Source organism: Nonomuraea muscovyensis, from assembly GCF_014207745.1.
GTDB lineage: Bacteria > Actinomycetota > Actinomycetes > Streptosporangiales > Streptosporangiaceae > Nonomuraea > Nonomuraea muscovyensis.
Genome location: NZ_JACHJB010000003.1, coordinates 1 through 57,671, shown reverse-complemented (window position 1 = coordinate 57,671; position 57,671 = coordinate 1). Strand labels below are relative to the sequence as shown.

The window sequence follows — 57,671 nt, the reverse complement described above, 5'->3', positions numbered from 1 at the left end:
GCCGCAGCACGGCCCCGTCGAGCCTGCCGATCGTGGCGCCCACCTCACCGCTGCCCCAACGGTCGCCGAGGGCGGCGAGGTCCGCCTGGAGCCGTGCGGCCTCCCCCGTCACCGCGCGAGCCACCTCGGAGAGCTCGGTCCCCGAGAGCGCGAGACTCGAATGGGTCACCATGCTTCCAAGGTCGTCAAAGTCTTGTGGCCTCATGAGTGACATCATCACCCCCCTGACTGACGAAGTCGATCAGCCGGCTATCGCGCAGGTGGCCGGGGTACCTCCCACTCCCTCGGCGAGCGAGCCGCCGCCACGCTGAAGGCCGGCAGAAGTCCTGACCAAGCTGCGCTCGTCAGCCGGGCGGCCGGTGCGGGCCGGCAGCGCCGCCCCGTCTGCTGTGGGCAGGGCGCTCCCCGCGCACGCGGAGATGGGTTTTGTGCGGAGCTGGCCCCCGCGTGGCTGCGGCCCATGACCGGTCAGGAGGCGTTGCCGACAGGTCGGGATGACCGCGCCGGGGGCGTACCAGGAAGCCGGGGACGTCGAGCGTGAACAAGTGGCGGTTGCGGTGGTTCTGGTCGAAGACCAGCCATGCGGGGCCGGCGTCGCGCTCGTACATGATGCGAACGATGTCGCGGTCCGCCTCGGCACCCTCGCGTGGTCATCTCGATTCCGCGAGCATCTCCGGTTTCGCTAAGTAGCGCCAAGTAACGTTCCGTAACAGGCCTGTCCGGGGACGCTCGCAGGAGACCATTCGACCTCGACGAACGGGAGTCCTGTCATGCACCGTCCCCTGCTCGCCCTCCTGACGGCCACAGCCGCAGCCGGCACCCTGCTGCTCGGCACCGCCCCCGCCGCCAGCCCCGACCCAGGTGCGCCCGTCACCGCGAGCCAGTGCACACAGGGAGGAGGTCGAGTCTGGGGTCCCGGCATCTTCGGGGAGTACCTGTGCATCGGCGGCCGTTACCACTATCACCCGATCAACGACCGATAGGCCGACCCATCCGAAGGGCTTGCCCCTTTGGGCGGGGCAAGCTCTTCGTTGCGTTATTAGGGCAGATCTCTTCTCGCAAGCCGTTGGCCTCAGAGTGGCGGCCCGCCGTAGCTACAGCGGTCCCAGGCCTACGCGGCGGCAAGCTGTAGACCTCTCCCGCCGGAGGGCCGACGGGGCATGGTGCGCAGCCCACCACGCAACCGTCCAAGCCCGTGATCCGTGGGTTCGCGGCGCACCCCCCGGCGGTTCCCGTCAGATGGATAACTCTGGCGATCCACTGCTCACAACAGGCCCTAACGTTGGTCCATGTCCGAAATGCCATCACGGGTCGAACTGCGCCCGCTCACCCTCTCCGACCAGGACGAGTTCTGCTCGCTCGTGCAGGCCAGCGCCGAGCTGCACATGCCATGGATGCAGCTGCCCGCGACCGCGGAGGAGTTCCGGGTCTGGATGCGCCGCTTCGACGACGGCACCAACCTGGGCTTTCTGATCCGTGTCCGGGAGACCGGCGCAGCCGCCGGCACGGTCAACATCAACTCGATCATCCGGGGCCGCTACCAGGGCGCGTCCCTCGGCTATGCAGCCTTCGCCCCGTCCGCAGGGCAGGGTTACATGACCGACGGGCTCACCGTCACCCTGCAGCACGCCTTCACCGACCTGCGCCTCCACCGGCTGGAGGCCAACATCCAGCCGGCGAACAAAGCATCCCTGGCCCTGGCCCAGCGCCTGGGCTTCCGTTATGAAGGGCTGTCGCCCGCCTATCTCTACATCGACGGGGCCTGGCGCGACCATGAACGCTGGTCCATCACCGCACCAAACCCCTGGAAACCCGATCCCTCCCTTCCAGAGGCATGAGCCGCACGGCGCCGCTTGGGAAACACGTCCCAGAGACGAGTGGTTCCGACTTACCCATCTTGGGCACGGGCGGGATCAGCAATGAGCAGGGCTCATAAGATCGAGCACCAGCCGATTCCCCCAATCGTTGGTGAAGGCGGCACTCATGCCCTGGTAGTGCACTCCGACGAACGGGTTGGAGTGGAACATCACGGCGATCCACCGCAACGAGCGGTCGGCGTTCAGACGGGCGAGGTAGCCGATGTTCCCCATCCCGCCGCCCCCACCGGACATCCATCCTGATCCGTCCGGCAGCGGGCTCTCGAAATTTGTGTCCACCTCGTCGATGCCGTGCTCCTCAATGGCCCGGGCCACATCGAACGGTCCTCCGACGCGGAAGGGAATCGGCTGCCCGGCATCCGGGTGGTACGCCCCTGGACCGTCAACATGCAACTCCAAGCCAGTGTCGTCCGGCCGGTACAGCCCGTCACGGAGCGGCATCTCCCTGGCCTTCCAGAGCTCCTCCACCATTCCCACAGCCCACCCCACCGTCAACAACTACCAAGACCCGCCGCGCGCCCGCCGGCCGGTTTCCCCTTCGTATTCGTCGTACGGGCGCGCGGCAGCGAGCGGGCTCAGCCGGCGGGGCGGTAGACGAGGATCATGGTCCCGGTGGTGGTCTGGGCCGACTGCTCCAGTTCCAGGCGCTTGAGCGGGCTGTCGGTGCCGAACAGGCGCCTGCCCGCGCCGGCCACGACCGGCGAGACCATCAGTCTGAGCTGGTCGAGCAGGTCCTGCTCCAGGAGTGAGCGCACCAGGCCGGGGCTGCCTGCGACGCCGATGTTGCCGCCCGGCTCGCTCTTGAGTCGGGCGATCTCCTCGGTCAGGTCGCCTTTGAGGAGTGTGGTGTTCTGCCAGTCGGCCCGGTCGAGGGTCGTGGAGGCGACGTACTTGTGTGCGGCGTTGATGTAGCTCGCGAACGGCTCGTCGGTCGAGGTGGGCCAGTATCCCGCCCACTCCTCGTAGGTGACGCGGCCCATCAGGACGGCGTCCTGGGCGTCCATGACGGCGTTCATCTCGGCTGCCATCTCCTCGTCGAAGGCGGACTGCCACTTGTCCGGCGACTCGGTGACGCCGTCGAGGGAGATGAACAGGCTGGAGACGACTTTACGCATGATGCACTCCTTCTGAAGTGTCCAACGGATACCAGAGTATCCATTGGACACTCCGGTGTATAGCAGATATGGGGCGACATGGTTGGCCGTGATGCCGCCCATGGGGTTCTCCTCGGCAAGGGAGTGTCAGGACACCCCTCGCGAGGACGCCAGGCAGATCCGCACGGTGATGCGTGATGCCCGGCCGTGCCCGCAGCGTCAGCCGGCCAGCTCGCGGGCAGGTTCCCCAATCTGGCTCGGGGCCTCATTTCTCTGCCGGAGGGAGACCAGCGCGAGCGCGGCGAGTCCGACGAAGATCGGCGCACTGACCCAGGCCGCGGCGTTCAGCCCGGCGGCGAAGGCCTCTTGCGCTGCGCCGAGGAGGGCGGCGCCCCCCTCCCCGGCCTCGGCGGCGGCCACGGCGGCGCCAGCAACGCTCTCGCGCGCCACGCGCGCCGCCTCGGCGGACACCCCCGGGGGGAGCGTCGTTTCCAGCGTCCCCTGGTAGACGGCGGTGCTCAGCGTGCCGAGCGCCGCCACACCCATGGCCACACCGAACTCGCCTCCGGTCTCCGTCAGCGCGGCGGCCGACCCGGCCTTTTCCGGCGGGACCGAACTCATGATCAGCCCGTTGCCCAGCGCCATGGGCAGCGCGATGCCGGTGGAGGCCAGCACCAGCCCGACGATCAGCAGCCCGAGGCCGCCCTCCGCGGCGACCTGCGTGTGCAGGAAGAGACCGGCCGCGCCGACGAACAGGCCAGTCGCCATGAGGTGCCCCGTGGAGAAGCGCCTGGCCAGCACCGGCGCGAGCATCATGGCCGCGATCATCGTCAGGCTCTGCGGCACCAGCCACAGTCCCGCCCGCAGCGGGGACAGCCCTTCGACGGTCTGGAGGTAGACCGTGGAGAGCAGGGTGGTGCCGGCCATGACGATGCCGCCCAGCAGCATGACGGCCAGCGTGGTAGAGATCCCCCGGTTGGCGAACAACCGCAGGTCCAGCAGGGGATCTGCGAGCCTTAGCTGCCGGCGCGCGAACGCCAGGCCGAAGGCGGCGCCGGCCAGCACGGCCGCCAGGGCCATCGGCTGCCAGCCGTCCCTGGCGATGCTCTTCAGTCCGTAGACCGTCGGCAGGATCGCGGCCAGCGACAGCAGCACGCTCGCCGGGTCCAGTCGCCCCGCGCCCGCCGTCCGGTACTCGGGGAGCAGCACGGGTCCCAGGGCCAGCAGGACCACCATGAAGGGCACGCCGAGCAGGAACGCCGAGCCCCACCAGAAGTGCTCCAGCAGCACGCCTCCTACCAGCGGACCGATCACCACACCGACCATGAAGCAGCTGAACCACAGGCTCAGCGCGGTGGTCATCTGCCGCTGGTCGCGGAACATCGTGCGGATCAGGGCCATGGAGGACGGCATCAGAGTTGCCCCGGCCATCCCGAGCAGCGCCCTGGCCGCGATGAGCATCTCGGGACTGGTGGAGTAGGCGGCGACCACCGAGGCCACCCCGAAGGCGGCGGAGCCGATCAGCAGCAGCCGGCGCCGGCCGATCCGGTCGCCCAGCGTCCCCATGGTGACCAGGAACCCGGCGATCATGAATGAGTAGATGTCCATGATCCACAATTGCTGGGTGGCGTCGGCGCCGAGGTCGGCGCTGAGGTGAGGTAGGGCCAGATACAGGACGCTCACGTCCAGCGACATCAGCAGCGTGGTCAGGGCCAGCACGGCCAGCCCGATCCACTCCCGGCGTCCTGCCAGTGACGTTTCGGTCATGGGGAAGTCCTTTCCGTACGGCTCAGCCGTACCGATCAGGTGGTTGGGGAGGACGTCCCACAGGCGTCCGTCCAGGTCGCGGAAGCCGCGGGAGTGAATGACGCCCTCGCCCTGGGACTCGCCCGCCGCCCGCCCTCCGGCGGACACCGCGGCGTCGGTCAGCTCGTCGACGCGCTCGCGGCAGTCGATCTCGGGACCAGCGCCACTTTCTGCACGGCGGCGGTGTCGGCGGGCTCCCTGCCGGTGATGGTCCCGAAGGACGGCCCGGTCACGAGCAAGGCGTAGATGTGCTCGTCGACAACCATGCAGCCGGCCTCGTCGGTCGTGAGGTCGGCGTCGAAGGGGAAGCCGAGCTTGATGTAGAGGTCGATCAACGCCTTCAGGTCACTGACGTGCAGGCTTGGTGAAGATCTTGGTCGCCGTGTCGGTCTCCTGTTATCTCCGGGATACTTAGCGTCCGTCGGACACAAGATGTACGCTAGACACACAGTGGCCAGGTTGGCAACTCTCAATGTGAAGGAGGACGGATGGCGACCGACGAAGACGGCGCGCTCGGCTTGCTCTGGAATCAGGAGGAGCGGGTGGCCAGGAAAGCGCGGCCCGCGCTCAGCCTCGAGGCGATCGCCCGCTCGGCCATCGAGATCGCCGACCGCGACGGCATCGCCGCGGTGTCCATGCAGCGCGTCGCCGGCGACCTCGGCTTCACCAAGATGTCGCTCTACCGCTATGTGGCCAACAAGGCCGAACTCATGGCCGTGATGATCGACACGGCTGTCGGCGAGCCACCCAGGCTGGGCCGCGTGCCCGGTGGCTGGCGGCCCAAGATGGAGGAGTTCAGCAGATTGCTGGCCGAGACATGGGAACGCCATCCGTGGCTGCCGTCGGTGACGGTAGGCAACCGGGTGATGGGGCCCAACGAGATCGGCTGGATCGACTCCGCGGTCAGCGCGCTCTCCGAGACGTGCCTGACGGGGGGCGAGCGGATGGCCACGGTGTTCCTGCTGTTCGCGCATATCCGCAATATCCACTCCACCGCCTCGGCGGGCACCCAGCCCTGGACCACCGAAGGCAGCGTGGCCGTCACCATCGGCGAGCTCATGGCCAGACACGGCGCGCGCTTCCCCGACCTCACCCGGGCCATGGCCGAGACCGGCGACCTGCTCGACGACAACGGGCGCCGGTTCGGCCTTGACTGCATCTTCAACGGGATAGCCGGGCTGATCGCGCAACGGGAACGTCCGTAAGGCGTGATGGTCGCGACTCGTCACCGCCGGCGTCTCCTGGCACCGTCCCGGGGTCGCCGGGCGATCAGATGAGCCGGCACTTCAGGTGGAGAACCCCGTGGTCGAATGCGCGATGCGACTCCAGGCGCATTTTCAGGGGTCGGGCATCTGCCGGGAAGAGGCGTGGCCCCTGGCCGCCGGTAAGCGGATAGCGGAAGAGGTTGAGCTCGTCCACCAGACCGTCGGCGATCATGGCGCGTACCAGCGTGCCGCTGGCGCCGGCGAAGACGTCGCCGTCGACCCGATTCTTGAGCCGCCGGATCGCGTCGGGGTCATAAGGGCCGAGGATCGTCGAGTTTCGCCAGGAGGGTGCCGGTGACGATCGATGGTCCTGCACCGGTCGCCGTGAACGCGATGCCGGTGCCGGCTACGGAGGTGACACTGCTTGTCACTGTCTCGTTCCTTCCTCCAGAGGACCCACTGGAGAGGGGATACCATCACCGGCAGAGGTCTCTGCTGGAACAGCTGATGGGGGGGTCAAGAATCGCGGTTCGGGCCCGAGCCGATCTGCTGCTCAACCGCCCCCACCAAGACCACAGCCACCGACCACCTCATGGCACCGACGGCGCCGGTCGGATCCGATCCCCCGCGCTCTGTTGAGCCAGCGAGGCGGCAGGGTCCACGCCGTTGTTCCCGGCCATCGCCTTCTTCTCCTTCGATCTTGACTCGCTGTCACGGCCGTAGGCTCGAGGAGATGCGGTAGTACATCGCCGGTCGTACCGGAGCCGACGGCGTTACCGCGCCGGTTGCGCGGTCGGACGACGCGGTACCGCCCTGGGGCCGATGCGGGCGAGCGGTTCCGCGAACGACGCTGGGCGGCATGCGAACACGAGTGATCACCGCCTTGGCCCTCGCCCTGACGTTCACCGCCTCCGCCTCCGTGGCCCACGCCGACCCCGAGGCCGCCGCGAACATCGTTGACGTCGTCGTCGAGACCTCCGGTTTCACGGCGCCCGCGTCCATGCCCGCCGGAGCCACCACTTTCAGGATCCAGTCGCCCGACCCTGAAGGCGCCTACCTGGGAGTGCTGCGGGCCGGGCCGGGCGTGTCGTTGCAACAGGTCATTGCCGACCTGGAGCGCGCCTACGACCGCGCGAACCCGGAGGACGCGCTGGCCGCCGCCCGGAAGCTGGCCAGGGAGGTGGTCATGCACGGCGGCGCGGCCGTCCTGCCGAGCACGCCCGTCTCCTACACCACGGAGCTGACCGCGGGCACCTACCATCTGATCGACTTCAAGGAGGTCGGCAGGCCCGGCCTGGCCGAGAAGGTCCGGACGCTGCGCGTACGGCCCGCGCCATGGCGCCCGTCTCCGCCGGCCGCAGCGGCCCAGATCACGCAGTACCGGGCCCCCGACGGCACGAGCCGGTTCGAGGCGCCCGCCACGATCCGTTCAGGGCGGCCGGTGCGTGTGCTGAACAGGTCGCGCCAGTTCAACGAGGCCATCCTCATGCCGGTACGGCCCGGCACCACCCGCGAGCAGGTGGGCGCCTACTTCACGGCGATGGACGAGGGCGGCCAGGCGCCGTATCCGTTCACGGGCCGACCGGTCGGCCTGGTCCCCATGTCTCCAGGACAGTCGGCGGTAGTACGTGCGGACTTGTCTCCTGGCACGTACGCGCTGGTCACCTGGCTGCCCGACTACCGCACGGGCCGCGGGCACGCGGCTCAGGGCATGCACGAGATCCTCACCGTGGAGTGACCGGACTGGGGGCGCGGTCGAGGTGCCGCCGGCCTGGATGCCCTCGGTGTCGGCGATCTCTATGGCCGCCCTCGCGATGGCAAGGAGCGGTGAGCGCGGGTCTCTCGCGAGCGGGTCGCGGCCGTTCGTCCTGGAGCATGTCGACCGAATCCAAGTATCTGCTATACACCGGAGTGTCCAATGGATACTCTGGTATCCGTTGGACACTTCAGAAGGAGTGCATCATGCGTAAAGTCGTCTCCAGCCTGTTCATCTCCCTCGACGGCGTCACCGAGTCGCCGGACAAGTGGCAGTCCGCCTTCGACGAGGAGATGGCAGCCGAGATGAACGCCGTCATGGACGCCCAGGACGCCGTCCTGATGGGCCGCGTCACCTACGAGGAGTGGGCGGGATACTGGCCCACCTCGACCGACGAGCCGTTCGCGAGCTACATCAACGCCGCACACAAGTACGTCGCCTCCACGACCCTCGACCGGGCCGACTGGCAGAACACCACACTCCTCAAAGGCGACCTGACCGAGGAGATCGCCCGACTCAAGAGCGAGCCGGGCGGCAACATCGGCGTCGCAGGCAGCCCCGGCCTGGTGCGCTCACTCCTGGAGCAGGACCTGCTCGACGAGCTCAGACTGATGGTCTCGCCGGTCGTGGCCGGCGCGGGCAGGCGCCTGTTCGGCACCGACAGCCCGCTCAAGCGCCTGGAACTGGAGCAGTCGGCCCAGACCACCACCGGGACCATGATCCTCGTCTACCGCCCCGCCGGCTGAGCCCGCTCGCTGCCGCGCGCCCCGTACCGGACGAATACGAAGGGGAAACCGGCCGGCGGGCGCGCGGCGAGCAATCGCAGCGACGGGAGGTTCTTCTTCAGGGGATCGTGTGTCGGTCAAGCGCCGCACAAGGGGAGAGACGTCGAACGCGTCGCGGCCTTCCAGGGACATACGGAGCCGTCTTCACCAGCGGCAGAATCTCAACCCGGATCACCCGCGGAATGCATCACATCATCTCAGAAGAAGCCATGAAACTCGTCAGCGCCCGGTACGACACCGAGGCGCGGACGAGTTTCGCTTTTCCCTGGCGGAAGCTCCGACCTTCATCTACTTCGAAGAGGTGAGCGCATTATGGCACGAGTGCACTTCTCGGTTCTCGGACCTCTGACGATTAGGCGCGATGGCATAGCTGCGCCGCTTACGAGTAGCAGGCTACGTACGCTGCTGGCATCGCTCCTTCTCCACCCTAATCACGTTGTCACCGTCGAGCAGTTGATCGAACGACTATGGAGCGATTCCTCACCGCAAGACCCCCGTCGCGTCGTGCAGACCATTGTGGCGCGCCTCCGCCAGGTGCCCGGCCTGAGCGATGTGATCTGCACTCGGCCAGGCGGGTACACCGCTCGCGCAGCGGATCACCAGCTCGATCTGCTGGAGTTTCAGCAGCTCATGGAGGCTTCCGCTCATGCCGGCGATCCGGAGAGCGAGGCCGATCTTCTCCGCCGGGCACTCTCTCTGTGGCGTGGCTCAGTATGCGAAGACGTGGACTCTGAGACGCTACATCATCTTGAAGTTCCACCGCTGACCGAACAGCGCCTTCAGGCTGTCGAGCGGCGAATGGACCTCGACCTGCGATTGGGCCGGGACGGCGGACTGGTGGCCGAGCTCAGGGCGCTGACTGCTGAGCACCCGTTACGCGAACGGTTCTGGGTCCAGCTCATGACGGCGCTTTGTCGAGGCGGCCGACAAGCGGAGGCGCTCGACACTTACCGCACAGTTTTCCGGCTGTTCCAGGACGATCTGGGCATCGCTCCTGGCGATGAATTGAAGTTGCTCCATCAAGCGATTCTCACCGGTCACCATGAACGCTTCCCGCTGCTCGTCCGGCGGGCAGCCGAGCACCGCAGCATGTCGATATTCAAGGGTTCGATCGCTGCCGCCCACGCTGATAGCACGGACACGATCGGTGAGGCATCCGCGGAACCCTTCGCCAACGTATCCGTCGCCACTGCAGTTTTCCCGCCTCAGGAAATTCCTCCACACATATCACATTTTGTTGGTCGGGTCAGCGAAGTGGATCTGCTCAACAAGGTTCTGGACGAAAGAGGTACGAGCGCCGACTCGGCGCCCAAGGTGATCGTCATCGTGGGGAACGCCGGAATCGGCAAGACCGCCCTCGCCACGCATTGGTGTACGGCAGTTGCGCCCGACTTCCCCGACGGCCAGCTGCATGTCAATATGCGAGGATTCGAAACACTACCTCCGCTCGACCCGGCAAGCGCCTTGGCCATGCTTCTCCGCAGCTTGGGAGTGCCTCCGCAAGAGATTCCGCCTGATCTGGCCGCAGCCTCAGCACTCTTCAGAACACGCACGGCGGGACGACGCATGATCGTCTTCCTCGACAACGTGTCGGACACCGAACAAGTCCGGCCGCTCCTACCGGGACGCGGTTGTATCGCAGTGATCACCAGCCGGAACCAGCTGCGTGGGCTGGTGGCTCGAGAGGCGGCCGTGAGGATCAGCCTGCCCCCACTGGACATGCCCGACTCGCTCCGGCTGCTGGCCAGCGTGGCAGGCGAAAGCCGTATCAGCGCCGAGGACACTCAGGCTCGGCGCCTCGCAGACCTCTGTGACAAATCGCCGCTCGCTCTGCGCATCATCGGCGAGCGCATCGCCCGACAGCCGGACATGTCTCTGGCCGCGTTCGTCGACGAGCTCAGTAGAGGCCACAAGCGATTGGACGCCTTCGACTCCGGCGACGATGCAGGCACGGACCTGCGCACAGTGCTTTCATGGTCGTATGAGAGCCTCGACGCGCAGACGGCACGCGTGCTGCGATTGGTCGGCGGGCTGTATCCAGGGGCCGATATCGGCCTAGCCGCCGCAAGCGCCATCTCGGCCCTGCCGGCTCACCAGGCGCGGCGCCACCTGGATCGGCTGGTGGCCACCCATCTGGTGGAGCAGCGTGATCGTGACCGCTACCACTTGCATGATCTGGTGCGCGCGCACGCGGCTGAGCAGACACTGCATCACGATTCCTCCGCCGACCGCGTCGATGCGATCTCCCGTCTGCTCGTGTGGTTCATGCACGCCCTATGCGCCGTTGACGTCATTTTCGCGCCCGACCGTCACCGCGATCCCTTGCCGGAGCCGGCGGAAGCCGTCGCGATCGTCAGTTTTGCCGATCCTCGCGCCGCCCTGCAATGGTGCGAGCTGGAGTATCACACTCTCGCGGTCCTGCCCGCATGGGCGTACGCGAACGAGGCCTTCAGCGCCTCGTGCCAGATCGCCTACCTCCTGGAGAACTTCCTGGCCCATTACAAGGACCTGCATGTCCTCATCGACAGTCACCAGGCGGCGATAAAGGCGGCAAGGGAAAACGGTGACTCCCGGATGGAAGGTCACCTGCTGAACGCCATGGGAAACGCCAACGCCGAGCTCCACCGGCGCGACGAGGCAACTCGCTGTTACGACGACGCACTTTCCGCATTCCGCTCCTGTGACGACCTCGACGGCAAGACCAAAACTCTCGGGAACATGGCCATGCTTGCGATCGACGCAGGCGATTACAAGACTGCCTGGCCTCAGTGCATCGAAGCCCTGGACCTGGCGACGCGACTCGGCAATGCGCGTGGCCGGGCGCACAATCTCGATAATCTCGGGGAAATCCACTTTGGCTTGGGGGATTTTCTCGAGGCAATCCAGTGCTGGCGCGAGGCGCTGGAGATCAACCGGCGAGGTGGGTCGCTGTTTCTGCAGGCGATCAACTTGACAAACCTCGGCCGCGCATCCGCCGCACTCGAAAGACATCGGCAGGCGATCACCAACTATCAGGAGGCCATCTCCATTACCCGAAGCCTGGGCAGCGACCGCTGCCTCGCAGCAGCCAACCTGAAGCTTGGCGATTCGTACCGTGCTCTGGGCGATGAATCGGCTGCCCAAAGCGCCTGGACGGAGGCATTCGATTTCTATTCGAACTCTGGTGATCCCAAGTCCGAGGAGGTTCGGCTGCGGCTCACGTCGCTGGATATCTAGTCTCCGGCATCGATGCGTTAATGTCGCAGTCACATCAACACGAGATATGGCGTCGAACACTCTGGGAAATGAGTCGGACGGTGTGTGGTCAATTGTAAAATGGAATGGAATGACATTGGTCGACCGCCTGACCACCTCCGCGTGGCCGGACTGCTACGCCCTGGCCGTCGCCTGGCGGGCCGAGCACGGCCACCTGGACATCCCCACCGGCAACATCACCGATGACGGCATCCTCCTGGGCCGGCAGCCCCGCCCACCGGAGATCGGCCAGGACGACATCGCCGACGGAGCGCGCATCGACCGACGGGCGGTTGCCGAAAGAACTCGCTGCTACAGGGGCATCAGTCGACGGAACGTGCGAGGTCTCCCTGGATCGGCGCGGCACGCTGTCCGCCGTTCATCCGGTGGGCCCGTGCCCGTGCGGCGGCTGACCCGCCGGACGCCGATCAGCCGCAGCCGCTTGGGGAGCAATCGGTGGGTGGGCAGCACGCCCGGAGGGAGATCTGCAGGTCGCTCAACGCCTGACCGATGCGAGCCGGGTCGGCCCGGTAGTAGACCGCCTTCCACTCCCGGCGGGATGTCAACACGCCGCCATCGCGCAGGGTGGCCAGATGGGTGGAGGCAGCCGACTGGGCAAGGTTCATACGTTCGGCGACCTCGTTGACCGTCAACTCGATCCCGCCGGCGAACAGCATGAGGATCTGCTGACGCGTGTCACTGGCCATCGCCTTGAGAAACCCGCGCGCCGCCTCGGTCAGCTCGATCCCATCCGTGCTCATGGTCATAGCATCACCCCAGATCATCATATTGTCATTTCATGATTTGAGGATATGATCTGGGCCATGAGTTCTTCGGAAGCGTTCGAGACCCTTGATGTCGTTGTCATCGGCGGCGGTCAGTCCGGCCTGGCCGCCGCGCGCGCCCTGTTGGAGGCCGGACTGCGCCCCGTCGTCCTGGAGGCCGGTGACCAGGCCATCGGCTCGTGGCCCGCGTACTACGACAGCCTCACCCTGTTCTCTCCCGCCCGGCACAGCACGCTGCCCGGCCTGCCGTTCCCGGGCGATCCCGACCACCACCCGCACCGCGACGAGGTCGTCACCTACCTGACCCGCTTCGCCGACCAGGTGCAGGCCGGCGGCGGCGAGATCCGTACCCGGACCCGGGTGGAGGCCGTCGAACCCGACGGCCGGGGCGGCTTCGTCGTGCGCACCGCGGACGGCTCGCAGCTGCACGCCCGGGGCGTGGTGGCGGCCAGCGGTTCCTTCGGCAACCCGCACGTTCCGGCCCTGCCCGGCCAGGACGCCTTCACGGGGCGGCTGCTGCACGTGGCCGACTACCGCGAGCCCAAGTCGTACACCGGCCGGCGTGTCGTCGTCGTCGGCGGCGGCAACTCCGCCGTCCAGGTCGGGCACGAACTCGCCGAGGTCGCCACCGTCACCCTGGCCACCCATGCCCCCATCGCCTTCGCGCCCCAGGTCATCGGCGGGCACGACATCCACCACTGGCTCACCACCACCGGCTTCGACCAGCTTCCGCCCGCCTGGCTGGCACCGCTGCTCAGCGCACCCCTGGTGCTCGACGAGGGCCACTACCAGGCCGCGTTCGAGGCCGGCCGGTGGGACCGCAAGCCCATGTTCACCGGCTTCGACGGCGACCGGGTGATCTGGGCCGACGGCACGCCCGAGCGGGTCGACACCGTGCTGTTCGCCACCGGCTACCGGCCGAACCTCGGCTACCTGCGCCCGCTCGGCGCCCTCGACGACACCGGCGCGCCCCTGCACGCGGGCGGCATCTCCACCACCTGCCCCGGGCTCGTCTACGTCGGCCTGGAGTTCCAGCGCTCCTTCGCCTCCAACACCCTGCGCGGGGTGATCCACGACGCCGAATACGTCACCGCCCCGCTGGCCGCCCACGTGCGCGGCAGCGCGGCCGCGGTCTTCGGAGGGGCCTGACCGTGGGGCCCCCGGTCGTCACCGCCGGCCTGGTCATGCTGCTGGTGGCGACCATGCTCACCATCGGCACCGCGCTCACCGTGGAAGGCTTCACCACCTTGCTGCGCCGCCCGCACGCGCTGGCGGCGGCCACCGCGGTGAACGTCGCCGTGGTGCCGGCTGTGGCGGTGGCGCTGGTGCACGGGCTGGCCCTGGACGGGCCGGTCGCCTACGGGATCGTGCTCGCCGCCGCAGCACCCGGCGGCGGCACCGGGACGCTGCTGGCCTACCACGCCCGCGGCGATCTGGCCCTGGGGGTCAGCCTGCAGGGCGCGCTCGCCGTGCTCGGACTGCTCGCCGTGCCCGCCTGGAGCCTGGCCGCGCCCTACGCCGGCGCGGCCATCGGCGGCGCCGCCACCGCCCAGGTGGTCGCCATGCTCATCGCCCAGCTGATCCCCATCGCAGCGGGCATGTGGCTGCGCGCCCGCCGACCGACCCTCGCCGAGCGGGTGCACAAGCTCAGCCGCAGGGTGGCCGACCTGCTGCTGGTGACGATGACCGGCTACATCCTCGCCACCACCGCCACCCAGCTGGCCGCCATCCCCGCCACCGGCTACGCCACCTTCGCCCTGCTGTCGCTGGTGTGCCTGGCCGCCTACGCCACCCCCGCCCTGGCCACCCCGGCCGCCCGGCGAGCGGTGGCGATGACCACCACCGTCCGCAACCTGTCGCTGGCGCTGCTGGTGGCCGGGCTGTCGGCCGACGCCACCCGGGTCAGCCTCACCGTGCTGGCCTACGCCCTGGTCATGTACGCCGTCGCCGCGCTCGCCCTCGTCCTCCTGCGCAAGAGCGCCCTGTTGGAAAGGATCTCGCCTGATGCCTCATCAGCCTGACCTCGTCCTGCCCGAAGTCGATCAGTCCGGCGCAGCTCTGCCGGTCGTCGTGATCGGCGCCGGGCCGGTCGGCTTGGCCGCGGCCGCCCACCTGATCGAGCGTGGCCTGCCCTTCGTCGTCCTGGAGTCCGGTCCCGTCGCCGGCTCCTCGGTGCGCCAGTGGGGACACGTGCGCATGTTCAGCCCGTGGCGCTACAACACCGACGCCGCCGCGGTGCGCCTGCTGCACGCCTCCGGATGGACGGCGCCCGACCTCGAGGCGCTGCCCACCGGCCAGGATCTCGTCTCCGCCTACATGGAGCCGCTGGCCGGGCTCGACGTCATCGCTCCGCAGGTCCGCTACGGGGCGCGCGTGTCCGCGATCAGCCGCCTGGACGTCGACCGGCTCCGGACAGCCGGCCGCGAGACCGCACCGTTCGTCGTGCGGATGCAGGACGGCAGCGAGATCACCGCGCGAGCGGTGATCGACGCCTCCGGCACCTGGGCGACCCCGAACGTGCTCGGCGCCAACGGCCTGCCCGCCCACGGCGAGCATGAGGCGGCCGACTGGATCGAGGACGCGCTGCCCGACGTGCTCGGCGCCGACCGCGACCGGTTCACGGGCAGGCACACGGTGGTGGTCGGGGCCGGACACTCGGCCGCCACCACGCTCCTCGCGTTCGCCGACCTGGTGGAGCAGGCGCCCGGCACCCGCGTCACCTGGGCCGTCCGCGCCGACGCGCCCGACCGCGCCTACGGCGGCGGGGACGACGACGCCCTGCCCGCCCGCGGCTCCCTCGGCTCGGGCCTGCGCCTGCTCGTCGACAAGGGCCTCGTCGAGCTGGCAGCGGGCTTCACGGTGAACGCCGTCCACGTCCTGAACAACGGCACCGTCGAACTCCGCTCCCGCCGGCCCGGAGCCCCCGACCGGACCATCAAAGCCGACCACGTCGTCGCCGCCACCGGCTACCGGCCGGACCACTCCATCGCCGCCGAGCTGCGCCTCGACCTGGACCCCATCCTCGGCACCACCCGCCTGCTCGCTCCCCTGATCGACCCCAACGACCACTCCTGCGGCACCGTCCGCCCCCACGGCGTCGACGAACTGGCCCACCCCGAGCCCGGCTACTACGCCATCGGAATGAAGAGCTACGGCCGCGCTCCCACCTTTCTGCTGGCCACCGGCTACGAGCAGGCCCGCTCCGTCGTCGCCGCCCTGGCCGGAGACTGGGCGGCCGCCCGCGACGTCCAGCTCGACCTGCCCGAAACCGGAGTCTGCTCGGTCACCCTGGCCGTGCGCGCCATCACCGACGACTTCGGCCTGCCGCCGGACACCCCCGCCAAGCTCGTCGCCGCCACCACCCGCCACCTCGACCGGCACACCAACCCCGCCGACGCGGTGATGGCAGCGGCGGCCGAGCTGGGCATCGCCCCTGCGGCAGCCGTCAAGCTGGCAGCCCTCGCCGGATAGCAGAGCGCGGTGATGGGTCGGCTCGGACCCATCACCGCGGCTCGGCTCCCGCTATCGCTCAGGCAGGTCCGTTGCGTGGCCCGCACTTCAGCGTCGTGCCTTCCCAGCGGCGCCCAGATCGAACGAGCCCACCGCCACGCCGTACGGCCACGCATCCGCGCCCACCTGGGGAAACGCCCTCGGATCCATCCCGTGTGCATCCCGACCAGCGACAAACGGCCCGCAACGCATACATGCAGTGCCAGATTTCACCATCCCTATCAAGGAACAGGAGGCGCGCACCCTCGCCCTCACACCCGCTCAGATCGCCTCACCGCTCGCCAGCCGACCATATGACCTCCGCCACGCGGCCGTCTCGCTCTGGCTCAATGGCTGCGTACCGGCTCCAGAAGCGAGGGCAGCGTCCGGCCGCCCGGCTTTGTTCGTCGCGCGGTGCGTTGAAGGCTTCGGATCCACAAGATGGCTCCTCGGAGATGAAGGCCAGCGAGATAGCTTTCGGGAGCCTTGTCGAAGCGGAAGGCCAACCCGCGCCACTCCTTGATCCGGTTGATGCAGTGTTCCACCGTGTTGCGCTGCTTGTAGAGATCCGGATCATGGCTGACCGGGCGTCCGCCGCGGGATCCGCGTTTCTTGCGGTGGACCGCCTGGGCGGCCTTCTCTAGGATGGCGGCCTTGATACAGCGCTTTCGCAGATAGGCGTGGTTGCGCGGGATGAGTACGCCCCGTCGGCGGCCACCGCACCCGGGCGGGTGCGTGGTCGGCCGACAGGCAGGCGGACCTTGATCCGGGCCAGGACGGCGCGAAACTGCGGACTGTCTCCCGCCTGGCCGGGGGTCAGGACGAAGGACAACGGACGACATCGCCGGTCGGCGGACAGGTGGACCTTGCTGGTCAGCCCACCTCGCGAGCGGCCCAGCTCGGCCGCCTTCAGCCGGATACTGCGCCGCAGTCGTAACCGCCGGCGTCCGTCCCCGTACGTGTCCCCGCCTTCACCGCCATCTTCGCCACCGGGTCCGCCGTCTTGAGGGTTTTGCCCCTTCGGCGCAGCCCTCTTTCCTGTTCGGCGGCCTCCTCCAGCGCCTTGAGCAACTCGCCGTCAAGGCCATCCGGCGGCATGGTGGTGGGCGCGGACCGTAGTGGAGTCCACACTGACCAGATCGAGGTCGGCTTGCCCGCGGGCCGCGGCACCAGGGATCACCGCCTGCCTCAGGTGCTCGAAGACGCCCGCCATCGCCCACGACCGGAACCTGTCGTAGACGGTGGACCACGGCCCGTACTCGGCGGGCAGATCCCGCCACGGGCTGCCGGTGCGAAGGCGCCACATCATCGCGTTGGACAAGCCGGCGCGCCATCGGCTCCGCCATGGACAGCAGTTCGGCCAGCAGGTTCGAGCGCAGGTTGAGGAGATGATCGCCGCGATCTAACGGCTGGCTCTAACCAGCGGCCTCGACACGCTATGGCGGCATAGCCGTTCGCCGTGCGCGCAGTCGGAGGGCGTAGCGTGGACCGTTGTGACGTACCAGGACGCGCCGGCCGACCCACCGCACGATGGCCCACACGACACGGTGGCTCCGGTGACGGCGCTGGTCGACGCCTGCCGACACTTCGCCACCCACGTGCGGCTGCTGGCCGACCAGCTCGGCGCGATCGAGCTGAGCGACGACGACGTCGAGCTGGTCCACGACGCCGTGCATCAGGTTTTCACCGCGGCCGGGCTGGCGGCCGCGGTGGCCACCGGCCTGCAACGGCACACTGGCGAACAGGACTGCCCGCACTACAACGTCCTCACCGACGCCGAGTGGGCTCTGCTGGCCGAGGGCGGCAGGCACGAGCGCAAGGCCGTCTACGGGTGCGAACTGCAGCCCGGTCACCCGGGCGCCCACGCGGCGCACGTCCAGGTGCTGCCCGGGCCGGACCGGTTCGTCTGGATCCGCTGGGACCTCCGCGCCCGCGAGCTCCTCACGCTGCCGCCGTGCCCGGCCGAACGCGCCGACCCCCACCCCGACCCGCGCTCCCCGTATGCGGACGAGCCGGCGCGGTGCAAGCTGTTCGAGGGGCACGTCGGACCGCACCGCTACTAGCCTGGAGCACTGCTCTACCACTTCTGGCGCGGCCACCCTTTCTCGCGCCCCATACGCCGACATCAACGCCTCGGCCATGGTCTTCACCATGGATCGCAACACATCGGGGTTGCTTGCCTCGATCTGCTTCGCCAGCCACTGCTCAGGCGTCACACTGCTGTCTACGGCCATCGCCATCTCCTTTGATCTTCGATTGCACTCGAAGGATCACGCGATGGCCGTCTTCATCTCACGACACCACGCCTGTCACCAGGCCAAACTCTTGCACCACTCCCGTGGCCGCAGCCCCGAGCACGAGTCGGAGACCCGCCCCGGCGTCCTGGCCACGGGACCGTCCCCGCGCGTGCGCGGGAGACACGTCCCCAGACTGCACCACGCCGCGCGACAGAGGACCATCCCCGCGTGCGCGGGGAGCAGGCCGCTCAGGTGCAGCGTGCGTGGTTGCGCCGGGACACCCGCGTGTCCGCCGGTGAAGCGGCCCTCTGCCCCCAGCGCTGCACCGGGCCGGCCGGGCGGCGCCGCCTGCTGCACGGCGTCAAGGGGGTACGGCTGGGGCCGCGGCTGAGCAGAAATCGCAGGGCTCCGGTGTGAACTTTGCGGCGGAGCAGCGGTAAGAACAGGCGAATCTGCCCGCACCCGCGCGAAGGAGCTGAACCGTTCATGGCCGAACCGGCGACAGCCGAGGCCGCCGACACCGACCTGATCCGCCGCTCCCTGCGGGAGCCGCAGGCATTCGCCGCGCTGTTCGACCGGCATGCTCCCGCCCTGCACCGTTACGCGGCCCGCAGGCTCGGTCCGGAAGCGGCCGAGGACGTGGTCTCCGAGACGTTCCTGGCGGCGTTCGAGCACCGGCACCGCTACCGGTCCTGCCAGGCCGACGCCCGGCCCTGGTTGTACGGCATCGCCTCGAACGTGATCGGCAAGAGGCGCAGGCGCGAGGCGGCCCGTTACCGGGCGTACGTGCGTGGTGGCGTACACCCGGTGGAGATCGGCGGCGGGCTGGTGGAGGACGGCGTGAGCACGCTCGCGGTGAACAAGCCGCTGGTGGCGGCCCTGGCCGGGTTAGGCGCCGGCGACCGGGACACGCTGCTGCTGGTGGCGTGGGCGGGGCTGACGTACGAGGAGGTGGCCGAGGCGCTGGACGTCCCGGTCGGGACTGTCCGCTCCCGGCTCAACCGGGCGCGCAAGAAGATCCGGCAGGCTCTGGAAGGGACAGACCATGAATGAGATGGAGGAGCTCGGCCGCCTGTGGGCCGACACGCCCGAGCCGAGCGCGCACGACCTGGCGGCCTCCCGGGCTGCCCTGATGTCCACGGTCGCCCGTCCCGGCGGACGGGGAGTGCTCGCCCGTCCGCGTGGCCGTGGGGTGCTCGCCCGTTCCGGCGCCTTCCTGCGTACCAGGCGAGTCGCCCTGGCCGGCGCCATGGCGGCGGCACTCACCGTCGGCATCCTCGCCGCCCAGGTGGGCCTGGGCGGCTCCGATCCGGGCAACCCGCTCGCCGCGCCTCCCGCCGACGCTCAGACGCTGCTCAAGCTGGCCGCGCGGGCCGCCGCCGAGCAGCCGGACACAGTGCCGGCCCGCGGCCAGTACGTGCACACCAGGAGGCTGACCCAGCGCAGCCTGTTCACGGCGGACGAGGCCGGCACGCTGCAGTACAGCAAGGTGCTGGTCAACGAGGAACGCTGGGAGGCCGCCGACGTCGGCAGACCCTGGCTGAGCCGCGAGCAGGCCGTGTCGGCCACGGGACCGGCGCCCCGCAACCGCTGGGACCATGGCGTCGAGGACACCGTGTACGAGCCCGCGACCTGCCCCGGCCAACCGGCCTACGCTCGGCTGCGCAGCTGGCCCACGGACCCCGCGCAGGTGCGCGCGAGGATCGTGGCCGACACGGGCGCGGATCCGCTGCGCATGTGGTCCTCCCTCCAGGGCCTGGTCGCCGAGTCGGTGGTTCGCCCCAGCCTGAGCGCCGCGCTCTACCAGGTGGCCGCGGGGCTGGACGGCATCGTGCTCATCCCCGGCACCGTGGACGTCGCCGGCCGGCCCGGCCTGGCCGTCGGGATGGACCAGGGCGACGGCACTCGCTCGGACCTCATCTTCGACGGGCGCACCTATCGCTACCTGGGCGAGCGCACGGTGAACACCAGGGACAGAAAGGCGAAACTGCCCTTCGGCGAGGTCATCAAGAGGAAGGGCACGGCGAACGGCACCGCGGTGCTCACCGTCGATGTCGTCCCCGGTCTGCCCGAGGTGTCGCCGAACGCGTCCCGCATGCAGATCCCCTGCTGAGACTTTCCCCGATCCGGCCTTTAGGCCGGAAGTTCTGTTTCGCATGCCGCTGTTGCGCATGCGCCCGTTTCGCATGCGCGGTTTCGCATGCCCAAGTGAAGGAGCAAACCATGTTGATCGCAGCGAAGGCCGTCGCAGCCACCCTGCTCATCGGTACGTTCAGCGGTCTCCCCTCGCCGGAGACGCAGGCCGCCTACGAGAAGAAGGCCGCCATGGAGGAGACCAGGGTGGCCTGCATGCAGGAGAAGGGGCTCACCTACCTGGCCGAGCCGATCGTCAAGCGCAAGTGGCAGCCGGGAGAGCTCGAGCGGCTGGCCGGCGACCATGAGGCGCTGCGCGCGTACCGGGCCAAGTACGGGTTCGGCGTCTGGTCCAAGCTGGTCTATCCGCGTGACCCGGCGGTCAACCCGGTGTCCGGGGAAAGCGTGAACAACAAGAACCTGATGGCGATGCCGGCGGACGAGCTCAAGAAATGGCGCGCGGCCGACGACGCCTGCTTCGCCGAGGCGGCCGAGAAGCACCTGGGCCTCACCGTCACCTCGCAGCGGGGCGACTACCTCACCCAGCTCAACGCGGCACTGGACAAGTCCGTGGCCGCTCTCGACAAGGACGAGCGGCTCGCGCAGCTCGGTAAGCAGTTCGGCGCGTGCCTCGACATCAGCGACACCAGGCCTTCGGCCCTGGCCGAAGGCGGTCGGTCGGCGTTCACGAAGCAGGCCACGCAGGTCGCCAAGAAACTGCGCAAGAGCCCGCTGCCGAAGGTGCCCGAGGGCCGCACCCTGGCCTTGATGCCGCAGCTGAAGCCGGAGCAGGCCAAGCCGTACCTGGAGAAGGAGATCAAGGCGGCGCTGAAGGACCTGGAATGCGGCAAGTCCTTCTACGCCGCCTACTCGCCCAGGGCGAAGGCGGCCAAGGAGCAGGTGTACCAGAGGTTCGCCGTGGACTTCGCGCTCTGACCGGGGCGGGCGCGGGGGTCTGGTCGCTCGGGGCAAGCGAGCGACGTTCGAGGTGATGGAGGGGGCCGTTCACAGCTCGGTGAACGGTCCCCTTCGTCGGAGCCGGCACCCGAACGTGGGCCGCCTCCTCCCGCGCCGCCGGCACAGTCGGCGGCCTCTTTCACGCCGCCGCGCCCGCGGAAGCGGCGATCCCGCTGGAGCGGACCCGGGCGAAGGTCGTGCGATGGCGGGCGGGACGCTCGGATGTGGCCGTCACTGACGCGTCCGTCTACGACTGGAACAACCCGTTCGGGCGGCGGTTCCTGCAGACCCTGGCCATGGTCGCCGAGTTCGAGGCCAACCTCGGGCACCTGCGAACCCGCGAAGGCATGGCCTGGCGAAGAAGAACGGCAAGCTCAGTCGGCCCACGGCATCCAGCCACCGGACACCTCGCAACGGGACCTCGCCGAGCTGCGCGAGGGCCGCGTCGTCATCACCATATCCGTACCGGCGCACGAGCCTCCCGAGCACCTGCGGCGCCAGGCGGCGCAGCAGGTCCTCGATCGTGTCGTCGCTCATCGCAGACGGAATCAGTGGCCGGAACCCCAGCACGTGGCCGAGGCGGTCCTGCGCGAACACGACGTAGATCTCGGCACTGCGAAGCGCGGCCGGGGCTGGACCAATGCCACATGGCTGACCGATGAGTTTGTCGTGCGAGTGGCGACCAAGCCAGGAACTGCCGACTTGCTCCGCGAGGCACGGCTGGTGAGGCTGCTTCCTGCGGAAGTCGGCTATCCCCCCATCATCGATGCAGGCGTCTGGCAAGGTCATGAGTGGGTGCTGTCCCGCCGTTGACGCGCTCGCCGGCCCTCGCCGCGGGCACGGTGTCCGTGCTGATCTCGCTGGGCGGCGGCGTGGCCGAGGCCGCCGACACGGCCCGCGTCGCGCGGGTGTCGTGCAACGCCCCCGGCGCCGGCGACACCACCGTGTGGGGCAAGTGCTGGAACAACGACAACAGGACCGGCGAGGCGCGGCTCGTCTACTGGTGCAAGAACGCGCTCAACAACGGCGCCAGGCAGCACAGCGCGGGCTGGAAGAAGATCAAGCCCGGCAAGACGGTCGAGTTCGTGGGCGAGTGCACGTCCAAGGCGCGCGACCCGGCGTTCCACGTCCGCTGACCTGGCAGGTGTCCCTGCCCGAACGGGTGCCGGGCAGGGATCCTGGCGTCAGCCCACCGCGTACGCGCGCGTCACGGTCTGCGTCACACGGCCGCCTCGGGTGTCGGCGACAGTGGCGCGCAGGGATAGGTACCCGGTGGTAGCCGGGTTGGCCAGCAGCGCGGCCCAGCCGGAGCCGGACGGGACCACCGGCACCGGACGCCAGCTTCCGCCGTCGTCGAACGACGCCTCCAGCTTGATCGTCCTGACCCGCGCCTCTTCCGCGCCGGGGTTGCGCTCGACACGGATGGGAATTCGAGTCAGCGACCGGGGCTTGGCGCGATTGTGGTCGTCCAGCCCGGCGGGGACGTAGCGGACCGCCATCAGGGGCAGCGCTCGCGCCTCGGCGGTCCGCTCCGAGCGGAACGTCCACACCGACTCGATGCCCGTGGACAGAGTGCCCTGCCGCTGGGCGGACGCGGTCAGCGTGTAGTCGGCCGCCTCGGCTGGGAGCTGACGGGCGTCCAGCAGGCATCGGGCGGGCTGGAGGTAGGCGCACCCGGCCAGGTCCGCCCTGGCGAGCACCGCACCGCCGCGGGCCAGGGTGAGCGTGCCGGTGGTGGCGCTGTCGGCGCCGGTGAGGGAGGCTGCGTCGGTGAAGAGCCGGTCGGCGCTGAAACGCAGCCGGTCACCGTCGCGATCGCCGGCCGGTGTGCCGAACGCGGGGCCGGTCACGGCGGCGTTCCAGGTCTCCTTGACGGTGCCGCGTTTGAGGACCCCGGTCGTGCCGGCCACGACGTGCGTGCCCGTCCACACCTCCGTCGTCCAGGCGAACCCGGGCGTCCGGTAGTGCGTCATCGTCCCGGGCAGGTCCATGGCGGGGCTGGGGTAGGGGAAGACGAGGTTCCAGGGGTGCCCCGGAAGCCGGACGCCCACGTATGCCCGGGCCTGGGCGGCCGTGCCGGGAGCCCGGTAGCTCGCCTCCACCTTCACCAGCTCGCTCGTCCGCGCCGTGTAGGTGGGGTCGTCCGGGATGCCATTCTCGTGGTAATGGACCAGGTCGTAGCGGTACGGGCTCGGCCGGGTGTCTTTCTTGTGCCAGACGGTCCTGGCCAGGTACGTCAGACCCGACGTTCTGACAGGGAGCGCGTAGTAGGTCATCCCGCCGCCGCCGACCATGAACCCGAACATCCAGGACCCGTTGATCAGGTTCATCTCCAGCAGATCGGCCTGCTGAGCGGTCGGCTCGTCCACCGCGAACCTCACCGCCCTGCCCTCCCGCACGTCGAGCGTCACCTCGCGGTCGGCGTCGGTCAACGGCACGGCCTGGTGCGCGGTCATGGTCACCTCGTCGTCGCCCACGTCGGCGTAGAGGTTCCAGTCGCCCTTCGGCAGGCGGACCTTCGCCACGCCACGCTGGAAGAACAGCAGCTCCCAGCGTCCGGTCTTGAGGTCGTAGACCTCGCCGGAGCTCACGAAGAGCGGCTGGCCCTCCTTGCCGACGGCCTTGACGGTCAGGTCGTACGACTCGGGCTCCACGTACGCGCCCGCGAGGGTGCGCATCACGATGTCGCCGGACCTGGCGGTGACGGTGGCCGGGTAGTCGCCGGGGGCCTTGCCCTCGGCGTGGATCGTCAACGTGACCGAGGCCTCCCCCTTGGCGGGCACCTCGAGCCGCTGGTGCTCCAGGCGCAGCACGTCGTTGGAGGTGGTGAGGTCCAGGGTGATCGGGGTGTCGCCGGAGTTGGTGTAGGTGAGGGTCTTGGTGGCCACCCGCTCCCCCGTGCCGTTCCAGGGGAACGCCGCCCACACGTTGCCGGTCGTCTCCACCACGGGCTGGGCCAGGGCGCGGACCAGGTCCACCTTGCCCGCCCCCTCCTGGTACGGCGTGGCGCTCCCGTTCGGGGCGGCGCTGCCGATGAGCGCCGCCTTCAGCCGTGCCCCGTTCCAGTCGGGATGCCGCTGCGCCAGGATCGCCGCCGCGCCCGCCACGTGCGGCGCCGCCATCGACGTGCCACTGTGCGCCACGTACGACCCGTCCGCGGTGCCCGCCGCGGCGGCGGCCGTGATCTCCACACCCGGCGCGGTCACGTCCGGCTTGATCGCGTGATCGCCCTTGCGGGGCCCGGCGCTGGAGAAGGACGCCTTCATGTCGTCCCGATCCACCGCGCCCACGGTCAGAGCGGCGTCGGCGCTGCCGGGACTGCCCACCGTCCCGGCGAGCCCGTCGTTCCCTGCGGAGATCACGAACAGCGCGCCGATCCGCTCCGACAGCGTGTCGACCGCCTGCTCCAGCGGGTCCGCGTCGGGCGTGTCCGGGCCGCCGAGGCTCATGTTGACGACCTTGGCCTTGACCTCCACGGCGGCCCACTCCATGCCGGCCAGAATGTGGGACTCGAACATCATCCGATCCCCCACCTTGCCGAGGGCGATCTTCGCGTCCGGGGCCACGCCGCGCTGCTTCTCTCCCGCGCCCGCGACGATCGACGCCACATGCGTGCCGTGGCCCACGTTGTCCCGCGCGTCGGTGCCACCGGTGAAGTCCCGCGCCTGCGTGACCACACCCTTCAGATCGGGGTGGTCGGGGTCGTAGCCGGAGTCCAGCACGGCCACCGTGACGCCCTTGCCCGTCAGGCCCTGCTGCCACGCCTGCGGAGCGCCGATCTGCTTGACGCTCCGGTCCAGGCTGAACGAGCGCTTGCCGTCCAGCCACAGCTTCGTCTTCCCGCCGCTCAACGTCCGGGCGCCGCCGACCAGGCCCTTCCACGCCTCGGCCGCGCTCTCCTTCGGCACCTGCATGGCCGACATGCCCAACTGGGACAGGTGCCCGGCCTGCCTCGCGCTCCGCGGGGCGGGCACGTCCCCCTGCGCGATCAACGGGATGTCGCCCCGCCGATCGTCGCCGTACCCCCACTCCAGCAGCTGCGTCACGTCGAACAGCCGCTCGTCCAGCACCCCCTGCGCCACCAGCGCGAACGCGTCGGACGGATAGACATGCAGGTGCCCGTCACGGTACCGGGTGGAGTAGCGGACCCGCCTGCCCGGCCCCGGCTCCACCCGGTGACCGGCGGGGGTGACGACAACCCGGTCGCCGGTGAGCAGGGTCACCGTGCCCGACCGGCCGCTCCCCTGCTGCGCGACCGCCTGCCCGGAGTCCTGCCCGCCGGGATCGTCGGGCGCCTGCACGGTCGCGAATCCCACCGACCCGGCCAGGACGGCGGCGACCAAGCCACTGCCTAAGCTCATGCGCACCTCTCCGATGATTGAAGATCGACACGAGGTATTACCGCCGGGCGGCTATAGAGTTCATGACGTTTCTCCGGGCCTCTCCTGAAACGCGCCCACGGAGCCGGACATCTGCTGAGATGTGACCAAGCAACCAAGAGAGGGCGACATCGGTTACCACCGCCGGAGCAGCGCTCGCCTCTGGCAGAAGGCGGGGCATCAGCGCTCAGCACGGCCGAGGCCCCTTCACCGCTCGCGGAGCGCCCGTACGGCCTTCGCCACGCCTGCGTCTCCACCTGGCTCAACGCCGGGGTCCCCGCCCCCCAGGTTGCCGAATGGGCCGGGCACGGTGTGCACGTGCTTCTGCGGGTCTATGCCAAGTGCGTTGTTGGCCAAGACGCCGTCGCCCGCAGGCTCATCGCCGACGCCCTGGTGCCACGTCAAGAGGCCAACTGACGCCGACGCGCATACGACGCGAGCACCCATAGAGCGCCGTTGATGGCCATGGACAGCTGGCTACAACAAGGCCCTTCACCGCGCTTTCGCTGGTGAAGGGCCTCTTTCTGCTGGTGTGGCAGGTGCAAGGTTCGAACTTGCGTAGGCTGAGCCGACTGTTTTACAGCGGGCCGACGTTCCTCACTGCATCAGGCCTCTGACCTCGGGGTACGACTCTCGCTTTCTGATGCCAGGGAAGATCATCCCGCGTATGTCCCGCGAGGCTGAGCCAGCCAGGGTCACCCCTGAACCTGCAGACTAAAAGCTCGATCTTGGCCGGTTCCGCGTAGTTCAATGCAGCCAGAGACCATACGTGGTCCGTTCTGAATCGCGTGAGACTCCCTGGAAATGCAACGGCGAATGCCACGAGCGGGATCCTTAGACTGGGGCGTCAGCGCTGCCGTATGGCCCCTTCGATGCGCAACCCCAAGCCAACCAGGACCACGAGCGCAAAGACTCCGAGAACTTGCCAGGAAGGCTTTCCGCCTGCCCAGAAAAGTGCACCGACACAGAGCCCGAGACCCGCAGCAAGGAGTACGCTGCCCCAGGTACGGACGGTGTCAATCTTCTCGGGCTCCGTCGGTGGCGTTGTATGGAGCACGGTTCACTTCTTCCTCAAAGGAGTCACGATAGGAGCATCCCATTCGATCAACAGCTGGGAAGCCTTGCATTTCCTCACGGGTTCCCCTATCTGATCGTCCCATCGCCGTCGCCCCACCCGGCAGGGAAGCGGGCCAAGGGCTGGAGGTGAAGGTGGAGCTCCCCACCGGAAGAACGACCTTCACCTCCAGCCCTTGGTCTGCTGGGCTTGTCCTGGGGCGACGGCGACGGGACGATCAGGCTTCCACCTCAACCCCGTGACTTCCTTGGTTTATCGCGATCCGGTGGCGGCTTGGTGGCGGGCGGCGGACTGCAGGTCGTGGTGCGGGCGGATGGTCACGATGCGGCCGGTCTTGGCGGTGGTGCATCGATCGCGCAGCGGACAGGCGGCGCATAACCCGGTGAAGGCGGCGCGGCGTTGCTGGTAGCGGCCCGCGGCGGCGGCGAGCGGGACAGTGTGCCCGGCGGGGCAGGTGACCGTGCCGGCGCTGGTGTCGATGACGAAGTCGTCCAGAGTGAACCCGCCGACCACGGCGGGCTTGAGCGCGGGCGGTTTGATCAGCAGCCGGTGTCCGGCGTCGGTGAGAGTGGCGCGCAGTTCGGCGGCGGCGTAGGCGGCATCGGCCAGGATCTGCAGCGGGCCACGTTCGGCGGCGAGCAGGTCAGGGGCAACAGCGGCCTCGTGATGGGCGGCGCCGGCGCCGGGGCGCAGCGTGATGGCGGTGAACAGTCCGGTCTCCGGCTCGACGGCCAGGTGGGCCTTGTAGCCGTCGTCACGCTGCTGACCACTCTTGTGGATGTGACGGGCCTCGGGATCGACGGTGGAGATGATCCGATCGGGTGCGGTGCGACGGGCGATCCGCCATCGTCCGTCGGTGCCATCGGAGCCGTCGGCGGGCTCGACGTCCTGGCCGGCGATCAGGGCCAGCAGGCCGACCGCGTGCCCGGCTGACTCGTCCAGGTCCTGGCCGCTCAGGTGGTCCAGCAGGGTGAGCGCGTCGGTGACCAGTCCGCTCACCAGGGCGGTCTTGGCTTCCTCATCGTCCCAGGCAATCTTCGGCTTGCCGGGGTCGGTGTAGTCGTGGGCGTGACAGTGCGCCGCCACCAGCGCGGTCGCGCCGGGCACCTGGCGGGCCACCCGGCGGATCGCGGCGATCAGCTGGGTGATGGGTAGCGACCGCATCCAGCAGCACCGCCGAATCCAGCGCCCGTCGAGTCCGGCCCGCCAGCACCCCGGTCTGCTCCACCACGGTGCGGACGGTCTGAAAGATCCGGTCAGGTTCCGACGAGCGAGCCAGCCGACGCCGGAAATACGTCAGCAGCGACGGATCGAACCCCTGGTCATACAGGCCAAGCCCGCAGGCGGCCTTCCAGCGTAGGTCGAACCGCAGCGCCGCGACCGCCTCCTCATCGGACAATCCATGCAGCGCCTGCAGCACCACCACCGTTGCCAGCAGGCCCGGCGGCACCGACGGGCGCCCGTTGGCCGGCGCGTACATGTCCGCGAACGACTCCGACGGGAACAACAACCGCTGGTGTTCGGCCAGGAACGCGAACACGCTCCCGGCCGGAATCAACTCCCGGCACGTGACCCACACCTCAGGCCCGGCCGGAGCCCTCCGACGGCCCATCATGACCCGAGTGTGAATTCCCGAGCCCGATCTGGCCTGACCACCAAGATCTTCAGGACATTCCTAGCTAGGGACCTATTCGGCTATATGCAGATCGTGGACCGGTGGACAGACAACGCCGCAGCGGGCCTCGGACTGTGAACCTGCGGAGTGAGGCGTATCGCCCTACTCCGCAGGCCTATCACTTTCCGCCAGCTCGATCTTGAGTCGTTTCCGGGGCCCACATCACGAGTACCTGTAGGCCCAGGACGCTGGTCGTCACAACGATGATCGCAATTGCCAGGCCAATGCCCAAGCCGCTCTCCAGGCCACCTCAGAGTATGACGCCAGAGATCAACAACCACATGCGCTTCTGGGATCTGGGCAACCACACAAGCAGACGCTGGGCGGGGACGGGCGAGAGAACCTCACTGAATGTGGCCAAGCAGAGCGAAGAGGGCCGTACGGGCATCTATCTTGCCCGTACGGCCCTCCGTTGCACTAGAACCTCGGAACAACTTGCTGTGTTGCCCGGTCTATAATCTGCCGCCCATTCAAGGGGTTCTTCAGGTCAAAGCGAACCTCGCGTTGGTATCCAATGGATAGAGTGGCGATGCCTTCTTCCCATGGAAAGCGCGGTTCGCACTCATTGCGGGCCTCTACGCCAATCACTACCTGATTGCTGGTCTCGGAAACCTGTTTGCTGGTGACCACTTGACAGGAGGTTCCATCAGGCGCTGGTTCGCTGGTGAGAATTATCGCCGTTATTGTGCGACCATCTGCTCCTACAACGGCGGATTCGATGGGGTACCAGTGCGCTTGCTGGCCGCATCCCATAGAGAGCGCGATGCAGATTTCCGCTACCGTAAAGCCCAGTATGCGGGTCGCATAAATCGCCATTGCCTGCTCTCGATCGCATTAGCCGACTTTCCGCTTTTTGATGTCGCCGCCGAAAAGTTCGACTGCAACTCGAATATCCGTAAAATATGCAGTACAGGGCCCGTTGGCGATTTCCTTGCCTCCGCTGATTATGCCCTTTGCTGTGATGTAACCTTGGGCGGGCCCGTCTGCGACGGTAGTGCAAACAGGGCCGCCGGAGTCGCCGGGTATGTTCCGGAGTGCAGCATGACGACCTCGTACGACGTGAAGTTCTGGGAGATCCGGCGGAACAAGTCCAGCAAGTCGCCCTCCTAGGAGGTGCGTTGGAAGGTCGGCGGCCGGGAGAGGTCCAAGACCTACAAGACCAAGGCCCTCGGCGAGAGCTTCCTCACCGACCTGCGGCAGGCCGCACGACGGGGAGAGGCATTCGATCTGGAGACGGTCTTCCCCAGTCGATGATCAAGGCCAAGGATGCCCGGACGGTCCTCGACTTCGTGAAGGCATACGTCGAGGCGCGCTGGCCGCACGCGGCTGCCAAGAGCCGTGACAGTATGTCCGACGCCCTGGCCACGGCTCTCCCGGCACTGACGACGAGCAAGGCAGGGCGGCCGGACGCCATCGTCCTCCGTACTGCCCTGCGCCAGTACATCCTTCTGCCCGAAGACAAGCGGCCCCGATGCCCGCCGACATCGCACGGGCCGTCCGCTGGCTGGAAGCCGCAGCGCTCACTATGGGGGCCCTGAACGAGACCAAGGCCGTCCGCCCGGCCCTGGACGCCCTCACGCTACGCCTCGACGGCAAGAAGGCCGATGCCAACACGATCAAGCGGAAGCGCGCCATCCTGCACCACGTCTTCGAGTACGCCGTCGAGCTGGAAGAGCTGCCGTCCAACCCGCTGCACCGCATCAAGTGGAAGCTCCCGAAGCCCACCGAAACAGTGGATCCACGAGTCGTGGTCAACCCTCGCCAAGCCCGCGAACTGCTCGTGGCACTCACCTACGTCGGCAAGCGTCAGCGCGGCGGAAGGGGCCGGGGACAGCGGCTGATGGCCATATTCGCCGCACTCCCGCCCGGCGAGGCCGTCAGCCTCCGCGAGCAGAACTGCCACCTCCCGCCGCAAGGCTGGGGACGGCTCATCCTCGACGGCTCACGCCCAGAGGTCAATCGCCGGTGGACCGACACGGGGGACGCTCACGAGCTGCGCGGTCTCAAGCATCGGGGTCAGGATGACGTCCGCCGCATCCCGATCCCTACGGAACTGGTCAAGATCCTTCGGCAACACATTGCGGAGTTCGGCGTCGCCCCTGACGGGCGGCTGTTCCGCAGTGAGCGCGGCGGCGTGGTCGCCTCGACGGCCTACACTGAGGTTTGGCAGGAGGCCCGTATCCTCGCCCTCACACCCGCCCAGGCCGCCTCACCGCTCGGCCGGCGACCGTACGACCTCCGGCACGCGGCCGTCTCGCTCTGGCTCAACGGCGGCGTACCCGCCCCGGAAGTGGCGGCCCGCGCCGGCCATGGAGTGGATGTTCTGCTCCGCGTCTATGCCAAGTGCATCGACGGCCAGGAGGAGATCGTCAACCAGCGGATAGCGGACGTACTGACCGCATGAGATCACGAGCAGCACTACTCGAAGGGCTCCGGCTCCCCGGGGCCTTTTCGACGTTGAGTGCAGATGTCAGGTGACGCGGTATCTGGCCGTTGTGGCCAGAGAGTTGGCCAGTGCCAGTTGAAGTGGCCAAATCCTCACCGCTACTGGATCTTGATATCCGTGTGGGATGCTCACGCCCGTGACCGAACCGGAAGACGGATCCCAGACCAGCTGGCGCCGCTACGAAACCTCCAAAACCATCGGACTGGCCGGCCTCGCCGCCATCGTCCTAGGTGTGCTGCTCGCCATCATCCAGGCGAATATCAAATCGAGCGATTCGCCCTTATGGGTGACCATCTTCATCGGGGTCGCTCTGGTAGGCGTCGGCCTTCGCATCGAGGCCGCGATCCGCGACCGGTCGCGACGCTGAGTCCAGTGGCTGTCGGCCCTCCCAGATCATCCCGCGCGTACTTCGGATCACGGGTGTCTACCTGGGAAGACGGGACGTGATCCATCCCGCATCTATCCCGTGACCAGCGACAAACGGCCGCTCGGAGCTGCCTACGGCTGCACACCCCTGAAACGCAGAAGAGGCCCCGAAGGGCCTCTGAGCTGCACTTACTGCTGGTGGCAGGTGCAAGGTTCGAACTTGCGTAGGCGAAGCCGACGGTTTTACAGACCCGCCGCGATAAACGCCCTGACCTGCCGAAACTCCTCGACCCGCCATTCCTTGGCCGCGTATTAGCCGCAACAAGCCTCAGACGCCGTACGCTTGCCATCCACGGGTTGCCTGAACATCCCATAGGCCCGGGGAGCATTGCGGTGGCGCGACTGCGCGTTCGCCGGTCCTCTTGGACCACCTCCGCGTGCGCGGGGATGGTCCCAGTGCCAAAGCCGCATGGCACAAAGTGGCGGTGATCGCGCTGGCGCTGCAGGGCGGGGACCATCCCGGCATGCGGTCGTGATCACGTCTGCTGCGAAGAGGTTGGTGGTTTCCCCAGGGAAGCGAATCGACAAGCAGGCCAGGCTAGGGCTGATCGATTCGCGAGCGTCAGGGCAGCCGTCCTCCTCGCACATGCGCACTCTGGTTCTGGTGGATGTCCTGGTGATTGACCTGGGGGCCAGGGTCATGGTTCGCAGCTACCCGGTGCCCGTGCGCTGGTGTCGGATGCATGGGCATCGCCGGTCTTGTGTCCCTGGACCGTTCAGGCCGGAGCGCTGGGCCAGGATGCAGGTGACCTGCGGCCCGCCTGTGCTGGTTCGGGGATGGACGGATTGTGCGTCCTGGGGGTACGTGCTTGTCGGTCGCCTGTTGAGCGGGCAGCGGCCGGGCACGGTGCGACGAGGTGCCGACGGCCGGTCTGTCCATGCGGTTGTGGGTTTCCGCCACGCTGGAAGCCGGCGGCTGCGTGGTCGGCGCGGGGCGGGGTGACGTCGAGCCCGTCTGTCGTGGCGTGGCTGATGATGGATTGGGCGAGGAGGACGTGAAGGGGTGCGACGTCGGCCCGGAGGAGGCCGTGGACTGACGGACGATCGCAGCTTGGGGTGGGGTGACGGTGGTCTGGTCCGGTTCATGGACGGGGTCCAGTGTCGTCGAGATGCCCGGGATGCCGATCAGGACGACCGCGAGCACCAGTTGGAGAATGCCTGCCACGACCGCGGCTGTCCTCATGGTGCGTGCCTGATGGCTAGTGCGGGCGGGCGGGGTTGAAGGCTGCTGTGTCACGACCGCGGCTGCCGCGTGATGGTCACGTGTGCACCTCCAGTGTTGTTGACCAGATTGATCTAGACATGGCAGCCGACCGGAGTCAAGGCATGATCGCCTGCGGCCTGCTGCGTGACTGGTAGGGCTGGTTGTACGTACGAGGTTGCGTGGCTGCGGTTTGCTGTGAGTTCGCTGGGAGTGTGGATCAAGGCTGCGGCGAGACGTTCTCAGCTGACCTGCGCCGTTTACGGACCGTTGTCTTCACGGTCTGTCACTTCGGAGCTGACCCAAAGATGATCTTTGCAGCTCATCGCGGCGGCTGGCGCTACTGCGACCACTCGTTCGAAAGTCCAATTCATCACGTTCGGTGAACATTGACGGATCACGCCCCCTTGTGGCGTGATTCGGGTGTTTTGCGCTGAGGATCTTTATGCCCGCCTTATGCGCTGGTTCCCCTGCGTGAGTGGAGTACCTGTGTCGTTGTCGCCCCCCAAGCGGCTCCCCGTGCCCACATCCAGCCGACGTCGTCGCCGCGCCCGGTTACGGCGCGTGGTCGCGATCGCCGTTACGATCGTGCTGGCGGCCTCCCTGTCCCCACCGTCTCCAGCTCTGGCCCAGGCATCATCCGCGACTGCCGAACCGCACGTGATGAGCAGGTTCGCCTCCTGGCTGAGCGGCGCGGTCGCCGGCTGGTTCACCGAAGACCCCGAGGTGTCAATCCCCTCAAATCGTGGAGACGGTCCTATGCCACAGCGGCCCTCAACAGGGCCGATGACGCTTGCCTCTTCTCGATCATCTGACGCTCGAATGTGACAGGCGACAGCCCATCGTTGGCGCTGTGCCTGCGCTTGACGTTGTAGAAGTCCGCGACCCAGGTCGCGATCTTCAGCCGGGCCTCCGCACGTGTCCTGAAGCGCTGCCGGTGCACGAACTCGACCTTCAACGTGCTGTTGAGCGACTCAGCTGCTCCGTTGTCGAGCGCACACCCGACCCGGCCCATCGACTGCACCACCCCATGCTTGCGGCATTCGGCCTGGTAGCGGGCGGCGGTGTACTCCGACCCACGATCCGAGTGAAAGATCACCCCGTCCACGTCGCCGCCCCGGGTAGCGACCGCCATCTGCAGCGACGCGACCGTCAGCGCCGCGTCATGATGCTCGGACATGGCGTAGCCGAGAAACCGACGGGAGAACAAATCCTCGACCGAAGCCAAGTACAGCGGTCCCTCATCAGTGTTGATCATCGTGACATCGCCGACCCACAGCACGTCCGGGGCGACCGCGGTGAACTTCCGGCGCACCAGATCCGGCGCGGCCGGCCGCTTGCCCCGCCGGGTCAGCGAGCGCGGCCTCTTCGGCGCCCGTCCGGCCAGGCCGAGCTCGGCCATCCGCCTGGCCACGGTGTTCTCCGACACCCGCCAGCCCGCCTCATGCAGGTCCTGGGTGATCCTGGGTGAGCCGTAGGTGCCGCCCGAGGCGGCGAACAGCCGCTCGATCTCCGCATCTAACCGGGCCCGCCGCTGCTCGCGGGCGGTCGGCGCATCCGTCCCGATGCGGTTCTTCCACTTGTAGAACCACGACTGGGAGACCTCCAGCGCCCGACAGGAGATCGCGTGGTCGATGCCGTGGTCGGTCTTCTGGGAGCAGATGAAGGCCGCCACGCTCACCGGCCCATCGCCTCTTTCACCCACAAGACCACGGAACGCTTGAGGACATCACGCTCGTCCTCCAGCTCCGCACGCTCCCTCTCCCAGGCCGCCTTCTCCTTGGCGTGCTGCCGGGCCAGCTCGGCCTTCTCCCGCCGTAGCCGTGCCAGCTCCTCCTCCGCCGATTCCTTCAGCGTCCCGCCTCCGCCGTCGCCGCCGGCCTGCCCTGCCGCGAGCCGGTCCATCTGCACCCAGTTGTACAGCGTGTACTCGTTGATCCCAAGATCCCGCGCGACATGCGCAACGGGCTTGCCGGTCTCCCTGACGATCCTCACCGCCCCGGCCCGGAACTCCGGATCAAAGCGACGCCTCGTGGTTCCAGCCACGACCAAACCTCTCCCGGTTCGGTCTCCACGCTACGAGGGGAAGCCCAGACCCGGCCTCCCCCTACGGCAGGCGCACCGGCGGCGTCACCCAGGAGCTGGCGCAGCAGGGCGGCGAGGCGACGATCACCCTGAAGCCGGACGCGGCGTGGCTGGCCGCGCCCGAGCGCAAGTGGCCGGTCGTGATCGACCCCACCATCAAGGTCAATGACTGGGCGATCGAGGTCTACGACACCTACGTCACCAACGCGTCGGCGAACACCAACTTCGCTGACTCCTGGAAACTGCCGGTGGGCAAGACGTCGGCCGGGCTGAACCGCGCCCTGCTGTACTTCGGCGTGCCGATCGGCACGGACGTGCTGCCCTTCGGCACCCGCATCGACCAGGCTCGCCTGGAGATGTACTTCGACCAGGCACTCGGCGAGACGGCAGCCGTAGCCCTGGAAGCCAGGGAGATCACCGATCCCACCTGGGGCTCGCAGGAAGTGACCTGGAACAACCAGCCCAGCTTCGCTGCCACCGCCGCATCCACGGTGACGCGCAACGTCGGCGAGCTGTCGCGCTGGCACTCCTTCGATGTCACCGCCATGGCCAACGCCTGGTATTCCACCGCTGACGCCCCCATAGGCGGCATCGTGGTCAAGGCGGTCAACGAGGCCAAGACGGCTCCGGTCGGCGGCGTTGCTTACCACGCCATGGACGACTTTCCGGCAGTCGACCCGCTCACCATCGACCCGACCGCGCATCCGCGGCTGCTGGTGACCTTCGGCAGCCCGTCGGTCACCTTGAACCAGCCCACCCATGCCACCTCGCAGGGGGCGTCGCTGTCCTGGAGCGCCTACGCCGACCCCACTCCGGACGATCCGAGCGACGACCTGGCCGAATACCGGCTCCACCACGAGTGCCCGTCGGGCTGCCAGATCACGAGTAACACCACCGGCGGGACGGTGGACAGCCTGGTGGCGACGCTGCAGCCGGGAACCACCTCCTATGCAGACACCAGCAGCGGTGCGGCCCCCGGTGAGGCCGCCGACCCGGACTACACGCACCGCGCCGACTACTGGGTCGAGGCGGTGCTGAAGAACGGGCAGGTCGTGCCCTCGCAGAAGGTGCGGGTGTTCCTGCCCAAGCCTGGCTACGTCACCAAGACGCTGTACGGGTCAGCGGACACCACATTGGCCTCCGGCGAGCCGACGACGGGCCACGACCAGGTGACGCAGCAGAAGCGGCTGCAGATCGGGAACACCGCCACCGCGCTCGGCAACACCCGCGCCGTCGTGACGTTCGACGACTACGCCAGCGAGATCCCCGCCGACGCGCAGATCACCAACGCCAAGCTCTCGTTGTGGGAAGCGACCTCCACCGGCAGCGGCGCGTCGCTCACCGCCCACAAGCTGACGACCTCCTTCGACGAGAACGCCACGTGGAACAGTCCCTGGAGCACGTCAGGCGGTGACTTCGACGCCACCGCGCTGGCCACCGTGTCCGGTCTGACCGATACGGCCGGATGGCGGCAGTGGAACGTCACCGCCGCCGCCATGGACTGGGCGGCGGACCCGGGCTCGAGCAAGGGCCTGCTCGTCAAGGTCGCCGACGAGCCCGGCACCGCCAAGCAGTCGGTGCAGTTCCTGGCGAGTGAGACCGCCGAGCAGTTGCTGCGGCCGAAGCTCACCGTCACCTACGGCGAAGGCGACGGCGCGGTGCCGTCCTTCTACGCCCCCGGCACCCCCGAACGGCTGGACGCGGGTGCCACCACGACGATCACGATGATGGTGAAGAACACCACCACCGAAACCTGGCCCGCGACGTCCACCGTAGTGAGTTACCACTGGAAGCTGCCCGACGGCACCGACGTCTCCACTGCTGACAACCAGCTCAAGACGCCGCTGCGGTTCGAGGTCCCGCCGAACACCGCGGCCACGGTGGACGCCCAGGTCAAGGCCCCCGCAGCGAGCAGCAACCTGGCCGAGGGCGTCCAGCTCGTATGGGACGTGCAGGACACCACGACCAACAACTGGAAGTCGGCCACCCACCACCTGCCGCAGCTGCCGCAGCAGATCCGCATCGACTCCCCGACGTCCGACCTGCTCGGCCTGGAGAAGTTCTACCAGTTCACCGGCAAGAACACGGGCGCCGGGTCGACCGCGCTGGTCAACCCCTACGCCGGCAACGTGGTCTGGAACTACAACGCCTTCTCCAACCCCTCGCGGGGCGCGCAGACGTTCGTCCGGATGACTTACAACAGCCTGGACACCTCCACGGCATCGCTCGGCTACGGCTGGTCGTTGCAGACGTCCACGCTGGCCAAGCTCGGCTCCCAGCTACAGTTCCACCCGCCGGGCAAGACATGGCCCGACCAGGTGCGGCTGACCGACGGCGACGGCACCACGCACGTCTGGACACTCAACACTAACGGCAACACACGCTGCTATCCCAACATCTGCGACTATGTCCACCCCCGCGGCGTGCACCTGTACCTGCAGCGTGTCGCCAAGACGGGCGCGCCTGACCAGTACTCGGACGACCCGGCGCGGCAGTGGGTCTTCACCAAGCCGGACCGCACCCAGTTCTTCTTCGACGAAGAGGGCTTCCAGTCGGCGATCGTCGACAAGAACGGCAACACCATGTCGTTCACCGACCAACGCCGCCACTCCAACAACAAGCCCACCAAGTTCCTGCAGTACATCACCGACGCCGCAGGCCGGCAGACCCTGACCTTCGACTACTACAAGAAGGGTCAGGACTACACCTACATCGACGGCTCCGGCAACGAGGTAAGCGACACCAAGCTGACCAACCCGCACATCATCGACAACGTCGAGTCGATCACCGACATCGCCGGTCGCAAGGTGACCTTCACCTACACCGACAAGGGCCTGATGGCCAAGATGGTCGACGGCGCTGGCGAAGACGGCGCGAAGACGTTCCAGCTCGCCTACGACGCCACCCAGGGAACCAAGAACGTCAAGCTGGTCGCGGTCAAGGACCCTCGCGGCAACACCACCTCGCTGGACTACTACGACGCGACGGAAGACCCTGAAGATCTGTGGAAGGTCCAGACCCTGACCGACCGGCTGGGCGGCGACACGACGTTCGCCTACGAGGATCCGGACGGCCCGCAGGGCGGCGTCATCAACGCCACCGTCGTCGACCCGCTCCAGCAGGGCACCAACCTGAACACCAGATACGTCCTGGACGCCTACGGCCGACCGGAGTCGATCACCAACGCCAAGGACGAGACCACGGCCCTGCAGTGGGACGCCGACCACAACGTGGTCAAGCTGACCGAGGCCAACGGCGCGTTCGCCACGTGGAAGTTCGACCAGAAGACCGGCTACCCGCTGGAGCTGAAGGACGCCGAGGCCAACCACAACGGCACCGCGCCGACCACGCTGGCCTACCAGTCGTTCCTCAACGGCTACGTCGCCGACCTGCTGGAGAAGACCTCACCCGAGGGCCGTAAGTGGCAGTTCGGCTATGACGCGAACGGCAACCTGAAGACGGTCACCGACCCGCTCGGCGTCGAATCGGCCACCGCCGGTGACTACACCACCAGCTACGACCACGACCCGCTCGGCCAGCTCGTCAAGGCGACCGACGCCAACGGCAACCCCACCACCTTCAGCGACTACCACCCCTCCGGCTACCCGGAGAAGATCACCGACGCCTACACCAACACCACCACGACCGCCTACGACGCTCGCGGCAACGTGCGGTCGGTCACCGACGCCCTCGGCAAGACCACGACGCAGAAGTACGACATCTTCAAACGCCCGCTCGAGTCGAAGGTCCCCAAGGACCAGGACGCGGCCACGCCGAAGTTCATCGTCACCCCCGCGCCCGAATACGACCGCAACGACAACGTCACGAAGATGACCGCGCCCAACGGCGCCGTCTCCACCGCGGTCTACGACAAGGCCGACCAGCTCCTCGAGTCGAACCTGCCCAAGGACACCACCGACGGACCGGAGCGCAAGGCCACCTTCACCTGGGACCTGGCCGGCAACCTGAAGACCCAGACAGAGCCCAAGGGCAACCTGTCCGGCGCCACCGCCGCCGACTTCACCACCACCTACGTCTACGACCCGATCTACCAGCTGACCGACGTCATCAACGCCGACCAGCACAAGCTCACCTACGAGTACGACAACGTCGGCAACACCACCAAGGTCATCGACCCGCGCAAGAACGCCACCACCGACACCGGCGACTACACCGCCTTCTACACCTACGACCGCAACCACCGCGTCAAGACCGCCAAGGACGCCGCCGGCTACCTGACGTCCACCGACTACGACCTCGACGGGTTAGTCGTCGGCCAGACCGACCAGGAGAACAACAAGACCATCACGGTCTACAACAAGCGCGGCGACGTCACAGAAACGCGGGTCCCGCACTCCGAGACCGACGGCGTCGTCAAACACGTCACCACCCAGTTCACCTACGACCAGGTCGGCAACAAGACCAAGACCATCACCCCGCGCGGCGTGGAGACCCCCGAAGACCCGGCCGACTTCATCCACGAGACGAAGTACGACAAGCTCAACCGGCCGGCCGAGGAGATCTACCCCTTCGACCCGGACGACCCGGTCTACAACAAGCCCGACAGCGTGTTGTACGCCTACGACGCGGTCTCCCGGCTGAAGGAGATCTCCCACCCGCCCTCGCACGGGCAGACCGTCCGCAACGTCTCCACCATGTCGTACTGGGACAACGGCTGGTCCAAGACCACCACCGACCCGTGGGACATCAAGACCACCTACGACTACAACGACCTGGGCCTGCAGACCAACCGCACCGTCACCTCGGCAGGCGGCTCCTCCCAGCGCGCCCTGGACTGGTCGTACTACCCCGACGGCAAGCTCAAGACCCACTCCGACGACGGCGTCCCCCTCGGCCTCGACGTCGTGCTCGGCGACAACTCCGACACCGGCCAGGTCACCGCGGTCGGCTCCTGGACGACCACCGGCGGCGGCACTTCCTCGTCCAACATCGTCGGCCCGACAGTCGCCGCGACCTCGGGCTTCGTCGGCTACGACTACGCCGTCGCCCCCGCCGGCACCGGCGCCGGCAGCTTCACCTGGAACCTGACCACCCCGAGCGCGGGCAGTTACAAGCTCTACGCCCAGTACCCCGCCGGCGCCACCGCCACCAACGCCAAATACACCATCACCCACGACGGCGGCACCGCCGACGTCACGATCGACCAGACCAAGAACCCCGGCACCTGGGTCGAGCTCGGCGCCTACACCTTCACCGCCGGCAACACCGGCTCGGTCAAACTGACCGACGACGCCAACGGCACCGTCGTCGCCGACGCCGTCAAACTCGTCCGCGACAACGCCGGCGACACCGACACCGAGACCAAGGACTTCACCTACACCTACGACCCCAACGCCAACCTCACCAAGATCGAGGACAGGTCCCCCACAGCCAAGATCGACCTGTGGGACATCACCTACACCAACCTCAACCAGATCGACCAGATCCAGGAGAAGCTCAACAGCGTCCTGAAGAACACCACCGCCTACCGCTACAACGAGAACAGCGCGGTGGTCGAACGCACCCACGACAAGACGCTGGCCACCTACGGCTACGACGTCCGCGACCTGGTCGAGCAGGTCGTCAACAAGAAGTCGGCCACCGACACCCAGCCCAAGACCACCAGCTACACCTACACCCCGCGCGCCGAACGCCTGCAGGAGACCAAGGCCAACGGCAACACCGTCGACTACGACTACTTCCTGTCCGGTGTCCTACGCCACTCCATCGAAAAGAAGCCCAACGCCACCGTGGTCGCCGAACACACCCTCGGCTACCAGGGCAACCTGCACCGCGCCCGCGACCACGCCAAGATCCAGAACGCCGACTCACCCGGCTCGTACCTGGAACACGAGTACACCTACACCTACGACCCCCGCGACCGCATCGCCAAAACAGTCAAGACCCCGGTCGCCGGCGGAGCGGCCGAAACCGAGACGTACTGGCACGACGCCAACAGCAACGTCCACGAGGAGACGGTCCTCGGCAAGAAGACCACCTTCACCTACGACCGCAACCGCCTGATGACCTCCGTCACCGACGGAGCCACCAGCACCTACACCTACGACCCGTACGGCCGGCTGCGCACCATCCAGGGCGGCGGCAAGATCTGGGAGAAGTACACCTACGACGGCTTCGACCACGTCACCCGGCACGAGAAGCTCGGCGGCGACGGCGCCACCTCCACGGTGACCAAGTACACCTACGACCCGCTCGACCGCACCACCACCAAGACCGAGAAGGAAGGCACCGCCTCCGCCAAAACCACCACCTACTCCTACCTCGGCCTGTCCGCCGAAGTCCTGGACGAAGAGGTGGCCGGCAAACTCGTCAAATCCTTCCAGTACTCGCCCTGGGGCGAACGCCTGTCGCAGGTGAAGTTCACCGAGGACAACCGCGAAGAGTCCTCCTACTACGGCTACAACCCGCACACCGACGTCGAACAGATCACCTCGGAAACCGGCGACACCCGCGCCACCTACGGCTACACCGCCTACGGCAAGAACGACGACAAACTCTTCACCGGCATCGACAAACCCGACCCCGTCGACCCCACCGCCAAAGAGGAGTACAACCCCTACCGCTTCAACAGCAAGCGCTGGGACAACTCCACCGGCATGTACGACATGGGGTTCCGCGACTACAACCCCGGCCTCAACCGCTTCCTCCTGCGCGACACCTACAACGGCGCCCTCGCCGACCTGAACCTCGGCCTCGACCCCTGGACGGCCAACCGCTACGCCTTCACCGGCGGCAACCCCATCACCGGGATCGAACTCGACGGCCACGAACCACGCCCCTGGCACAACCCGAACTACAAGCCGTCGGATTGCTACGACAACGCCAGCCTCGAATGCAACCCGGGCGCTGCAGACAAGACGATGCCCGCCTCGCACATGGACCCCCGTTATCGGGAGGGCATGGACGAGGACCGGAACGGCGAAGTGACCGCCCTCGAAGCCGCTCGACACGGGGAGTCCCTCGACGCGGACGGAGCCAGGAATGGCCGTCCTCCGGGTGAGAAGGAGTTGGAGGGCCTCAGCTACCTGCCTATTGTGGGTACACCCGCTGATATCGCGCTCGCGCTCAAGCACCTCGCCGAGGGCGACACCCAAGGCGCGGTATGGGATTTGGCCGGGCTCGTCCCCATCGCTGGCGACTCCGGGAAGTTCCTTGGCAAGCTGGTGCGACGTTGCAATAGCTTCACCCCGGACACCCGCGTTTTGATGGCCGACGGCTCGACCAAACCGATCTCCGAGGTAGAAGTCGGAGACGAGGTATTGGCCACTGACCCCGAGACGGGCGAAACCGTCGCCAAGCCCGTGCTCGCCTTAATCGGCGGAGACGGAGACAAGAATCTCGTTCAGATCTCCATCGCTGACGAAACAGAAGGCAAGAGCGGCGGCGTTGACGGCGTCATCGTCGCCACGGACAAGCATCCCTTCTGGGTCGAGAACCTCGACCGGTGGATCGACGCGACCGACCTTAAGCCGGGCATGTGGCTCCGGACCTCTGCCGGCACTTTCGTTCAGGTCACCGCCATCAAACGCTGGACCGCGCCGCAGCGAGTGCACAATCTGACCATCGCCGACATCCACACGTACTATGTGCTTGCCGGCAACACGCCCGTTCTCGTTCACAATGACAAATGTCCCGTCACTGGCAACAGCCATGGCGACATGGGTGAGCTCGCGACCTACGAGCGCCTGCTCAAAGACGGGTACACTTCTATTGAACGCGAAGTGGCGTTCCTCAACAGCAAAGGCAATCAGTTCATTGTCGACTTCGTGGCCAGCGACTCCAACGGGAACTGGATCGCCGTGGAGGTGAAGACCGGACGACGAGCAACGATCACACCTAACCAAGCGGTGGGGTATCCGGAGCTAAACGGTGCCGCCGGCGCCATATTGAACTCAAAGAAGCTCGCACAGTACGGCCTGCCGAAGGGGTCTAGAGTGCACTTTCCTGTAGAATTCGACGCATGGAAATGTCCCCATTGCCAGTAGAAGCAGACCTGATAGCCAGGATGTCACAGGAGTTGACGCTGCGCGGATGGACGCCAATCGACAGCGAAGGCCCCATATTCATCCTGCGCGAGTCAGTAGAGGTTGAGTTTCAATTTGCTCCCCGCATGTCGAAGCTCAGTTCCGGAATACTCCTGCTACCAGCCCTTGGGGTTAGACATCCCGAGACAAGTCGGCTCGTAACCAAGTTCTACGGACTTGTAGCGGACAACGTGGGCGTCTGTTCCTTTGGGCGCGGGCTGGCACACCTGATGAGCCGATATGGCCACATCTCCGATATCACCACTAGATGGCTTGTACTCGATTCGACTTCGGTGGACAGTGTGGTAGAGACACTGTGCGTGGATCTCGAATCCTACGGGCTGCCCTTCTTTAGGGAGTTCCGAACACTGGATGATGTGATCCATCGACTCGAACAGGAGTCGCTGGACCAGTTTTTGCTCGGACATCTTGGCGTGTCTTACGCGCTGAGAAATAGCCTTCGACAGGCGATCGATACACTTGGGCGATATGCGAACATAGCATCCACCCAGCAACCTCCTCTATCGACGCAGTCCTGGAGATTTGTGCGTTCATTCATCGATCACTTCTCAATAAGGGAGGATTCTCTTCCCTTTGAGATTGGCGACTGAAATGAAGGTCCTTGAGCCCCGCACTGGACCGTCTACAGGCCCTGGCCGCACCGCCCTGGCCAGCCACCAACCATCCCTACAAACAGGAAGGACACCCGCGGGACCGGGAAACCCCGCCCCACCCGCCACGGCAGCCGGGTCAACGCGCTGGCCACAGCACGCAATCCAACCCTCAGCCGACCACACCTTGACCACAAAAGTTCGAGGCTAGTCCGTGGCCGCTGATTGACGCCACGCCTGATTAAGGAGCATATTCGTCGCCACGAATTCTGATGTACAGGTCCGCCCGGCGGATTGACGTCACGGCCTCAGTGCTGACTTAGCTCACTGAGCTGCATCCAGGCTTCGTCTCAGGCAGCATTTTGGCCTGACGGAATGTAGTTATTCTCTTGCGCGCTATTATCGCAGGGGTAGGCACTAGGTGCTCGCCAGCAGTCGGCGGGCGCCTAGATTCTGACCGGTGTGGCCGCGGACGGCATCTAGTACTACAGCCTGATTTCGTGATGTCTTAGCCAGCGTCTCCAGTAGTGGCTGCTACGGGCGCGAGTCTGGTGGAGGCGGCGGCGATGGGACCAGGCGAGGGCGTGGGTGATCGGGCGGGTGATCCTCGTCAGGTGTGCCAGGAGACGGCGGGTTTCGGCGGGTGTGAGGTCGACCAGGCCGCTTGGGCTTTTGGGCAGTGAGCGGCGGTGACCGCGAGGTAGGCGTGGGCCAGCATGGCAAGGGTGATGTGCCGATGCCAGGCGTCGTAGCGGCGGACCTGGTAGTGGTCCAGGCCGGTCTCGTTCTTAACGCTCTGGAAGCAGTCCTCGATCGCCCAGCGTGCCCCGGCGACGCCGATGAGGTCGTCGGTGGTGGTGCCGGCGGCGCCGTGACACAGTAGTAGGCCAGCTCGAGTTCGCCCTTGGCGTTGGGCGTCAGACTGCGCCGGACCAGTAGCCAGCGCCGGTAGCCAGGCTCGGTCTCAAAATGCACGCTGGCCAGTGCCCAGTCATACAACCGCGGCCCTTTCGCGCCATCGCCACAGGAGCGGCGCTTCCACGCCTCGGCCGGGGCCTGGGCGGCCAAAGTATCGGCCCGAATGTCCCCACGCGGCCCGAAGGCGACCGTCTGGCTCTTGGGCACGGCCACCACATAGCTCAGTCGGCGTTCTTCCAGGAAGCGGCGGAACTTGCAGTCCATGCCGTAGGCCTCATCCGCGGTGACCCAGGAGACCGGCATCCCCGCATCCAGCGCCCGCGCGAGCAGCGTACGCGCCAGCATCGGCTTGGTAGCGAACGGCACCGCGTCAGGGATGCCGGCCTGAGCGCACCTGATCCGATCATCGGTCCAGGACTTCGGCAGATACAGCTCAGCGTCGATCAAGGCCCGGCCCAGCGGGGAGGCATACGCCAAGAACACGCCCAGCTGGCAGTTCTCCACCCGACCAGCGGTGCCGGAGTACTGACGCTGCACCCCGGCCGACTTATCGCCCTTCTTGATGAAGCCCGTCTCATCCACGATCAGCACGCCATCGCGGTGACCTCTGCGACATAGTCCCGCAGGTCAGAGCGCACCAGACGGGGATCCCAGCGGGCGTTGCTCAGCAGCCGCTGCATCCGATCCGGCGCCGCGTCCCCTGCCGCCTCTGCCAGCTGCCAGCCGTTCTTACGCTCGATCGGGGCAAGCAACCCCGTCACATAAGCCCGCGCCTGCCTGCGTGGCTCCACCCGCCCGAACCGGCCGGCCACCCGTCCGAACAGCGTGTCCAGACCAGACACCCACACCTGAAGATCGTCTGCAGATAACTCATTCAGTATGAACCCTGACTATAAATCACAAACCCTGGCTGTAGTACTAGGCGTGATCCGGCTCGAGCTGCGGTGCTGCGTCGGATTGCTGACTTCTGCGCCCGGCCAGCCACCGAGAGCGCTCGGCCTGCCCCATCGCCCGTCGCCGCATGACCTCCGCAGCCCGCGGACTCGCCGACGCCAGCAGAGCCCGCGCACGAGCCGCCGACCCAGCCGCCTCTACGGCCACGGCGCGCAACGCCGCACGCTCGGCCGCCACCCTCGCTTGCTCGGCAGCTCGGCGCGCAGCGGCCTGCGCGAGGTGCTGGGAGCGCGATGGCAACGGGACGCCGGTGTCCGCGTCCAGCCAGACGGCCAGCCGGTGACGCGCCCAGCCGGCGGGGTGCTTCGCACTGCCCGCATACGGCCAGCAACTGCCGTCAGGGTGGTGGTCTAGGGCGTAGCTGACGTCGGCGGCGCTCCAGCCGGCCAGCACCAGCGGCATGATCAGATGGCGGACGTGCTGGGCCGACAACCGGCGCAGATCCAGGCTCGCGGCGCGGACCCGCTCAGCGACGACCAGGGCCCGCTCACGCTCCCGCCGCCGAGCCCTGCGAGCCTCCCGCACCCGTTGATCTTCCAGGGTCCGATCCGTTGCTGCCCTAGTGGCGGCGCTCAGCCGGTGATCGTCAGCGATCGTGGGCTGCCAGGCGGAGGCAGCCGCGCGCGCGAGCGTGGCGAGGGTTCCCCTCCTTCGGAGGGGAACCCAGAGGGGGTCCGAGATTCATCCACAGGGGAGAAGACGGCCTTCTGAGATCGGGGCGCGGGCGCCTGCCGAGGCTCGTCGACGGCCACGTCGTCGTTAGGGGCGGCCGCAATCGCGAGCACGTACTCGGCGGCGATGTTGCCCAACCCATCGTCGATCGTGCCGCACTGCGTGCCCTTGCGAACGCGCACCGTCGATCCGGGCGTCACGGTGCCCAGCAACCCGCGCTCACGCAGCCAGCGCAGCCATAGCGCCACCGTGGAGCGCGAACGGCCGCTGCGCTCGATCAGCACCGCCCAGGTGGGCCGGGTCGCCGAGGGCTCGCCCGGCAAGGGACCATCCCCGCGTGCGCGGGGAGCACTTCCGTCCTTGCGGCCGTGGTCGACGCGCACGGGGACCATCCCCGCGTGCGCGGGGAGCACTTGCCCTGCTTGATCTGGTACGTGTCCGGCTCGGGACCATCCCCGCGTGCGCGGGGAGCACGCGCCGACGTGGCCGCCGGTCGTCACCGCGCGGGGACCATCCCCGCGTGCGCGGGGAGCACGTCCGCCTCTCCTACACAGAAGCGGAACCGACGGGACCATCCCCGCGTGCGCGGGGAGGACACTCACTGACCAGCACTGTTAGCCCACGGAGGGGCGGAAATCGAGCACTTCCCAAGACTCGGACATATGCGACATCCTCACAGGCAGGCCACAGAGCCTCGGTGCCTTGAACGCTACAAGCTCAGCGCTGCCCGTAGCGTCGTCGCTTGGCTGCCTTGCTCCAATTGCGGGGCGCAGCAGAAGACGATGCAGGCGGGTCCTTGGGACGCCGCAGCAGGATGAGGCCCTCGTGGTCAACGGGGTGCCACTTGTGATCGTGCGTTTCGAAGGTGAAGCCTTGCTCGTTGTCCGTGGTGTACGCGAGGAGTGCACGCCCGGTGTCGGCGTACTCCTCCACTTCGAGCCAGAGCGCTTCCCTGATGCGAGCGGATGGGCCACCGATGAAGACACCAGGAGAGATCTCCATCAGCCAACGCGTCAGGAAGCCACGGAGCCCCGCTGGACAGCGGGTGAGCACGATGACGGTCACCAGGGAACCTCGTAGATGTCATCGTCGGCGTAGTTGCGGCCGGCCTCTACTTCGGTGCCGTGATCGCTCTGCAGCGTGACGCGGTCGATGTCCTCATCGTCGAGGTTGTCACTGGCCGCTTCTGTGAGGACCAGATGCTTGATGTCGTTCACGCACCGTCTGAGCAGCCGCCTCTTGTTGATGTGGTCGCGGATGGCTCTCCGTGTGCGGGAGCCCACATCGTCCGGACTCTCCGCGGCCACATCGAAGGCAATCGGGATGGCGATCTCTGTCTTGTAGAGGTCCGCTATGTCGAGGACGAAGGCCAGTTCGTGCCCTGAGTGGATGAAGCCCAGCCCGGGTGCGCAGCCCAGTGCGGCTACGGTGGTCTGGGCGATGCCATACATGCATTGGGCGGCTGCCGTAACAGCCTGGTTGACAGGATCGCCGGCGTTGAAATCCCCGGGTACGTAGATTCGGCCGTTCCACGGAACGCCCGCCCGTTCGGCTTCCTTGCGGTAGCACTCCTTGACCCTTCGGCCTTCCCTACCGAGAAGTTCATGCCGGGTGAGGCTGTCTGGGTTCTCGTTGGGAAACCGCATGCGGTACATCTCGCGGGCCACCTCAAGTCTGGTTCTGCGGTTGGCCCACTTCGTCGCCTGCGCTTCGACAAGAGACGATGAGCGGTTGAGCGACCTGCCTCCGGAGTAGAAGCGCACCCCTTGCTCACCGACCCACACCACGCCGGCGCCGCTGTCCCCCAGAAGACTCATAGCCTGGTGAGTGACGCGTGTGCCGGGGCCGAGGAGCAGGGTTCCGATGGTGGCAGCCGGTATGTGCGTGACACCTTCGGCGTCCTCGGCTGTGATGGCGTTGTCCTCACGGTGCAGGATGCATCGTTCAAGGTAGATGAACGAGATGCGGTCCCCCATGCGGGTGAGCTCGCGGGGCGACGACATCCCGCGCTGGCCGACGGTGGCCATGGCTCACGCCTCGGCCAGCGTCATGAGGCCGCACCCGTAGGACTTGGCGCGGCCGAGCCCACGGGTAAGGACGTGCCGGAGTACGTCCGGGTCGGTGACCTCCAACCGCCCATCGAAGGTGACCGCGAGCAGGGTGACTGGGGCTTTCTGGCCACGTTTGGCGAAGGACAGTTGACGCCGGTCGTGCACGACGATCTCATGCCGGTCGAGGCCGGGCACGAGCTGCCGGTCGGCCGGCCTCTCGACGACCTTGAACCCGGCCCTTTCCTGGTGCTTCAGGAGCCAGTCCAACTGGTGGCGCTGGGTGACATGTGCCGTGACCTTGGTGGGCTCGCCGTCTTTGCGACGGATGCTGTGCACCGGGTTGGCCGTCAGCCGGAACGCCCACCGGCCACCGGCCGCGAGGCGTGACAGGAACGGCTCGTAGTCGTAGGTGTCCCACCGACCCGTCTCGGGCCAGCCGCCTTGCTCGACCAGGTGAGTGAGGTCGGGCTTGTCCGGGCTGACGATGTAGAGGTAGGTCTCCGCCCGGCTGTTGCGGTCGATCCGCCACAATACCCGCGGCCCGCCGTCGGGCGCGGCCGGGACCCGCTGTGCTCCCCGCGCACGCGGGGATGGTCCCACCGAGCTCCTCTGGTGGTCCGCTCCTCTGGTGGTCCGCTCCTCTGTCGTGCTCCCCGCGCACGCGGGGATGGTCCCGACGTCCTGGCGCTGCTTCAGCGGCTGGTGGCGTGCTCCCCGCGCACGCGGGGATGGGCCCCTCCAGAACATCCCCTCGCGTGGCGAGGACGGGTGCTCCCCGCGCACGCGGGGATGGAGCGGTAGCGCGGCTGCCATACCGCTGGGCCAGTTATACGGAGGATGACAGCGACCGTCCTACGGTCACCCACCATTGGCAGGACCGGAACCAGTCGTGATGATCGTTCCTGGGCCTTGATCAGAGGGGTGAAGGGGCTGGCCGCCGAGGCTTCACTCCTCCGATCAGGGCCCAGGCACTGCCTTCCAGGTACCACAACCATCACGATCACAGGGGACATCCACGTGAGCCACGATGCGGGCATCTTGTTCTTCCTGCTGGCCAGCCCGAGCCCCGCACAAGCGGAGCTCAACACGCAACGGCTGGCGGACTTTCTGCGGGGGTTCTTCGGACCTCTGCTCCTCGTGACGGTCTCCGTGGTGGCGTTATTCTTCCTCTTCACCAAGGAGATCACGCGGTTCGTGCAGTTCGTCGTTGTGGCAATCGTGATCGGTGTGATCTTCTATGTTCCGAACATCATCGAAACCCTCGCGCGCGGAGTAGCGGCGGCTCTTGGCGTGAGTTGAGCTCATAGGGGCATCACTCCGCGGCCGTTTCGAGCGGGGGGCGCATGTGGGCGCACCGTGCTGGTTCCTGTCGGAAGCGCTGGACAGCGGGCCGGCGGATCTGGCACAGCCACGCAGCCCTTCGCCGTCACGGTCGGCCTGTACCGGCATGTCCGGCCCGGGAGATGCCCGCACTCCTCCATCCCATGTAGCCGAGGAACTCGGTCAGCACGGTTCGGCTGCGGCTGGTGTTCAACTCGCTGATGAGTCTTTCAACGCGCTGGCGAACTAATCCGCGTGCTCGGCACCACCGCGCACCCGAGCGCCGACTGGGTCACTCAGGCGATCAAGAACCTGGTGATGGATCTGGACGATGCGGGCTGCCGGGCACGCTATCTGATCCGAGATCGGGATGGGAAGTTCCCCGCCCAAGAAGGATCTTTACATAAGATCACAACTCATGTGATGATCACTCCGTTTTGCCACATCTGTTCGAAAGGCTCGAGTGAAACAATCACGAACAGCGTCCGGCTTATCCAGCCGGACACGACGCCGCGCTGCCCTGATCGCAGCCCTCGCCATGCCGCTCTCGCTCATCAGCGCACCCGCGCTCGCCCAGGACCCCACGCCACCCCCCACAACCCCGCCGAGCGCTCCCGCCACCCCCACCGGTAAGGCGCTGGCGCAGGCCAAGAAGGACAACCGGCGCATCGAGATCGAGTCGCTGCGCTCGGAGAACACCACCTACTACGCCAACCCCGACGGCAAGACCCTGAGGATGGAGCAGTACCTGGAGCCCATCCGGGTCAAGAACGCCGACGGCAAAGGCTTCACACCGATCGACACCACGCTCATCGAGGCGAACGGAGTCATCAAGCCCAAGGCGGCCAAGGGCGGCCTGACGCTGTCCGCAGGCGGCGACACCGAAGCGATCAGGAGCAAGAGCGGCGACCTCGCCGCCAGGATCGACGCCCCCCGCACGTTGCCCAAGCCCACGCTCAACGGCAACACCGCCACCTACCCGTCCGCGTACGGCAAGGGCATCGACCTGGTCGTCACCACCACCCCGACCGGGTTCCGCCAGCAGATCGTCATCCGGCAACGCCCGGCCGAGCCGGTGACGTTCCGCGTCCCCGTGGATCTGCCCAAGGGCATCTCCTTCGGTAAGAACGCCAAGGGGCAGCCGACGCTGAAGAACCAGGACGGCAAGCACAGCCTCGACATCCGCCCCGCGGCACTACTGGACGCGAAGGCCGCCGACGCGAACGCCGACCTCGGCACCGTCAGGGTCGGCAGGGCCCAGGTGAGCCTGGACGACTCGGCGCTGGTGTACAGCCCCGACGCGGCCTTCCTCGCCGACCCGGCGACCACGTTCCCGGTGACCATGGCCGCCATCGACGACGACTGGTACGAGTGCACGCTCGGGGGCGATCCCTGCCCCCCCGGCGATCCGATGGACACGTACATCAATGACGTGGACCTCACCGACAGCTGGGACATGCACTACCGCGACCAGATGTGGGTCGGAAAGTCCTACGCCAGCGGCATCGCCAAGCGCTGGCGCGCCTACATTCAGTTCCCGCTGCCGAAAGCGACCGACCCGTTCTGGGGCTCGAACATCCAGAACGCCGACCTGGAGTTGTGGAACTACCTGTCCAACGACTGCGGCGAGTTCGTCGGCTCCGGAATCACCGCCCGGCGGGTCACGTCCGACTGGGACCATCTGACCCTGCAGTGGGGCAACCAGCCGTCGGTCACCAACGTGGGCGCGGACACCGAGTACGGGGCGTACAGCCCCGACTGCGCCGGCTCGATGAACTACGAGCACGATCTCATCCACTCGGTCGACACCATCGTCCAGGACTGGGCGGACGGGGAAACGAACTACGGGTTCCAGCTCCGCGCCGGTGACGAATCGGAGTTGCGGAACTGGCGCCGCTACCGCAGCCGCGAGCAGACCAGCGGCTATCCCGCCCACGGCCCCAGGCTCACGGTCGACTTCGAGCCGCCAGTGCCGCCTCGCCAGGAAACTGTCGTGATCTCCAGTCCGACCCTCATGGAGACCTTTCCCGAATATGAGGAAGCGATCCAGAAGTCGGTCTTCGTACCCGAGTCAGAAGCGGATCGGGAGGAGCTCGGTCTCAGCCCTGAAGTCGCCAGGATGGCGGCAGCAAAACGTGATGGTCAACCGTATTTCGTCGGTTCCGACATGCTCAACCTCGGCGGCCCTGAACCAGAGGGTGACGACGCCACGGATCCCGATGAGGAAGAGGTCTTCTCTCCTCGTGTGCTGACGCACGAACCCGCGGGCAACGCCACCGGGGTGCCACTCGACGCTCAGATACGCATGACGTTTACTGAGCCGGTCGGAGAGACCGCCGTCTCGGTGAAGCCCTCGTCAGGTGCCGAGGTGGAGGGCGCCCTGTCCGAGGACACCACAAAAAAGACCGTGACGTTCACTCCGCGACAGCCGCTGAGCCCAGGCACCACGTACACGGTGACCGTCTCGGGAGCCATCGACGAGTGGGACAACCAGATGTCTCCCTACACATGGTCCTTCCGCACCACCGACCAGGCGGCCGCCCACTGGACGTTCGACGAGGGTACCGGGAAGATCGTCGCCGATTCGTCCGGCAACGGTCACAGCGCATCGCTCAACGACACGGCGGCGTGGATTGCGGGCAAGAGCGGTAACGCGATCTCCAACGTGCCGTCGCAGGCGCGGATAGCCGCCTCCAGCTCTGCGGCCAAGCAGGGAAAGGCCGTCGAGGTCACCGATGAAACGACCGCGACCAGCATCACGTACGCGTTGCCGGATGGGAAGGCGTTCCGGACGGAGGTCGCTGCGGGTCCCATACGGACCAAGCAGAACGGCGTGTGGGTGCCGATCGACACCACGCTGTTCGAGCATGGAGGTGTTCTGCGTCCGAAGGCGATCGCTTCGAATGCGTCGGTGGAAATCTCGACGGGCGGCGCCGGGACATTCGTGCGCATGACCGCGCATGGGCAGTCGTACGCGCTGCGCTGGCCGACACCGCTACCCAAGCCGATGGTCAAGGGTGGCGTCGTCACCTATACCGACGCCGCCGGTGCCGGGGCTGACCTGGTGGTGACGGTGCTACCGACCGGGTTCCGGCACGACGTGGTGCTGCGCCAGCGACCGTCGAAGCCGCTGGAGCTGCGCATCGGCGTGGAGAGCGATGGCCTGACCCTGTCCGAGGGCAAGGGCGGACGTCTGCTGCTGAAGGGCAAGGACAAGAAGCTCGTGGCCTCAGCGCCGCAGCCGATCATGTGGGACGGTAGCGCCAAGGGCCGCCTCCCGCTGGCCAGGCACGCGGTCATCGACACCGAAGTCGTATCCAAGACCGGGCGCACAGAGCTGGTGCTCAAGCCCGACCACGCGTTCCTGTCGGACTCGAAGACCGTGTACCCGGTCCGGGTGGACCCGACTACGACGCTGCCAAGCAATAACGACCTCAGTGTCCTCAGCACCGATACAGCCGACTCGCCGGCCTACCCGACCAGCACCGCCCTTCCAGTAGGTGTGCAAACAGGCCAGAAGATGCGCGCCCTTCTGCGCTTCGACACCACCTCGCTCGTGGGCAAAACCGTTACCGATGCCAGGCTGTCGATGTCGATCATCAGTGCCAAGACCTGCGGAGCATCAGTCGGGCAGGGTGTACAGGCGGCCCGGGTGACCGGCGCCTGGGATGAGAACAACCTCTATTGGGCGAACAAGCCCGCCTTCACCACCGAAGACGCCCAAATCAACAAAACATCCATCGACTGCGCGAGCACCCAGACTCCGACGGAATGGAACATCACCGGCATCAGCCAAGACTGGGCGGCCGGCGCGGCCAACCACGGCCTGGTACTGAAGGCTCCGACCGAAAACACCACCATCGAATGGCGGATGTACGCCTCCTCCGACGACACCGAATGGAACGCCCCGCCCAAGCTGGTCGTCACGACCAGCGCGCCCGCGTCGTCCCCCACGATCGCTAATTTCACGATCACCCCAGCGCAGGATGTTGCCGGCACGACCGTGACCAGCTCGCTCACCCCGCAACTGGCCGCCACCGTCGCCGACACCGCTGGCGGCAATCTGACCGGCGAGTTCGAGGTCGAACATGACCCGGCCGCAACCGGGCAGGGCACCGGCCAGATCTGGGCCGGTGCCTCATCTGCGGTCGCCTCCGGAAGCCAGGCCGCTGTCGGTGTCCCCGCAGGGAAGCTGGCAGATGGCTGGAAGGTCCGCTGGCGAGCTCGTGCAGTCAATGCCGCGGCCGCCACCGCCTCGGCGTGGTCGTCTTGGCAGACAGCCACGGTCGATGTACCCAATCCTACGGTCGGCGCCTTCCAGGTCACCCCCTCACAGGTGGTGAACGGCGTCACCGTGTCCACGAGCGTGACCCCGACACTCCGCACCACAGTCACCGACCCGGCCGCCCAGCCAGTGCGGGCGGAGTTCGAGGTCGAGCACGACCCGGCCGCGACCACGCAGGGCACCGGCCAGATCTGGACCGGCGCCGTGGACAACGTCGCATCCGGCACCCAGGCCAGCATCGCCGTCCCCAACGCGAAACTCACGGACGGGTGGAAGGTGCGCTGGCGGGTCCGAGCGATCAACACCGCCACCACGGTCAGCTCACTCTGGTCGGACTGGCAACTCCTGACCGTGGACGTGCCGGACCCGGCCTCCGAACCGTCCGTCGGCGCCTTGCAGGTCACCCCGTCCGAGCAGGTGGACGGAACCACTGTCACCCCCACCCTCACCCCAGCTCTGCTGACCCAGGTGAGTGACCCCGCAGGGAAGCCGCTGCGCGTCGAGGCCGAGATCGACCATGACCCGGCCGCGACCGGTCAGGGCAGTGGCCAGATCTGGGTCGGCAGCGCCGACAACGTCCCGGTCGGTACCCAGGCGGCCATCACGGTCCCGGCGGACAAGCTGGCCGATGGGTGGAAGGTGCGCTGGCGAGCCCGCGCGGTCTCGGCCACCGCCGCCTCCACTTGGTCAGGCTGGCAGTCCCTCGCCATCAGCCTGCCCAAGCCCACCGCCACCGGCCTGACCATCACTCCGTCGAAGGTGGTAGACGGCGTGATGGTGACCACCGCGCTCACCCCCACGCTGCAGGCCACCCTCACCCACCCGACCGGCCAGGCACTGCGCGCTGAAGCCGAGATCGAGCACGACCCGGCCGCGACCGGTCAGGGCACCGGCCAGATCTGGGCTGGCGCCGTGGACAACGTGGCCTCCGGCACCCAAGCGAGCATTGCCGTTCCAGCGGGCAAGCTGACCGACGGGTGGAAGGTGCGCTGGCGGGCCCGCGCGGTCGGCGACCAGGCATCCTCGGCCTGGTCTGACTGGCAGCAGGTCACCGTGGACGTCATCCAGCCCGGCGAGGAGCCTTTGGCGCAGGCTGCCGGACCCGTAATCCGCACCGACCAGAGCTTCACCGCCGCCGCCTGGCTGCGTTGGAGCGACAAGGACGGCGATTACACCGTCCTCGAGCAGAAGGGAACCCACCAGGCGCCCTTCCGCCTCGGCAACACCGCCGACCATGGACTGGCGTTCACCTTCACCAGTGCCGACACCGCCGATGCGACGGTCGAGGGTGTACTTTCCGGCGTCGAACCACCGGTCGACGAGTGGTTCCACCTGGCTGGTGTGTACGACGTCGCGGCCAAGTCCGCCTCGCTGTACCTCAACGGCACCCAGGTCGGCAGCGCTCAGCTGATCTCTGCCGGCTGGAGGGCCGACGCGCCGATGCGGCTTGGCGCCAATATGCTCGGCGCGATCGACGAGCTTGAGCTCTATCAGCGACCGCTGAGCGGCACCGAGCTCGGCGCCTTGCTTGCCCGAAGTGCCAGCGTGGCGGCTCCGCAGAATTCTGCGCCGGTGGAGAGCGGTGCGACCAAGGCCACAACAACCGCGGGCATTCCCGTCTACAACTTCAAGTACGACCACATCAACGAGCAGAACTGCAAGGACACGACCTGGTTCGAGAAAAACAATCTGGCCCGCATTCAGGAGAAGCCTTATCTTTCCTGTTGGTCGGCCTACCTGTACATCCAGGACTTCAGCGAGGATTCCGATACCCGTAGATTGAAGAAGGCGGCGAAGTCCGGCAGCCTCTTCAAGATGCTGGCCAGTACGTTCGGCAGCGCGTTCTTCGACGACAGCGACAGGTTCCGGTTCCGCGCCACCTGGGTCGTCCACAGCTACCTTGGCGACGACACTGGCAACAACATCGTTAATCCGGCGCCAAACGAGGAGCTGAAGCCGCAGGACATGAAGGTCTTCATCCGTGTCGACGAAATGGCGGTTGAGGACGCAAACGGCAGGGTTAAATTGTCGTCCGCGCAGCTGCGAGGCCTGCCTATGAGGGTACGCCTAGACGCAGAGCCGGGCGCGCTTTGGGGCACGGACTGCAAGGTGCGAAGTGGCACCGACCAGACCAAGGACGTCTCCGAGTGGTATGCGAAGCCCGACTCCCGGTACATCGTTCGGGCGATGCCGCCTGACGATCCGACGAAGAACAACTGGTGCCAGCTCGAGCCGCAGGTCGAAATCTTCGACGATCCTGAGCGGCCGGACGTCCCGATGAGGTTCTATTTGTGGAGTCAGATCGTTAAGGACGAAAACGGCGACGACCGTCGTGTGCGCCGGAAGGGCGATACCATCAACGCCCAGAACGGAGATCAGGCCGCGGTGCCGCTATTCCGCTGCGACTGGAAGAAGTTCGGATTCCAGAAGGCGGACATCCATATCGGCGGATGCATCAACCACTACGCCAGTCGCGTCTTCGCGATGTCGAAGAAGCGAGATACTCTGTTCCCTGAAGTAATTGAGCACATCGAGACGGCGCTGAATCCAGAGACGAACGCCACCACATTCCCGTACCTGAGGGATGGGCACGACTGGAGCCAGCCCGGGTACCCGCCCACGAGAAACAAACTCGGAAACGAACGTCCCAAGAACATCGCCGGAAACTGGGCCGATCCGAATAGCGAGCCCCTGGTACGCAACCCCGATAAGACAATGGACAAAGCGAACCGGAAGTATTTTAGTGATCTAGAGCTACATTTGGATTCCGGAACCACAAGTCAGCAGATCTGGCCAAAGGGGGTCGGCACCAACTACTGCAAGTACTACATGCCGGAGAAATACGGAGAGCCATATTACAACGGCGGCCCGCCTCGAGGCCTAACCAATTCCTGCGACGAATATCCGTTCGCCAGTACCATCCAAGGCGCCTTGCACGCGAAGGGGCATTTCTCGGTACGCGCCGTGGATCACCAGCAGAATATCGACCATGGTCATGTGCTGCGATCCTTCTTCTCACACTACCGAGTCGGCGGCGACAACGAATTCTGGGTGCTGATCCAGCCCTAATCGTGTAGTCAGTCCGATCCATCCGAGGGAGGGCCCTGTGGCCCTCCCTCACCCCTTCGGCCGCTTGCGGCAGTATCTATTCACAGCTTGCCGTAGAATGCGCTCCATGAACGGCCCCAACACCCCCCGCTACGCATGGGCTGAACGCCTCCAGGTCGTGAGTGGCACAGACCACGATCTCCACAACGGTAGGGGATCTTCGCCGCACCCAACCGGATGGCTGGGAGCGGCTCCCGTCAGTGAAGCCGAACTCCTCCGTCAGGAAGAGCGCCTCGGCCGCCGCTTGCCACCGAGCTACCGAGAGTTCCTCCAGGTAAGCAACGGCTGGGACGTGAACTCCTTTACCAGTGTTCACCTTCTCCCCATCGCCGAGGTCGGGTGGACGCGCGACGTGGATCCGCACCTCGCGAACACATGGGGTCCCTCGCCTGACTCCCCGATCCCGGAACTGCCCGCCGACTATTTCTTCGACTACGACGCACCTCAGGATCGGGATTTTTTTGAGGTGGGAGACTTTCTGCCGCACACGTTGTGCATTTCCGAGAACGTCGAGGGTAGTGTTTATCTGCTCAATCCTTACATTGTCACCTCGAACGATGAATGGGAAGCGTGGTACTTTGACTCCTTGTACGAGCTCGATGCCACCCGCTTCCGGTCTTTCTGGCATTTGATGGAGCACTTCTTCCGCGATAACGGATTTTGATTCAGTGCGTTATCCCGGCCCGCGAGTGCTCGCAAAGAACCGGGACGCATGGACGTTCCTGGCTAGTACGGCAGCCGCCATTCGTTAACTGAGCTGGATATATGCGGTGGTCAGGCGGGCTCGGTGATGGAACCAGCGGGCACGTGCTTGGTGGCGGCGTCGCCAGGCTGACCAGTGAGCAGCCTGTTCCAGGGTCGGTGTGTGGTCGGTGACGGCGTTGAACAGGCGCTTGACCTCTGCGACCGTTAACCTCGATTCGTCAGAGGGTTGTTCAGGTTCATGGAGTCCGCGGCCTTGCCCGTAATGTCCCCGGTGCGGTTGGGGCGGGCCGCCGCATGTCGCTGCCCAATGCCGTTTAGATAGCGATCTTGCTGGTAGCCTCGCCCGGTGATCATGTC

42 protein-coding genes, 1 tRNA gene, 4 pseudogenes and 1 CRISPR repeat array (1 of these 48 running past the window's edge) are annotated in these 57,671 nt (G+C 67.0%); of the genes and pseudogenes, 27 read left to right on the top strand and 20 right to left on the bottom strand.

All coding sequences use genetic code 11. The features are described 5' to 3' along the window. On the bottom strand, positions 1-172 hold the 5' portion of the coding sequence (locus FHU36_RS31840) for a hypothetical protein (RefSeq protein ID WP_185087810.1). 137 nt of this gene lie to the left of the window's left edge; the window shows 172 of its 309 coding nt (coding positions 1-172); it begins with the start codon at positions 170-172; its stop codon lies off the left edge, out of view. 598 nt (positions 173-770) lie between these two features. Between FHU36_RS31840 and FHU36_RS31835 the strand changes: the two genes are divergently transcribed. Both FHU36_RS31835 and FHU36_RS31830 read left to right on the top strand, forming a co-directional pair. Further along, positions 771-983, top strand: coding sequence for a hypothetical protein (locus tag FHU36_RS31835; protein ID WP_185087809.1), 213 nt, complete (start codon positions 771-773; stop codon positions 981-983). Between the two features lie 306 nt (positions 984-1,289). Beyond that, entirely contained in the window at positions 1,290-1,838 is a 549-nt protein-coding gene (locus tag FHU36_RS31830) for a GNAT family N-acetyltransferase (protein WP_185087808.1), read from the top strand. A 75-nt stretch (positions 1,839-1,913) separates the two neighbouring features. Here the strand turns inward: FHU36_RS31830 and FHU36_RS31825 are convergent, their stop codons facing one another. The 4 genes from FHU36_RS31825 to FHU36_RS31810 form a co-directional block, all read right to left on the bottom strand. Next, on the bottom strand, positions 1,914-2,348 hold the full coding sequence (locus FHU36_RS31825) for a hypothetical protein (RefSeq protein ID WP_221497044.1): 435 nt from the start codon (positions 2,346-2,348) through the stop codon (positions 1,914-1,916). 104 nt (positions 2,349-2,452) lie between these two features. Next, positions 2,453-2,992, bottom strand: coding sequence for a dihydrofolate reductase family protein (locus FHU36_RS31820; RefSeq protein ID WP_185087806.1), 540 nt, complete (start codon positions 2,990-2,992; stop codon positions 2,453-2,455). Positions 2,993-3,190: 198 nt separating this feature from the next. Continuing rightward, positions 3,191-4,885 carry an MFS transporter gene (locus FHU36_RS31815; RefSeq protein WP_312891986.1) on the bottom strand — a complete coding sequence of 565 codons (1,695 nt, stop codon included), beginning with the start codon at positions 4,883-4,885 and terminating at the stop codon, positions 3,191-3,193. Positions 4,886-4,896: 11 nt separating this feature from the next. Continuing rightward, positions 4,897-5,112, bottom strand: coding sequence for a hypothetical protein (locus FHU36_RS31810; RefSeq protein WP_185087805.1), 216 nt, complete (start codon positions 5,110-5,112; stop codon positions 4,897-4,899). Positions 5,113-5,265: 153 nt separating this feature from the next. Here FHU36_RS31810 and FHU36_RS31805 point away from each other — a divergent pair, with 153 nt between their 5' ends. Next, positions 5,266-5,982, top strand: a complete 717-nt coding sequence (locus FHU36_RS31805; protein WP_185087804.1) for a TetR/AcrR family transcriptional regulator — start codon at positions 5,266-5,268, stop codon at positions 5,980-5,982. A 64-nt stretch (positions 5,983-6,046) separates the two neighbouring features. Here the strand turns inward: FHU36_RS31805 and FHU36_RS43845 are convergent, their stop codons facing one another. Next, positions 6,047-6,358 carry a dihydrofolate reductase family protein gene (locus tag FHU36_RS43845; RefSeq protein WP_185087803.1) on the bottom strand — a complete coding sequence of 104 codons (312 nt, stop codon included), beginning with the start codon at positions 6,356-6,358 and terminating at the stop codon, positions 6,047-6,049. Between the two features lie 483 nt (positions 6,359-6,841). On the opposite strand from FHU36_RS43845, the gene FHU36_RS31795 reads away from it, so the two are divergent. From FHU36_RS31795 to FHU36_RS31785, 3 genes are all read left to right on the top strand, one after another. Further along, entirely contained in the window at positions 6,842-7,720 is an 879-nt protein-coding gene (locus FHU36_RS31795) for a hypothetical protein (RefSeq protein ID WP_185087802.1), read from the top strand. A gap of 224 nt (positions 7,721-7,944) precedes the next feature. Continuing rightward, positions 7,945-8,484, top strand: coding sequence for a dihydrofolate reductase family protein (locus FHU36_RS31790; protein ID WP_185087801.1), 540 nt, complete (start codon positions 7,945-7,947; stop codon positions 8,482-8,484). Positions 8,485-8,835: 351 nt separating this feature from the next. Beyond that, complete coding sequence (locus tag FHU36_RS31785; RefSeq protein WP_185087800.1) at positions 8,836-11,739, top strand: AfsR/SARP family transcriptional regulator; 2,904 nt, start codon at positions 8,836-8,838, stop codon at positions 11,737-11,739. 446 nt (positions 11,740-12,185) lie between these two features. Here the strand turns inward: FHU36_RS31785 and FHU36_RS31780 are convergent, their stop codons facing one another. Next, positions 12,186-12,524 carry an ArsR/SmtB family transcription factor gene (locus tag FHU36_RS31780; protein ID WP_221497043.1) on the bottom strand — a complete coding sequence of 113 codons (339 nt, stop codon included), beginning with the start codon at positions 12,522-12,524 and terminating at the stop codon, positions 12,186-12,188. 57 nt (positions 12,525-12,581) lie between these two features. On the opposite strand from FHU36_RS31780, the gene FHU36_RS31775 reads away from it, so the two are divergent. The 3 genes from FHU36_RS31775 to FHU36_RS31765 are packed head-to-tail and all read left to right on the top strand — an operon-like array spanning position 12,582 to position 16,013. Further along, positions 12,582-13,691: a flavin-containing monooxygenase gene (locus tag FHU36_RS31775; RefSeq protein ID WP_221497042.1), complete on the top strand. Its 1,110-nt coding sequence runs from the start codon at positions 12,582-12,584 to the stop codon at positions 13,689-13,691. A 2-nt stretch (positions 13,692-13,693) separates the two neighbouring features. Then, positions 13,694-14,563 (top strand): bile acid:sodium symporter family protein, encoded by an 870-nt coding sequence (locus FHU36_RS31770; RefSeq protein WP_185087798.1) that lies wholly within the window; start codon positions 13,694-13,696, stop codon positions 14,561-14,563. Beyond that, entirely contained in the window at positions 14,547-16,013 is a 1,467-nt protein-coding gene (locus tag FHU36_RS31765; RefSeq protein ID WP_185087797.1) for an FAD-dependent oxidoreductase, read from the top strand. The genes FHU36_RS31770 and FHU36_RS31765 overlap by 17 nt, the downstream gene beginning before the upstream one ends. Before the next feature lie 425 nt (positions 16,014-16,438). Here FHU36_RS31765 and FHU36_RS46965 read toward each other — a convergent pair. Next, positions 16,439-17,340, bottom strand: a pseudogene (locus FHU36_RS46965) (IS5 family transposase); the annotation flags it as partial. 247 nt (positions 17,341-17,587) lie between these two features. Between FHU36_RS46965 and FHU36_RS31750 the strand changes: the two are divergent. From FHU36_RS31750 to FHU36_RS31715, 8 genes are all read left to right on the top strand, one after another. Beyond that, complete coding sequence (locus FHU36_RS31750; protein WP_185087794.1) at positions 17,588-18,094, top strand: hypothetical protein; 507 nt, start codon at positions 17,588-17,590, stop codon at positions 18,092-18,094. A 402-nt stretch (positions 18,095-18,496) separates the two neighbouring features. Then, positions 18,497-18,685, top strand: coding sequence for a hypothetical protein (locus tag FHU36_RS31745; RefSeq protein ID WP_185087793.1), 189 nt, complete (start codon positions 18,497-18,499; stop codon positions 18,683-18,685). Positions 18,686-18,754: 69 nt separating this feature from the next. Next, positions 18,755-19,321, top strand: a complete 567-nt coding sequence (locus tag FHU36_RS31740; protein ID WP_185087792.1) for an RNA polymerase sigma factor — start codon at positions 18,755-18,757, stop codon at positions 19,319-19,321. After that, positions 19,314-20,381: a CU044_5270 family protein gene (locus FHU36_RS31735; RefSeq protein ID WP_185087791.1), complete on the top strand. Its 1,068-nt coding sequence runs from the start codon at positions 19,314-19,316 to the stop codon at positions 20,379-20,381. The genes FHU36_RS31740 and FHU36_RS31735 overlap by 8 nt, the downstream gene beginning before the upstream one ends. Before the next feature lie 110 nt (positions 20,382-20,491). Beyond that, positions 20,492-21,337, top strand: a complete 846-nt coding sequence (locus FHU36_RS31730; RefSeq protein WP_185087790.1) for a hypothetical protein — start codon at positions 20,492-20,494, stop codon at positions 21,335-21,337. A gap of 218 nt (positions 21,338-21,555) precedes the next feature. Further along, positions 21,556-22,020 carry a recombinase family protein gene (locus FHU36_RS45085; RefSeq protein WP_312891983.1) on the top strand — a complete coding sequence of 155 codons (465 nt, stop codon included), beginning with the start codon at positions 21,556-21,558 and terminating at the stop codon, positions 22,018-22,020. Continuing rightward, entirely contained in the window at positions 21,929-22,171 is a 243-nt protein-coding gene (locus FHU36_RS31720) for a hypothetical protein (protein WP_185088961.1), read from the top strand. The genes FHU36_RS45085 and FHU36_RS31720 overlap by 92 nt, the downstream gene beginning before the upstream one ends. Beyond that, positions 22,168-22,494: a hypothetical protein gene (locus tag FHU36_RS31715; RefSeq protein WP_185087789.1), complete on the top strand. Its 327-nt coding sequence runs from the start codon at positions 22,168-22,170 to the stop codon at positions 22,492-22,494. Before FHU36_RS31720 ends, FHU36_RS31715 begins: the two co-directional genes overlap by 4 nt. A gap of 48 nt (positions 22,495-22,542) precedes the next feature. On the opposite strand, the gene FHU36_RS31710 is transcribed toward FHU36_RS31715, so the two are convergent. Next, on the bottom strand, positions 22,543-25,719 hold the full coding sequence (locus FHU36_RS31710; RefSeq protein WP_185087788.1) for a S8 family serine peptidase: 3,177 nt from the start codon (positions 25,717-25,719) through the stop codon (positions 22,543-22,545). Between the two features lie 201 nt (positions 25,720-25,920). Here FHU36_RS31710 and FHU36_RS45080 point away from each other — a divergent pair. Then, a pseudogene (locus tag FHU36_RS45080) lies at positions 25,921-26,154 on the top strand (tyrosine-type recombinase/integrase); the annotation flags it as partial. A gap of 910 nt (positions 26,155-27,064) precedes the next feature. Here the strand turns inward: FHU36_RS45080 and FHU36_RS31705 are convergent. The 3 genes and pseudogenes from FHU36_RS31705 to FHU36_RS31700 form a co-directional block, all read right to left on the bottom strand. Beyond that, the gene (locus tag FHU36_RS31705) at positions 27,065-27,976 is read right to left on the bottom strand and encodes a transposase (RefSeq protein WP_185087787.1); all 912 of its coding nucleotides are present in this window, start codon (positions 27,974-27,976) and stop codon (positions 27,065-27,067) included. 127 nt (positions 27,977-28,103) lie between these two features. Continuing rightward, positions 28,104-28,424 (bottom strand): annotated as a pseudogene (locus FHU36_RS47090) (transposase); the annotation flags it as partial. 480 nt (positions 28,425-28,904) lie between these two features. Further along, complete coding sequence (locus FHU36_RS31700; protein WP_185088960.1) at positions 28,905-29,303, bottom strand: hypothetical protein; 399 nt, start codon at positions 29,301-29,303, stop codon at positions 28,905-28,907. A 297-nt stretch (positions 29,304-29,600) separates the two neighbouring features. Here FHU36_RS31700 and FHU36_RS45070 point away from each other — a divergent pair, with 297 nt between their 5' ends. The 3 genes from FHU36_RS45070 to FHU36_RS31690 all read left to right on the top strand — a co-directional run bounded on the left by FHU36_RS45070 (position 29,601) and on the right by FHU36_RS31690 (position 31,300). After that, positions 29,601-29,741: a hypothetical protein gene (locus tag FHU36_RS45070; protein WP_246503021.1), complete on the top strand. Its 141-nt coding sequence runs from the start codon at positions 29,601-29,603 to the stop codon at positions 29,739-29,741. A 217-nt stretch (positions 29,742-29,958) separates the two neighbouring features. Further along, positions 29,959-30,891: a tyrosine-type recombinase/integrase gene (locus tag FHU36_RS31695; protein ID WP_246503020.1), complete on the top strand. Its 933-nt coding sequence runs from the start codon at positions 29,959-29,961 to the stop codon at positions 30,889-30,891. Between the two features lie 178 nt (positions 30,892-31,069). Beyond that, positions 31,070-31,300 (top strand): hypothetical protein, encoded by a 231-nt coding sequence (locus FHU36_RS31690; RefSeq protein WP_185087786.1) that lies wholly within the window; start codon positions 31,070-31,072, stop codon positions 31,298-31,300. Between the two features lie 195 nt (positions 31,301-31,495). Here FHU36_RS31690 and FHU36_RS31685 read toward each other — a convergent pair. After that, a tRNA-Tyr gene (locus FHU36_RS31685) sits at positions 31,496-31,577 on the bottom strand. 639 nt (positions 31,578-32,216) lie between these two features. Here FHU36_RS31685 and FHU36_RS31680 point away from each other — a divergent pair. After that, positions 32,217-32,396: a hypothetical protein gene (locus FHU36_RS31680; RefSeq protein WP_185087785.1), complete on the top strand. Its 180-nt coding sequence runs from the start codon at positions 32,217-32,219 to the stop codon at positions 32,394-32,396. A 921-nt stretch (positions 32,397-33,317) separates the two neighbouring features. Here FHU36_RS31680 and FHU36_RS31675 read toward each other — a convergent pair. Next, the gene (locus tag FHU36_RS31675) at positions 33,318-34,241 is read right to left on the bottom strand and encodes an IS3 family transposase (protein ID WP_185087784.1); all 924 of its coding nucleotides are present in this window, start codon (positions 34,239-34,241) and stop codon (positions 33,318-33,320) included. Next, positions 34,238-34,606, bottom strand: a complete 369-nt coding sequence (locus FHU36_RS31670; protein WP_185087783.1) for a transposase — start codon at positions 34,604-34,606, stop codon at positions 34,238-34,240. The genes FHU36_RS31675 and FHU36_RS31670 overlap by 4 nt, the downstream gene beginning before the upstream one ends. A 179-nt stretch (positions 34,607-34,785) precedes the next feature. Between FHU36_RS31670 and FHU36_RS31665 the strand changes: the two genes are divergently transcribed. Both FHU36_RS31665 and FHU36_RS31660 read left to right on the top strand, forming a co-directional pair. Then, positions 34,786-42,651 carry a DNRLRE domain-containing protein gene (locus FHU36_RS31665; protein WP_185087782.1) on the top strand — a complete coding sequence of 2,622 codons (7,866 nt, stop codon included), beginning with the start codon at positions 34,786-34,788 and terminating at the stop codon, positions 42,649-42,651. Next, the gene (locus tag FHU36_RS31660; protein ID WP_185087781.1) at positions 42,627-43,301 is read left to right on the top strand and encodes a hypothetical protein; all 675 of its coding nucleotides are present in this window, start codon (positions 42,627-42,629) and stop codon (positions 43,299-43,301) included. Before FHU36_RS31665 ends, FHU36_RS31660 begins: the two co-directional genes overlap by 25 nt. Positions 43,302-43,911: 610 nt before the next feature. Here FHU36_RS31660 and FHU36_RS31655 read toward each other — a convergent pair. The 5 genes and pseudogenes from FHU36_RS31655 to cas6e all read right to left on the bottom strand — a co-directional run bounded on the left by FHU36_RS31655 (position 43,912) and on the right by cas6e (position 48,496). Beyond that, positions 43,912-45,100: pseudogene (locus FHU36_RS31655) on the bottom strand (IS701 family transposase). Positions 45,101-45,745: 645 nt separating this feature from the next. Further along, positions 45,746-46,168, bottom strand: coding sequence for a hypothetical protein (locus tag FHU36_RS31650; RefSeq protein ID WP_185087780.1), 423 nt, complete (start codon positions 46,166-46,168; stop codon positions 45,746-45,748). Next, positions 46,169-46,441: direct repeats of the CRISPR family, unit length 29 nt; unit sequence GGGACCATCCCCGCGTGCGCGGGGAGCAC. A gap of 121 nt (positions 46,442-46,562) precedes the next feature. Then, positions 46,563-46,910, bottom strand: a complete 348-nt coding sequence (gene cas2e, locus FHU36_RS31645; protein ID WP_185087779.1) for a type I-E CRISPR-associated endoribonuclease Cas2e — start codon at positions 46,908-46,910, stop codon at positions 46,563-46,565. Further along, positions 46,907-47,872 carry a type I-E CRISPR-associated endonuclease Cas1e gene (gene cas1e / locus FHU36_RS31640; protein ID WP_185087778.1) on the bottom strand — a complete coding sequence of 322 codons (966 nt, stop codon included), beginning with the start codon at positions 47,870-47,872 and terminating at the stop codon, positions 46,907-46,909. Before cas1e ends, cas2e begins: the two co-directional genes overlap by 4 nt. A 3-nt stretch (positions 47,873-47,875) precedes the next feature. Next, positions 47,876-48,496 (bottom strand): type I-E CRISPR-associated protein Cas6/Cse3/CasE, encoded by a 621-nt coding sequence (cas6e, locus tag FHU36_RS31635; protein WP_185087777.1) that lies wholly within the window; start codon positions 48,494-48,496, stop codon positions 47,876-47,878. 417 nt (positions 48,497-48,913) lie between these two features. Between cas6e and FHU36_RS31630 the strand changes: the two genes are divergently transcribed. The 3 genes from FHU36_RS31630 to FHU36_RS31620 all read left to right on the top strand — a co-directional run bounded on the left by FHU36_RS31630 (position 48,914) and on the right by FHU36_RS31620 (position 57,273). Beyond that, on the top strand, positions 48,914-49,195 hold the full coding sequence (locus tag FHU36_RS31630) for a hypothetical protein (RefSeq protein ID WP_185087776.1): 282 nt from the start codon (positions 48,914-48,916) through the stop codon (positions 49,193-49,195). Between the two features lie 559 nt (positions 49,196-49,754). Beyond that, complete coding sequence (locus tag FHU36_RS31625) at positions 49,755-56,570, top strand: DNRLRE domain-containing protein (RefSeq protein WP_185087775.1); 6,816 nt, start codon at positions 49,755-49,757, stop codon at positions 56,568-56,570. A 106-nt stretch (positions 56,571-56,676) separates the two neighbouring features. Next, entirely contained in the window at positions 56,677-57,273 is a 597-nt protein-coding gene (locus tag FHU36_RS31620) for an SMI1/KNR4 family protein (protein ID WP_185087774.1), read from the top strand. Positions 57,274-57,671: the final 398 nt, after the last annotated feature.

Coding starts and splice junctions, on each gene's coding strand:
- FHU36_RS31835 (WP_185087809.1), top strand. CDS start 771: ATGCACCGTCCCCTGCTCGCCCTCCTGACGGCCACAGCCGCAGCCGGC.
- FHU36_RS31830 (WP_185087808.1), top strand. CDS start 1,290: ATGTCCGAAATGCCATCACGGGTCGAACTGCGCCCGCTCACCCTCTCC.
- FHU36_RS31825 (WP_221497044.1), bottom strand. CDS start 2,348: ATGGTGGAGGAGCTCTGGAAGGCCAGGGAGATGCCGCTCCGTGACGGG.
- FHU36_RS31820 (WP_185087806.1), bottom strand. CDS start 2,992: ATGCGTAAAGTCGTCTCCAGCCTGTTCATCTCCCTCGACGGCGTCACC.
- FHU36_RS31805 (WP_185087804.1), top strand. CDS start 5,266: ATGGCGACCGACGAAGACGGCGCGCTCGGCTTGCTCTGGAATCAGGAG.
- FHU36_RS31795 (WP_185087802.1), top strand. CDS start 6,842: ATGCGAACACGAGTGATCACCGCCTTGGCCCTCGCCCTGACGTTCACC.
- FHU36_RS31790 (WP_185087801.1), top strand. CDS start 7,945: ATGCGTAAAGTCGTCTCCAGCCTGTTCATCTCCCTCGACGGCGTCACC.
- FHU36_RS31785 (WP_185087800.1), top strand. CDS start 8,836: ATGGCACGAGTGCACTTCTCGGTTCTCGGACCTCTGACGATTAGGCGC.
- FHU36_RS31780 (WP_221497043.1), bottom strand. CDS start 12,524: ATGACCATGAGCACGGATGGGATCGAGCTGACCGAGGCGGCGCGCGGG.
- FHU36_RS31775 (WP_221497042.1), top strand. CDS start 12,582: ATGAGTTCTTCGGAAGCGTTCGAGACCCTTGATGTCGTTGTCATCGGC.
- FHU36_RS31765 (WP_185087797.1), top strand. CDS start 14,547: ATGCCTCATCAGCCTGACCTCGTCCTGCCCGAAGTCGATCAGTCCGGC.
- FHU36_RS31740 (WP_185087792.1), top strand. CDS start 18,755: ATGGCCGAACCGGCGACAGCCGAGGCCGCCGACACCGACCTGATCCGC.
- FHU36_RS31735 (WP_185087791.1), top strand. CDS start 19,314: ATGAATGAGATGGAGGAGCTCGGCCGCCTGTGGGCCGACACGCCCGAG.
- FHU36_RS31730 (WP_185087790.1), top strand. CDS start 20,492: ATGTTGATCGCAGCGAAGGCCGTCGCAGCCACCCTGCTCATCGGTACG.
- FHU36_RS31710 (WP_185087788.1), bottom strand. CDS start 25,719: ATGAGCTTAGGCAGTGGCTTGGTCGCCGCCGTCCTGGCCGGGTCGGTG.
- FHU36_RS31705 (WP_185087787.1), bottom strand. CDS start 27,976: ATGCGGTCGCTACCCATCACCCAGCTGATCGCCGCGATCCGCCGGGTG.
- FHU36_RS31700 (WP_185088960.1), bottom strand. CDS start 29,303: ATGGCGATTTATGCGACCCGCATACTGGGCTTTACGGTAGCGGAAATC.
- FHU36_RS31695 (WP_246503020.1), top strand. CDS start 29,959: ATGCCCGCCGACATCGCACGGGCCGTCCGCTGGCTGGAAGCCGCAGCG.
- FHU36_RS31660 (WP_185087781.1), top strand. CDS start 42,627: ATGGAAATGTCCCCATTGCCAGTAGAAGCAGACCTGATAGCCAGGATG.
- cas1e (WP_185087778.1), bottom strand. CDS start 47,872: ATGGCCACCGTCGGCCAGCGCGGGATGTCGTCGCCCCGCGAGCTCACC.
- FHU36_RS31625 (WP_185087775.1), top strand. CDS start 49,755: ATGCCGCTCTCGCTCATCAGCGCACCCGCGCTCGCCCAGGACCCCACG.
- FHU36_RS31620 (WP_185087774.1), top strand. CDS start 56,677: ATGAACGGCCCCAACACCCCCCGCTACGCATGGGCTGAACGCCTCCAG.